Here is a 57,671-nt window from a genome sequence, read left to right on the forward strand (position 1 = left end):
CACGATGATGACTTCACCGTTTTTCACGATATAATCCACGTCCCTCTTGAACAGGCTGTGAGCTTTCAATGCCTGATTGAGGTGATGAAGCACCTCGATGTATTTCGGATCGTAGAGGTTATCGATCTTGAGTAGTTTCTCGGAGTGAGCCACTCCCTCTTCCGTCAACGAAACGGTCCGCGTCTTTTCTTCCACCGTGAAGTCGGCTTCCCGCTTCAGCTTCGGAATAATCTGGTTTAATCGATAATAGAGTTCCGTCGATTCGTCCGATGGTCCGGATATGATAAGCGGGGTCCTGGCTTCGTCGATCAGGATGCTGTCCACCTCGTCCACAATGGCATAGTAGAAGTCCCGCTGAACGTAATCGTTCAGCGAGTACTTCATATTGTCCCGCAAATAGTCGAATCCGAATTCGTTATTGGTCCCATACGTGATATCGGCGCCATAAGCCTTCCGGCGGTCCTCGTCGGTCATGTCATGCAGGATGACCCCCACGTCGAGCCCCAGGAATCGATATACGGCCCCCATCCAATCCGCGTCTCTTCCGGCCAGATAGTCGTTCACGGTGACCACGTGAACGCCCCTTCCCGCAATCGCATTCAGATATACGGGCATGGTGGCGGCGAGAGTCTTTCCCTCGCCGGTTTTCATTTCCGCGATTTTGCCCTGGTGGAGGACCAGGCCTCCCATGATCTGAACGTCAAACGGACGCTGTCCCAGCGTTCGAATCGACGCTTCCCTCACAACGGCAAACGCCTCCGGCAGGATCTCATCCAGGGGCGCCCCCTGACTCACTCGTTCCTTCAGCGCCCCCGTTACTCCACGAAGCTCCGCGTCGCTTTTGGCCCTCATCCCCGGTTCCATCAGATTGATTTGATCCACCAGAGGGGCGAGCTTCTTCAGCTCTCGTTCGTTCTTTGTACCAACAACCTTCGTGATCAAACTGGATAACATACGGTTTCCCCACGTGAGACTCGGCATCCCGGCCAGGAAACGACGCTCGGAGGCCGCGCCGGCGCCTCTACGAACCAACCGCTCCTGAAAGGCCGGTGCGGCCGGCCGCGTTGCCGGTTATGCGCCATGCCGAGTCCAAATAAACATGATAAGCATTTCGACCCGCGTCTTACCAGGCTATAGGCTGTTTCCGGAAGTATTGTGCTTCCGGAAGATAAGAGCAATCGTCGAGGCCTCGTACGAAGGACTCATAATTCAAGGAGCATGGCCGTTTCATCGCATTCAGGAAACTTCACACATTTGATGCAGTCCGCCCAGACCTTATGGGGCAAAACGGACTTGTCCACTATTTCAAACCCGAAACGTTTGAAATAGTCCGGAACGTACGTGAGTGTAAAGATCCTGAAAATACCCAATGTAACGGCGTCCGAAAGACACGCTTCCACGAGTCTGCTGCCGATCTTCCTGCCATGCTCCGTCTCTTCGACGGCCAGAGAGCGGATCTCGGCCAGGTTTTCCCAAACGATGTGGGTGGAGCACACGCCTGTCACCTTGTCGTCTTCTCCATCCACGTTCACAAAATAGTCCCGGATGTGATCGTAGATGTCGCTCAACGATCTGGGAAGCAGGAGTCCTCTGTCTGCATAATAATGCAACAGACCATGGATGATTTTGGCGTCGTGTATCTTGGCTTTACGAATCATGGGAAAACCCGTCACCTATAATTGAAAAGTCGTTTCCAAGTCCGGCTGGTCATTTCCAGCGCGAAAAAAGTAACCGGCCTTCTCCGGGCCGTAGGAGATAATTGAACGGGTCGGGTATGTGCGACATACGGTCCACCGGAGACACGTCAATCAGGGCTTCGCCGGATTGCACAAAGGAGATCGGGGACTGCAACGTCACCTGCTGTCGATGGTAGACGTCCTTGTTCAGGACAACCAGCACCTCTTCGCCGGCCCTGACCGAAGCCTTCCAAAGTAACAATACCTGATCGTTGAATGACTTCAGGGCCTTTGCGGGCCCGTCCTCCACGAAAAGCGCATACTGTTTCTTGACCTCGTTGATCGAAGCAATGAAGTCCGTGAGGTCGATCTCCGCGGATTCCCAGTCTTCCGGGCGGGTCTCCACCACGTGCAGTTTCTTTTTGAACCCAAACTCGTATCCGATCGGCATCAGCACACCGGATGAAAAGAAAGCCGACAAGAAATAGCGCTGTTTTAAGGCGGCTTCATTACCCTGAACGTCTTCCGCCAGACGGGTGGTATCGTGGCTCTCAGGAAAGCCGATGGACCGCACCACGTCGCGTGTGAGGCCGTACTGCTCTAAAAGCCAGTCCGAAGCCAGATCCCACCATTTTACGCTGTTGAAAATGTAGTCGAAACCCGACAGGGCCGTATAAACTGTCTCGGGGATGCTGCAACCCAGCGTTTCCGCCGTAAACACCACATCCGAGTTCAGGTCTCTGGTATGCAGGATGATCTTCTCCCAGAACGCGGACGGCACTTGATACGCGGCATCGCAGCGAAACCCCGAAAACCCCAAATCCAGGAGAAATCGGATCCATTCCATAAAAAAGCCGAACAAGCCCTCCGGATCGGCGGTCTTCTCGTGGTCGATGCGTGCGAGGTCACCCCATGTCACCCGTCCTTCGGCGGTGTTGCAGCCCGGATGAACCACCTTCCCGTCCCCGGCCCAGTCGAACCACTCCGGATGCTTCGCCACGAGCGGAGAGTCTATGGAACAGTGATTCGCCACCAGGTCCGCCATGAACCTGAGTCCCAGTTCACGGCCGGCCGCGATGGTGTCTTTCATCTGATCCCGCGCCGAACGGATATCGTTTGCATCGATCAATAACGGATTGAAGTGAAAATGATCCTTGACGGCGTACAGGCTGCCCGAAAAGCCTGGAGCCTGAAAAGGGTTCACGAACACCCAATCAAACCCCATTCGGGCCGCTCGTTCCAAATGCGGTCTCCAGCGAGTCACCGGCCCGACGATGGTTGGAAACAGGTTATAGATGATCATGGTTCTCTTGAAGTCCGGTACCTGTATGTTCGGGCGGCTCCCGGATCCCTGTCCGATATATGACGCCCGGTCCTCTCCGACGCAAACTTCGCTCCTTCCTTATACACCAACAGTCTTGTTTCAGGAGTATTTTTTCAGTTGAAACAGTTTCTTATTCTGATTGATGGCCATATGATAATACTTATCCTGCGGGACGTATATGTAAGGCACGTCTTCTTTACGCTTGAATACGAAATGAGCGAGAATCATGCGATTTACGGCCCGGTGTCCGATGATCATGATGTTCTCGGAATGGCTGCTTAAATAAAGGACCTTTTTCACCCCACGCTTGATGCGTTCCTCCATGGATACGTATCCCTCCCCTTCCGGATACTCGTAGTTGTACTTATCCTTCTTCCGGGTGGCGGACACGTGCGGCATCTTTTCACGTATTTCGGCGTAGCTCATGCCTTCGCACACGCCGCTGTCGATTTCGTTGAACTCTTCAAGGGTAATGATTTTGCAGCCTTGCTGTTCCTCTTGTATGGGTATGGCCGTCTGGATCGTTCGCTTCCGGTCCGAAGTGAAGATGAGAGGTATCCGTTTTTGTTTAAAGTGACGGGCTAAGGCCCGCGCCTGATCGAGCCCTCCCACGGTGAGCCCCGAATCCCCCCCGATCCTGTCTTCCAGGTTGAAGTAGGTCTCTCCATGACGGATCAGAAACAGATTCTTGATGAACGGCGTTACGAGAAAATCGCGGATGCGATCATAAAATGGGACGCCGTCGTTCAAGTTCTCCTCGAGAATACGGTAATGGAATGTATTCACTTTTACGAAGTTGCGTTCCGTTCGAAGGGGCGTGTAAATTCCCTGATAATATTGTATCCGCTTCCTGAAACTGATGATGGCTTCCTCGGTGGACAAATGGGAAAATTCCGGAGTACACACTTTGTATCGGATATTCTCGTCGAGGATGTCCCGATCTTCGTTGATGCACTCAATAAACAGCACCCGGTCTTCCGGCAATTCATTGAGCAGCATCCGCCGGCGTGCGGAGCTTACGTTGGTGGCGTCGATAATGGCGGCCTTGGGTTTCCCCCGATTGCCCTCTACAAAGGTTCGCGCGTGGTTGAGGTTCATCATCGCGTAGCGCTCCCTCAGGGCCGCGCCGATTTTGTTTTTGGGATCAAAGAATTCGGGGTAGCTCGTGTTGTCTTTGGACAGTTTTCGTCGTAAGTCTCCATTATTGAAAACCCGGCATCGTATGCCGTCCCGTCGGAGGCTGTCCTGCAATTTTCCGGACAGGGTGGTTTTACCCCGTGCCGGAAGGCCCACCATGATGATGTAGATGAAATCTCCCCGCATTCGCCGCTTTCCTATTCGGTTTAATCTTTAATGATAAGCATAATTTTCCCCGCAAGTCCAGTTTTCATCTGGCTTTACCGGTCCGGTGCATGACTTCGTTCTCAGTTTCCGTTCCATTGGACAAGAGGACAGACGGATGCGTTTGATCCCCTGAGTCAGATATTCCTGAGAAATGAGTAAAGGAAAGAAAGGCCCGCGCGCTAACCTGCGGAGAGGTTAACGGCCCCTGCGAAAAAAGACAACCATCGGCAAGCAAGACGCATCCGTTCGAGGGGATCCTTCGGACTCTACGGGTTTTCCTCGCAACACGTTCAGACCCGGCCAAAGCCTCTCTGCTTCGACGCAGTCCCACACACGACGGAGCACACGCAAGCGAATGCGGGCGAAGCGAACATCCCTCAGCCCGGCAGCGGATCGGATCCTCCGGCCGGCTTCAACGCCCCTTGAAATCCGTCATCCCGATGGCCCCAGCGCAATGAAGGCGTCCACAGCCACAGGTTTGCCCTTGGAGAGAATCAACGGATTGATATCGATCTCCAGAATACGCTCCGCCTCGAGCCCCAATCGTCCCACCTCCACCAGGATGTGCGCCAGGCTCTCCAGATCCGCCGGCTCCATACCCCGAACCGCCCCGAGGATCTTCCGACCCCGGATCTCCTGCATCATGTCCAATGCATCACGCCGGCTCAAGGGAGCGATTCGAAAACACACATCCTTCAGAATCTCGGTGAACACGCCCCCCAGCCCGAACATCACACAAGGACCGAACTGAGGGTCTCTATTCAATCCCACCACCAGCTCCCGGCGACCTCGAACCATCTCCTGAACGAGAACCTCGTCGGATATACCACGCATATTGGACACTATCTCTCTAAAGGCCCCTAAAGCTTCACCGTCGTTCCGCACGTCCACGCGAACGAGATTCTGTTCGGTCTTGTGAGCCAACTCCGGCGCGCACGCTTTCATCACCAACGGGTAACCGATTTTCCGTGCGGCTTCAACGAGCGCACCCTCATTCCTGACCAGGACTTCCCGGGTGACCGGGATTCCATACGCAGCCAGCACGCGCTTGGACTCGTGCTCGGAAAGCTGTTTACGCCCTTCTTCCAATGCGCGGTCTAGGATTTTGTTGACTTCATCGGCGCCTGTCATGGTCTTTTCCAATCTCCTGTCCAAATAGGTTATGCCGTACGCCGGTCGTGTCGGAAAAACGGACATCATTCCGATCCACCGAGGGAAGCTTTCAAATGTCGCCAGTGGTCCGCTTTCCGGCGTCTGTGACAGGACCGCATCCTCTTCGGTGGAGCTGCTGAAGGATGATGTCCTCTTAGAACCTATGTATCATAAAACCGAATGACCTGGCAGATTTTGTTCGCCTTGACGCGTGGCGGAATACGAAACGCCTATTCTCGAGCATCTCCGCCGTTCTGAAACCCAGGCCGGCATGCCGAGGCCGATTCATAAACGGACCTCACAATCCCTTGAGTTCGCGGCGATTTCTGATATACTGAATGCATTCGAATAGTATCCTGCCGATTTCGACCCGCCGGTTGGCTTCGCTTTTGAAGTCGGCCGCTTTTTTTGTAATCGTCGGTCACTGTCGGACACTAAGGGATAGGTCGCCTGTTCGAGACGAAATGGGTTTCTACCCTGATGCAACAAGGAGCGACCGCTGAGAATTAACCTCATGTACCTATCACTGCATCCGTTCGTTATCCAACCCCGAATGACGTCGAACGCTCATTGCAGGTTGGCGTGGATGTGTTTTTGAAAGTCGCGATTATGTCGGAAAAACCGACCTACGAAGAATTGGAAAAAAGAGTCGGTCAGCTTGAAGACGACTTGGCCCGGCAGGGAGAAGCGCTGGAAGAGCTGAAACGATTTGTGGAGAGATCACAGGATGTGATCTATCGCTTTGACTTGGCCGCCAGACGTTTCGTCCTATACAACCAGGCAGCCTACGAACTCTACGGTGCAAAAGACGGTACTCGGCCCACGGCAAAGACGGTTTTAGCCACCATCCATCCCGACGACCGGGACGATGTCAGAAGGGCTGCGGAAGAGTCTGTAACCCTGAATCGCACTGGAGGAGAGGTAGATTACCGCCAGGTACGCGCAGACGGATCTGTGAGATGGATGCATGACCGGTGGAATGTCGTTCGGGAAGAGTCGGGTCGGGCCATTTCCATCGAAGGCATCGTCAGGGACAATACCGAGCGCAAGCAGGTCGAGATGGAGCTGCACAGGCTGGCCGAAGCGGTTCGACAGGCGTCGGAGGCCATCGTCATCACCAAGACGGATGGCAAAATCGAGTACGCCAATCCGGCGTTCGAGAAAATCACGGGCTACCCTCTTGATGAGCTGATCGGCCTGAACCCACGAGTTCTCAAAAGCGGGCATCATGATGAGGCCTTCTATAAAAACCTATGGAACACCATTCTTCAAGGCAGGCAGTGGACCGGTCGCATCATCAACAAGCGAAAGGATGGAACCCTTTACACGGCGGAATGCTTCGTATCGCCGGTCAAAAACGAAGCCGGGGATATCGTGAATTTCGTGTGGATTACCCGCGACATCACCAAGGAGTTGGAGCTTGAAAAGCGACTGTCGCAGGCGCAACGAATCGAGTCCATTGGAGTTCTGGCGGGGGGGATTGCCCACGACTTCAATAACCTGCTTTTTCCGATTATTGGAAGATGCGAGATGCTGTTGGAGGATATCCCGTCGAATGAGCCTAATCACACCAACGTGGAGCAGATCTATAGGGCGGCAAAGCGCGCCGAGGATTTGGTTAAGCAAATCCTGTCCTTCAGCCGGCGAACGGATCACAAGATGGCGCCGGTAAGAATCCAGCAGGCTTTGCGGGAAGCCCTCAAATTGGCGCGCTCCACGATTCCTTCAAACATCGAAATCTTCCAGCAAATCCAAGACGACTGCGACGTGGTGATGGCCGATCCGTCCCAATTGCACCAGATAGCCATGAACCTGATAACGAATGCCTATCATGCGGTGGAGGCGACCGGGGGAACGATATCGATCCGGCTAAAGGAATTGGCCTTGACCGGCGGCGACTTGGAGGGTACTTCTCTCGGGCCGGGAAAGTATGCCGTGATCTCCGTGTCCGACACGGGGTACGGCATTGATCCTGCCGTGATGGGACGAATTTTTGAGCCCTATTTCACGACCAAGGAACGGGAGAAAGGAACCGGCCTCGGACTTTCGGTGGTGTACGGCATTGCAAAGGAATATGGTGGGGATATCCGTGTGTACAGTGAGGTCGGGAAAGGATCCACCTTCGTTGTGTATCTGCCCATCCTGAGTGACATCTCGACGGCCGTAGCCACCGACAAGGCGGTTACGTTTGAAACAGGAAGGGAGAGGATTCTGGTAGTCGACGACGAAGTATTGATCGCCCGGCTTGAAAAACAGATGCTCGAACGTCTCGGTTATCACGTGGAAGAGCGGACCGGCAGCCTGGAAGCGCTCAAGGCGTTCAAGGCCGATCCGGACGCGTTCGATTTGGTGATCACGGATATGACGATGCCGAATATGACGGGCGATCGGCTAGCCCGGGAACTGCTCTCGATCAAACCCGGAATTCCCATCATTATTTGTACCGGATTCAGCGAAAAGCTCAGCGAGGAAGGCGCCAAGGCCATCGGAATAAAGGGTTTCTTGATGAAGCCCATGGGCAGAAAAGATCTGGCTCTGATGGTGAGGAAGGTTCTCGATGAGGCATATGGGACTTGATGAAAACAACGGTCCTCGCATCCCAAACACACATAAGTGCAAGAGACGATAATATTGAATGATGTCATATGGTTGTCCCCAAATGATTTTTTTTTGGCCATCACGAAAAAATAAATGTTGACGTAAGACCTGAAGATATGCATAATGAAATGAAGACATGCAGAATAGCGATGCTGATTAAGTAGGACTTCAGAAAAAGCCGAATCTCGAGCGATCGGGAGGCGGAAAACTACGGGTCTCAAAGAGATCGCCGGGTTGCCTGATGGAGGGCTATCCCGGCTTTTTTATTTCGCCGGGGCCTCCGCAGATTCAAAGGCGCTGTAAAACCAAGGAGGGCGAAATGAAGCGAGTGGTAGTTTTGGTGTTTCTGGGTCTAATGGCCCTGAGCCTGCCGGCTCAAGCCGTCACTTTTCAACTGGACAGCCTCACCGTGGGCTCGTCGGATCCCGGATTGGTTCTCGGGGGTGGGCTGAACTACACGCCCCCGGTATCCTTCGATCTCGACTGCCCCGAGTGCAGCTACGACTCCGTGTTCTTCGACAATCTGTTCTATCTGTACAACACCGAGAGCGCATTGAACTTCGATGATTGGGCCACGATACCTCTTACCCTGACGTTCAATTTCTCGGTGCCTTCGGCCGGCGGTCAGGCCGTCTCCGGGCAGTCCCACGGATACTTCTCATTGATTCCGTTCGGCAACCGATGGGCGGTGGATCTCGACAACCCCACCTTATTCTCCTTCACCGACGGAGCGTTCAATTATGAGCTCCGGGCCTTCATCAGCCCGGCCGAGGCTAACTTCGGCTGGACCGAGACGGGCTACTTCGACGTGACCTTCAAGCTGAAAGAGTGCGAGGCCGTACCCATCCCCGGAGCGCTGTGGCTTCTCGGTTCCGGCCTAGTTGGAATGCTCGGGTTCCGGCGGCTTAGAAATAAAGCATAACTCGTGGCTTTGACGTATCACTCAGAAGCAGGGTCGTTCGACCCTGCTTTGTTTTCGGTCCGGGAAAGAGCACGTACATAACCACGGCGCACCCGCGTTACGCTTGGGCATCCATGCGGCCTCCCGCCTTTCCCCTCCGCCGGCTTCATGGAATGTGCCTGATCGCCAGGAAAAGTTGGTCAAAGGCGCCTCAAGAGCCGTCTACATCCCCAGGTAAGCTTCTCGGATCTCCTGGGTCTCGCAGATCTGTCGCGGGTCTCCTTCCGCGCGGATAGCGCCTTCATGCATGACGTACACGTAGTCGGCCACGCGGAGGGAGGCTTCCACGTTCTGCTCCACCAAGAGGATCGTTAACCCGAATTCTTCCCGCATCTTCTGGATTGCTCGAAGGACCTCCTGGACCAGCAACGGAGCCAATCCCTGACTCGGCTCGTCGAACATGATAAGCTTGGGCTTGGTCATGAGCGCGCGCGCTATGGTCAGCATCTGTTGCTCACCGCCGCTCAGGGATCCGGCCCGCTGCGCACCGCGCAGCTGGAGTATGGGAAAGAGCGAGTGGACCAACTGCAGATTGGCGTCTTTGTCCCCATGCGCTTTTTTCAGATAGGCGCCCATGACCACGTTCTCATGCACGGTCATGTTCGGGAACAGGTGCCTCCCCTCCGGGACCAGAGCCAGCCCCAGGTCCACCTTCTTATGGGTCGGCATAACCGTGATGTCGTTTTCATCGTACAGGATGGAGCCTCCCCAAGGCAGGATGGAGCCGAAGATGGCGCTCAAGAGCGTACTCTTGCCCACGCCGTTCGGTCCCAGAATCAGGGTCACCGTGCCGGAAACCACCTTTAGACTGGGTCTCCAAAGCACCTGCATGGCTCCGTAACCCGCCTCGAGGTCTCGTACGGTCAACATGATTGCTCCTTCGGCGGACGACCTAAGTACACCTCCACGACTCTCGGGTTTTCCAAGGCCTCTTTGGTAGGAGCGTCCACTAGCTTGGACCCCTGGTACAGGACCACGACCCTCTGGACGAGACCCACCACCGCCCGCATGATGTGCTCGACCATGGCCACGATGGAGATGCGCTCCTCCTCCGCGATGCGCTTGAGAAAATCGACGATGTGGTCAATGTCTTTCGGATGCATCCCGGCCATGGCCTCATCCATGAGCAGCAACTTGGGCCGCATGGCCAGGGCTCGCGCGATCTCGGTGAGCTTTTTCTCGATGGGAGTGAGCCCGCCCGCCGGCTTGTCCCGGTGCTCTTGAAGGCCCACCAGTTCGACGTAGCGATCCGCGATCTCGAGCGCCTCCCGGACCCCAACCTTGCCGCTGAGCGTGCCGAACATGGCTCCCACCGCCACATTCTCCCGGACGGTGGCGGATCCGAAGGGCCTGGGAATCTGAAAGGTCCGTCCGAGTCCCATGGGCGCTCGCTTGTACGGAGGCATCCGTGTTATGTCTTTCCCCTCGAAGTAGATCCTCCCTTCCTCCGGGAAAAACACCCCGCTGATCAGATTGAACAGGGTCGTCCGCGCCAGCACGCCTATGACTCCCTCGGGAAACGCGACGATAATAATAATGATGATAGGCGCAAATATGAGCAGCTGAAATCCCGGAATAATGACGGTGAGCCAGTACTTGGTCAGTCCATAGATAAGCCCGCCGACAACCGGACCCAGCAACGTTCCGGCGCCTCCCAGCAGGACTATGATGATGCATTCGACGGTGTAATGGATTTCGAAAACTTCCGGAGGAAACACGTTCGTGACCTTCAAGCCCCACGCGGTCGCTCCGATCAACCCGGCGAGGGACGCGCTCGTGATAAAGGCGATGATCTTGTACTTCGTCACATGGATACCCATGACCTTGGCCGCGTCTTCATCCTCCCGAAGAGCAGTCAGGGCGTACCCGATCTTTCCTTTCATGTAACACAGGGTGATGAAGGCGGCGACCCCGGCTATGACAAAGACGAAAACATCCGCCCAGAAGGTGGACAGTAAGCTGGCGGTCTTCCGACCCACCGCCTGCGCCAACTGCCCGTAAAAAATGATGCCTTCGGATCCGCCCCAGAGCTTGGCTCCTTCGATCAGATACCGGAACCCCTCGTTCACCCCGATCGTGGCGATGGCGAAATACGCGCCCCGGAGCCTCAAGGCTACCGCGCCCACAAAAATCGAGAGAATGGTGGACATGACCGCGGCGAGCAGGAAGCCGACCAGCACGACCCAACTACCCAGCCACTCTATATGGTACAGGTGGGAGATGCTCAGCGCCATCCCGTACGTGCCCACCCCCATGAACGCCACGTAGCCGAAGTCCACGTACCCGGTCATGCCCAGGAATATGTTGAACGCCTGGCCGATGGCGGCGTAGAAGGCCAGCATGGCTATCAATTGCCACATGCCCGGAGCGTTCCTTCCAATTAGGAACAACGTCAGATAGACCGCGTAGACGGGTATCAGGGGGTAGTACTTCGCTATTCTGTCGCTCATTTGGTCCCCATCAGCCCGGTGGGCTTTATCAAGAGGATCACGAGTAACATCACGAAGGAAAAGAAGCGCGTCATTGCAAAGGGCTCCAATCCGGGTATCATCGCAAACAAGGTGTAGCAGCCGTTTTCCAGGAGCCCGAAAATCAAGCCCCCGAAAAAGGCGCCGTAGGGAGAACCCAGGCCCCCCAAAACCGCAACGACAAATGCTTTCAGAGTGTACGTACCGCCCATGTACGGGTTAATGCCGACGGGGATGAACATCGTAAGCAGGACGCCGCTCACGACCGTCAAGGATATTCCCAGGGCAAAGCTCATGGCATATACCCATCCTACGTTGACGCCGCACACACTGGCCCCGATATCGTCTTCGACGACACTTCGCACCGCCGTCCCCGCTCGGGTCTTCTTGAACCAAACGTACAAGATGATCGCCACGAGGATGCTTCCGGCAAGAGCGTAGACTTTGCTCATGGGCAGCACCGTTACACCGAGGTCGACCCGTGACACTATCCAGTTGTATCCGCGGAACTCGGACCCGAAGATCTGTTTGATCAGCTCCTCGAGCAGTATGCCGATAGCAAAGGTGGCCAGAAGAGAAGCAAGCTCCGGAGCCTTGATCAGCCTTCGGATGGAAGTGTAATAGAACAGGCACCCAAGCGCGATGCCCACGACAAAGGCGACGGGGATCGCGAGCATGGGGTTCAGGCCGAAGGTGTTAAACAGGAAGAGGGCTATGAAGGCGCCGACCATCATAAAGGCTCCGTGGCCCACGTTGACGACGTTCAGCACCCCGAAGATCAAGCTCAGACCCATGGTGGCCACGCCGTAAATCCCGCCGAGGAACAAGCCCTGTATGAGATTTCCAGCTAGCTGTTCTCCAATCATGATCCGACCATTCCCTGATGCATTTGGAGATCCTCCCCCAACCCGTGGAAAGGGTCCCGGGGTCCTCTTTTAAAGGTTCCCCCGGGATATTCCCTGAAAACATCCGGAGTCTTCCGGCGGGGGCAACGACGAATGGGCTACTTGGGTACGGCCAACTTGCCCTTTGCCTTTTCCTCGAAGCTGGGCAGGGGGTAGTACAGCTTGCCCGTGGCCGCGTCCGGAGGCCATATTATGACCCGATCGCCGCCCTGCCACTGCATGTCCACCATGCTGTGCCCGACCTGTTTTCCGGTTTCATCGACATCCCATCCGCCGTAAAACGACATGAACGCGAGATTTCCAAAGGCCTCCCGGACCTTATCCATCTCGAGCGAATCCGCCATCTCGATGGCTTTAACGAGCGACAGGATCGCCGCGCCGGCTTCGGCCGCATGATACTCGGGAGTCAGGTCTTTGCCCACGGCTTCCTTGAACAGACTCACAAACTCGTCTTGGGAGGGGCCGAGCCACTGCTTACCTGCTTTGTCCGCGGCCTCCTTCGAATATTTCACCCCGTATTCCCAGTGGGAGGGTCCCATGATGCCGTCCGCGATGGATCCCAGGGCCTCGTAAAACGCGGGCAACGTGACGCTCACCACAATCGAGATGGCTTTGGCGTTGATGCCCAGATCCGCCATCTGCCTGGCAAACAGCTGTCCGTCTTCAAAGTGGCCGCCACCGATGACGATGTCCGGCTTACTCGACTTCATATCCGAAAGAACGGGAGTCAAGTCGGGGGTGCCTTCAGGGTAAGTCCGTTTGAACACGATGTCATAGCCGATCTTTTTGGCGTGTTCCTCGGCGCCTTTCATCACATCCCTCGAAAACTCCGCATCCTTGTATAGCAGGGCCAGCCGCTTGGATTCGGGGTCCACCTTGCGCAGCATGTCCAGCGTGCCCACGTGATACAGGCTTCCGGGACCAATGGTTTGAACGACATACCGAAACCCCTGTTCGAAAATGCGATCGCTGGCGCCGCCGTGATCCAGGTAGAGCATTCCGTACTTCTCGGCCACGGGGGCGCCGGCCAAGGTCAGGGGGGAACTGTAAGGCGTCAGCAGGAAGTTCACCTTGTCCACCGTGATCAATCGCTCGATGAGGCTGGTGACGACTTCCTTTTTGGACTCACAGTCGTAGTTGACGTACTCGATGGGAAGCTTCTTGCCTCCCACCGAGACTCCGCCGTACACCTCGTTGATCCACTTGATACACCCTTTGACGCCGCCGATGGCCTGCTCTCCGGCTTTGGCAAACTTCCCCGAAAGACACTCCGGGTGTCCCACGAGAATGCTGTCGCGCGATTCCGCGCTGGAGGCCATGAAGCTCGCCGAAACAAAGATGCTCAGAGTGAGCAGACAGATGATGCCAAAACGTTCTCTCATTTTCATTCGGCTCTCCCTTTTATTTGTGTTGGTGGTCACCATACATGCGCTCCTGATGGCGCTTATCAAGCGCCTTTCTGCGTTTGCATCCGAATAAGCTGCAGTCGATATCAAGCATGCGGCCCGCGCGGGGGCTAGAAAACGGGTCCGAAGACCGTACATGAAGGGCGGCGAGGCATTGTGAAATCAAGACGAATAAAAACCGTCCGGAAACAGGCGGGCCGCTTTTGGATCAAGCCGAACGCCCTGTTGTTCCCGGCATTCCTGCTCAGTTTCAATCCATGGAATTTACCAACGGTTGTTCTGTTGTATACCAGATCGGAAATGAAAAGGAAAGATTAAACAGGTATGATTATCCGGATGTCTAATGCATCCTGCACCTAAATTACGTATAGTTGTCTGATTCGTTCAAGAACTGTCGACGGACGACGATGGTCTTACGGTGGCGGATGCTGCAGATTGCACACCCAACGTCGCGAGAGGTTGATTTCATGAAAGCCGCGTTTGTCGTCTTCGATCGCATGACATCTCTGGATTTCATCGGATTTTACGACCCTGTAACACGTCTAAGGTCCATGAGAATCATGGACGATTTCGAATGGCGTATCTGTTCGACCGCCCGGCATGTTGTCGATGATCGGGGACTACGGTTCGAGGCGGACACCGTAGCGGAATCCCTCGATTCCTACGATATGCTGTTTGTGCCTGGCGGGTATGGCGCCAGGAACCTCCAATATGATCGCACGTTTATCGGTTGGTTGAAAGCCGCTGAATCTGCGCGACTGAAGGTATCCGTATGCACCGGCGCTCTGCTCCTGGGAGCGGCGGGCTTTCTTCGAGGACGGAGAGCGACAACGCATCCGAACGCGTACAAGGAGCTGGAACTCTACTGTGACACGGTGATTCAGGATCGAGTGGTCGATGAAGTGGACATCATCACCGCGGGCGGCGTTTCGGCCGCCATCGACGCGGGCTTGCACTTGGTGCAAAAATGGGCGGGCGCCGATGCGCGCAAGCAAGTCGCTGCACAGATGGACTACCCGTACTGATGGAATCCGCGCATATCGGGGATGTACATCATCGTGTGGCATGAAATAGCATTGCCCCCGATCAACCACTTACCCGAAGAACGATTTTGCCCCTCACGTGGCCGGTCCGGCTCAATTCATGGGCCTGAAACGCCTCAGCCAGCGGAAGGATGGCGGAAACAGCGGGTCTCACCTTCCCTGCGTCGATCAAGGCCGCGATTTGAGCGAGTTGAGCCGCGTCAGGGTGAACCATGATCCCCTCACCCCTCACGCCGTGTTGGCGGGCCACCTCCGGGGAGGTGACTCCCAAGGTGGCGACTAGAGTTCCCCCCTTTTTGAGAACCCTCCAGGAACGCGCTTGGGTGTCTCCGCCAATGGTATCGAGCACCACATCCACGTCGGTCACGGCCTCTTCGAACCGGGTGGAGCGATAATCGATCACCTCATCGGCGCCCAGCGCCCGCAGAAAATCCGCGTTGCTTGCGGAGGCTGTTCCGATGATTTTGGCCCCTTTCCACTTGGCGAACTGGACGGCAAAATGCCCCACCCCGCCCGCCGCGGCATGAATGAGCACGGTTTGGCCGGATTCGAGACCCGCCACTTCGAACAGGGATTGCCAGGCCGTCAGTGAGGCCAGGGGCGCCGCCCCGGCCTGAGTATGGTCGATGGAGTTCGGCTTAAGCGCCAAATGCCGCGTCCGTGCCGTCACGTACTCCGCATAAGCGCCGTCGCGCATGAAATCCAACATGCCGTAGACCGCATCGCCGACTTTGAAATTCGTGACCTCGGGGCCGACCGCCTCCACGACCCCTGAGACATCCCAACCCGGGATCAAGGGGAGCCGGTGCTGCAGCCACGCCTTGACGTGACCGGCGCGCACTTTCCAATCCAGAGGATTCACACCTGCGGCGTGGACCCGAATGAGCACTTCCCCCTCTCCGGCTTCGGGACGGGGCGCCTCTTCCAGTACGAGGACTTTGGTGTCCCCGTAGGAGTGAAATCTCACTGCCTGCATGGTTGCCATGATCGTCTCCCTTTATATCCGGGCTCTTCCAATCGGAGTTCTTCCCGCTTCCAAGAAACGGGAAAAAACCGAATACCCGACCTAGTCTTATCCAATATAAGGACTGAAACAAACCGAAGCGAATAGGGTGAAGGCTGTATTTCGGAGGATAGGGCACGCACCAGAGGCATACATGCAGTCCTGACTCCTATTAAGTTCCAAACAAAAATCGGAATACTCCTCCCCGATTTTCTGCCCTCGACGGTCATGAACAGACATAATAAACTACGCAATATCAATAAAATAAGAATCGAGTAAGAAAATCGTCTGAATCAACTTGAGTCTTGCGTTTCTCTACATACTGTGTATAATATCACTGTTAATTATAGCAGTATTTATGAACTTGCCCGGGGACCACATTGAAGAGCCTGACTAACAAGCAGTCCGAGATATACGAATTCATTGCAGCATGGCAGAGGGACAACGGCTACCCGCCAACTCAGGAGGAAATACGTGCGCACTTCGGGTTGGGCAGCCTCAACGCCGTCCGTAATCATCTCGCTCTGATCGAAAAGAAAGGCTATGTCCGTCTGAATTTCGGAAAAGCTCGTGGAATTCGGTTGTCGCCCTTATCCACGCAGAGCATTCCGACACAGAATGGTTTCATCCCTCTGTACGGCACGATTGCTGCGGGTCTACCCATATGGGCGGTAGACAATCTTGAAGGCCACCTGCCCATTTCGCCTGGCTTGTTTGGTGGGGGTGAGCTTTTTGCGCTGCACGTACTGGGCGATAGCATGATCGGAGCCGGAATCAGAAACGGCGATATCGCCGTCATTCAAAAGCGAAATTATGTCGAAAATGGGGAAATAGCGGCTGTTCTCATAGAGCAGGAGGCTACATTGAAGCGAGTCTATTCATCACCTGATTCGCTTGTTCTCAAAGCCGACAATCCTTCCTTTCACGACCTGAAATATGGTAAGGAGAATATCGACTCGATTCTCATCCTTGGGCGTTACCAGGGAATTGTCCGAACACGGAATATTCGGTGCTCCCCATGAATGTCGCAGAGGAAGTCAAGAACTTCGGGTGTTACGATGTGGTGTCGCTCGGCGGCAAGCCGACTCCCAAACATTTGGACTACCTTGATCTGCTCGAGGAGTCTGGGACTGAGCGCCTGACAGTGGATGCCGTCGCCGAGTTCCAGTCCAGGCCCCTCCTTTATATTCTATCGGGAGAACAGATACGAAATGTGGACGACAGCCAGATGCCGAATTTGCAGTGTCTTCTGGCGAATCGGGGTGAGAGGGCGTATCTCGGTGTGCTGAAACCGGGCGAGTTGGATGTCTACCCCATCAACTTGGACCGTTCCCGCCTGCTTAACTCCCCCCCAAAAACCATCAAGAAGGCTTCTTCTGCGGCCCCCCTTTTTTTTCAGAGTGTCGTGAACGGCGTTTTTACCTCAGAAGGCCAGCCTGAAGAGCCTGATTATGTATTCAAGATAATTAATGATCTGATGACCGACTCTTCGGAGAGACTCATAAAAACCTACAAACTCGAACCTCTGGATGTCCTGTCATTTCTCGGCCGTGCATTGTTCTTCCGTTTCTTGTCGGATCGTAAGATAGTAGAAGCGAGTGAGCTTCATGTCGTTTGTCCGCAAGCGAAGACAGTCGGTGACTGTTTCGGTAATGTGACCAATTCCGTCTCAACCTGCAGGTGGCTCGACGAAACCTTCAACGGTGACCTACTTCCGCTCCCCCCCGACTATGAAGGTGTATTCAGACAGGCGGATGAACAAACAGAAGGTAGATTATTCTTTCATCTACGGGCCATCCTGGAGGGCTGGGAGCAGGTAGGAGATGGGCAGTTTCAATATACGATTGACTGGGGCGATCTTGACTTTGCCCACATACCCGTCGGTGTGCTCAGTCAGGTGTATGAGAATTTCAGCAAGGCGTGGGATCCGATACACACGAAAAAGACCAGCGCGTACTATACACCCAAGAATATTGCGCGTTACCTGGTCGACGAGGCATTTGAAGGCGTCACGGCCAGGGAGGACGCTCAAGTACTCGACGCAAGTTGCGGCGCCGGGATTTTTCTCGTTTTGGCGTTCAGGAGACTGGTAGCAACCCGCTGGGAGCACGATGGTAAGCGGCCCGACACAAAGACGATTCAGTCCATTCTGTATGATCAACTTTGTGGTTTCGATGTCAATGAGTCCGCCTTACGTTTGGCTGCATTGTCTCTCTACATTACCGCCATTGAACTTAATGGTACGCCGAAACCTCCCGAAAGCCTGAAATTCCCAAAACCACTGAGGGAAGTCGTTCTCCACAATCACAAACGACCTGAAGAGCAGGCGGCCAAAGGTTTTGTGCTGGGCAGTCTGCGTTCGGACGTCTCCGAGAACTTCAACAGCCGTTTCGATATGATCATCGGTAATCCCCCTTGGACTCGTCTGAACAGAGGGCAAGAAAAGATCAATGCACGATTCACGGAATTAACTCGTAGGATACTGGCCAATCGCGGGCTTAAAGAGATTGCGCAGGCTTACCATAATCCCGATAACGATCCGGACCTGCCTTTCCTGTGGAGGTCGACCGAATGGGCCAAACAGGGAGGCATTATTGCTTTGGCTCTGCCCGGACGCATATTTCTCAAACAGTCGAAGCCGGGCATCGATGCATTTCATGCCATACTGAAGGGAATCGAAATTACGGGCATATTGAATGGATCAAACCTTTCGGATAGCCCCGCAGTATGGCCGGGTATGGATCAGCCGTTCATGCTTTTTTTCGCACGCAACCGCCTTCCCGCTGCAGAGACGCATTTCTATTTTGTTACACCTCATTTCGAACGACGCGTTAATGACGAGGGGCGCATCCGTATTGATTATCAATCCGCTCAACCCGTAGCTGCTCGCAAGGCCGTGGAGGATTCCCGGTTGCTAAAGACGTTGTCGATAGGAACTATTCTCGACGTGGAACTTCTTCATAAGATAGACGACTTGCAATGGCCGAGCGTTGAGGAATACTGGAGTAACAATGGTCTGTATTCGGGGTTGGGGTACAATCTTTCCCCAAAGCAGGTCCAATATGACGCATCATTCATGCAGAAATTGGACGATTTCCAACGACCGCCGAATGGCGAATTCTCGGTTCGTGCGTCGTCACTGCCAAAGTTCCAGCGTAGTACAGCGCATAGGCTAAGGCTAGTGGAACTTTATACACCGCCTTTGCTTATTGTGCCGGAGTCACCGGGCTCTTCGTCGCTTTCGCCGAAATCATACGTCGTTCGAAAACCAACAGCTTTCAGTAAGAGTTATTATGGCTTTTCCGCCCACGGCAGCAAAGAAGCGGATTTGATTATAGCTCTTCTTTATCTGATCACTCATGCGGATCTGTTCAGGTATCACGTGCTGCTGACGAGTTCGAGGATGGGCGCGGAACGAAGAACTTTTCTCAAGGAGAACATCAACCACTTTCCTTTCCCGGAAATCCATGACATGTCCGACCAGCAACAAGAGATCGCCGTGAAACTGTCCCGTGAGCTTGAAAGCGGATCCAAAAAACCATGGAAGGCGATCAACGACTTCATTTTTGATCTCTACCGATTCGACCAGTACGACCGACAGGTTGTCGAAGATACGCTTGAAGTGGCCTCGCCTTACAAGGAGGCGCGGGATCGCGCCAACGCACCCCCAAAATTGGCTGAGCGCAAAGCCTTCTATGCTGCGCTGCAGCGAATGATCGAGCCTTCCTTCCACATAACGAGAGAGACGGTATCGGTTGATGAGATAGAGATTCCGGCGGAAGACATTCCCACATCTTGGCATTTTTTTGTGGTTTCTTCATCAGCCGCTTCGGCAACTCCATCACGAACGGTGCAGAAGACCCTTATCTCGCGAATCACCGAAGAGGCCAATAGAACAGGATGCAGTCGTTTTATTGTTCACGACAAGGCATGCTTACTAGTGGGAATGATTAGCCAATATCGATACTGGACGCTAAGTCGTGCCCGCTTGTGTGCGATAGATATACTCAATGAGCATCTTGACGTATTTCCCATGGGAAAGAACTGATGGCGAAAGGTTTTTTTACCCTGGGTGTAAAATTCGAATTACCTCACCCACCAATCCCGCAACGTACCCTGCTGCTTCTCTGTAAGGTAATCAGAAAGGCCTGGCAGTTGCTGAGAGAGACGCCGATTGAGGGGTTCAGCCTACAATCCGCACACGAAGACGCCATCACACTCCACTTGGTCTGGATTCTTGAAAACCGCTTGCGAAAGAACGGGGAGGTTGATGGATTCAACTGCGAGCTCTTTGGGCGAGTTGTTCGAGAACCTACGATCACGAATTATGATAATGAACATCCCGATAAGATGCCCGATATCGTCTTCGGTTTAAGACGGGAGAAACGACCGATTCTCAGTGAAGAGGACGGGCTCTTTGTAGAATGCAAACCGATTGACAGCAAACACTCAATTTTTTCCTGCTACTGCAAGAAAGGCCTAATACGGTTCGTCAACGGCGATTATGCCTGGGCTATGCAGGATGCCTTGATGGTCGGATATGTAAAAGGCGGCTATTCATATGATAAGCTTGCATCTGTCCTTGACGATATCGAAAGAAGCAGAGAAATGAATACCACCAACCATTCTCTACTCAAACAGCGCGAAATCTACTGTTCGAATCACAGCAGAGATTTTCAATGGTTGGAAAGCCACGGGAAAGCTTGCCCCATAGCGGTATCACATCTGTGGTTGTGTGTGGAAGCCCCTGTCGAGCTTAGCCGCAAACCAAGGGTCTTGCGGGCATGACGCACATCCCTCAGACAGCGGGGAATGGCCAGGTGTGCTTTTAAGACTTGTCCAAATACGTCTTGCCCAGTATTGGACGATGAGTCGTCTGTGACGTGGGGAAAGGGTCCCAAAGAAAAGACCACGACTTTTTCGAGTTCCCTGAAAACTTGCGCTCAGGGCCAGAAAGCATGTCTCTGGGCCGATCTCTCTGAACGGATACGTTTTCCTCCATATCAGCCCCCTCCGCATTTCAACCTTCAGTGTCCGGGCGTCGACGCAACATTCCCAACCGTAATCACCGGCGGCACGGGTTTGATGAAATGTTGCCGGAGGCTGTACGTGTACGCTCCTTGCGTCGGAATCATGAGCACGTCGCCCGGCCGGATGTCTTCGCCCCAGTAACCGTATCCCCAGACATCGTGCGGGGTGCACAGAGACCCCAGGATATGGCATGGCCTTTCCGTCATAGCGGGACGAGTCAGGTTCAATATCGGGAAATAGTCCGTCTCGAACCGTTCCCAACCGACGGCATTGGCGCCGGCGTCCGTGATGACCAGGTCCTCGGCCTTCTTGTCTACAACGGATATCAGGAGATGCATGGCGTCGTTGCAGATCCATCGACCCGGTTCGAGAAAGATCCGGCAGTCCACAATCGGAAGGATCTGTTCTCGAATGGCCGCTGCAAGTGGTTCGGCGAAGCGCTCGATGGATAGAGCGGGCATCCGGTAATGGACCGGACCGGACTCGGTCTGTCTCATGAGGGCCTTTCTCAGCATGCCCTTCGGAGTCCCCGCGGTCTGAAGCCATTCACCCTGACCCGGCCAGTACCCTCCCCCGATATCGATAAACTCCAACTGCTGTCTGAAGGACCCGGGCATCCGCGTCAAAACCCCGGCCAGGACCTCGGTGAACCCGATCTGGGAGTCAGGAGTCAGGTTCCAGCTGGAATGAAAATGCAGACCCACCAACCGCACGTGGGTGCAACGGGCGGCGGTTTCCCAAAAAGAAGGCAAGTCGTCCGGAACAATACCGAATTTCCGCCAAAGCCCTTCCGGGATGGTGGTCAGGCGCACGCCGGCTCGAACCTGCGCGTTTTCTTTCGCCGCGATGGCTTCAAGCCGCTGCAGTTCCCCGAAGCTGTCCATCAGCACGACAACGCTTTCGGGATTCCTTGCGGCCAACCGCAGTTCGGCTTCCGTCTTTCCGGGACCGTTGAAGACAATATCCCGCGCGTCGAGCTTTAAGGCCGTATCGAGTTCGAGACCGCTGGACACCTCGAGGCCGAAGCCGCAGCCAAGAAGGATGTTGGACACCTCGGGATGGTTGTTGCTCTTCACGGCAAAATAAAAAGCCGATTCAGGCAAATGTGCGCGGAAGGCATTCCGGAATCGGTGCGCTCTTTGCTCCAGGACCGAGGGCTCCAGAACATAGATCGGCGGCGGATGTATGCCGAGAATGTCCAGATACGTGTCCCGGAATTGAAAATAATGGTGTACAAAAAGCTTAAGCTCCGCCTCGGGCAATGTAGGGCATTCCTGGGCGAACACGGATTTCAAATCCTGAATCGTGATCGGGTCTTCAACCATCATGTTATGATTCGATCTCCACCACGAACCGTCCAAAAAGCTCGTGACACTGAGTTTCTACATCCGGTTCGGCAAAGGGTTCCATTAGGACATGACCCAACAACCAGGAATCGTAGTCTTCCGGAGGCATTCGCACGATGTGGCCCGGCGTTCGGATTAAATGCACCTCACGCACTCTGGGGTCCCGGCGAAGCGGACGCACATCCATGGCCCGCAAAACGCCGTTGCGCCCGGCATGCAGGCGCAGCCCTACCCAGTTTTTCGCACCCGTATAGAGAACGGGGCGGACGGGGCGTCGCTGAGCGATATCGAGGGTCAGAATCAGCGGGTCCAAATGGCCCGCCTCGCGGAGAAGGAACGGTAGGCAATCCCCACCGGGGCGGGGAGTCATTTCCAACAGCACGATGCCCTCGTCGCGTACGAGAAAATCCACCATGCAAATCGCGTCGGTAATCCCCAAAGCCTTCGCGCCGTCACCAAGAACCCGCTCGAACCGACGTTGATCCATGTCTCCCGGAGGACGTGTAACCAGGGCATAGCCGCGAATCGTGCCGAAGGGTCCCTCGGTGGAATGAATCTTTCGAGTCAGCCGTAGAACATCCACCCGGTCATCCCGGACAAGGAAATCACAGCTGAACTCGGTCCCGGCAACGAACTCCTCCGCCACCACGCACGGACCCTTGGATACGGAGTTGCCGTACATCCGATGGGTCTCCCTGGCTTCCAATCCGCGCCGGATCTCCAGCAGGGCTCGTTCACACTCCTCCGGATCGCTGCAGCAAAACACCAGCTCACTGCCGCTGCCCGTAAGCGGTTTCAACACGCAAGGACCACCGATGTCTTCGAAAAAGGCGCCGAGTTCGGCCGATGATCGAACCAATCGCGTTCGAGGACACGGCACTCCGCTTTCTTGCCAGAGCCGTTTGGATGCATACTTGTCCCGGCAACGCCCAATGGTTTCGGCGGAAGGATAACTCAGATGAAACTCCTCCGCGAGAACCGCCGTCAGCTCCATCGACTCACAATCGAAACAGGCGATTCCGTCGAGCTTGAGTTCCCAGGCCAGGAGATGCGCCCTCAATGCATCCCTCGCCGCGTCGTAGTCAGCCAAGTCGGAAAGGAGTTCCTCAACCGGAGCCGGAGCCGGTTCCAGCGCCGTCCGCCGCACCCCCGGTTCCGTGAGAAAGAGCGCCCGGCCGGGGCATGCGCGGCGGATCCACTCGATGTAGTCGGCCGTTGTACCGACCACCAGTACTTTTGGGTTATGATTCGGTTGCATACATCCGTTTCAGCTCATTACGACGAAGTCCGGGAAGGCCGACAGGCTCCAAATGGTGCAGCCGCACCGCCTTGGGCGGTGCGGCTCTCGAAGCGAACGCTTGGAAAACCTTGTATGTTTCCCTCAGCGGAAGACCATTATATTTGCAGATGAAGACGAGGGCGCTGAGTCCGCTCGAAGGCGGGTCTATTTTCGAAGCAGGTGTTCCCCTGAAGCGCCGGCGACGGAGCAATTCGAATCTCGAAGAGCGGGTGGGGATCCAGATGAAACCGCTCTTTCCAACCGAAATCTCCACAAAGAAAATCGACCTTTTCCAAACGACGTTGGCACGCCCACTCGATGTGGTGAAAGTTGATCAGTTTGCCGACACCCGAAAAGTCCGAATGCGCGCCTCCGGCCAGAACGGTATACGAGCGGTTCCACACCGCACCAACGTCAACGGCGGCGACCTCGCCGCCCACCATGACCGTGGTGATCCGGAGGAGTTCGTTGTTACGCAGCCAGGACACAAGATTTTCGAAGGACTTCAAGAACCTGGGATCGTTGAAATATGACCGTTCCCCGAACGTGTTTCGATTCAAGTCGAACAGATGATCCATATCCGAAAGCGTGTCATATCGATAGGAAACGCCCATGGATTTCAGAAGGCTTAACTCCCGGACCAGCTTCTTTCGGGTTTTACCTGAAAACTGCTGCATGTAGGTTTCGAAGGACCAATCATACTGTCTTGGGAAAAAGAGATAGCCCACCTCGTCCAGCTCCACGAGTTCTTCATTCTGTGGCAGCGATTCCCGGGTCAGATATCGCAGATGAGCCTCGGCGGGAACGTGGTTCAGAAGCTCCGCGGCTACCAAGGGGCCGGAGGCCGGGATTCGGTTCTGCTCCAGCCACGTCTTCCCGTTCCAGGTCTCGCCCGGAAAGTGACCGAAACACGCCTTCTCCTCGATCCAGCTCAACGCCAGCATCCCCCTTACAACTCCTTTGTGTTCCGCAACCAGGAAGTAGGGGGTACGATCAAAGGGCTCCAGAAAACAGGATCGCACCGGCCACAAGTCGAACAGGCACTCGGCGGGCCATATCCGTTCCCAGAGACGCCGGCACCCTTCAGGGTCTTCACACGTTTTAACGGTAGTCATCTTAGCGCCTCAGCGTTACGTTGAGAGTGCTGTGGGTACCTCCGAAATACTCTTGGGCGAAGGCCTGAACGGTCTCCGGATCATAGGGTTTGCAGCTGAACACATCCAGATAGGTTGCATTCGTCTGGTTCGCAAAATGAGCGGAGATGAGGGAGGTCTCGATGAGTTGCACCATCGAATACCCTGCTACCCGCTCGTCTTCCCCGAAATGAACCACCATGGTATCTCCAAAGCGCTTCATCTCGATCAGCTGGCACAATTTGATCACAAAACGCCGGATCGCTTCAGCGTCTCGAATTTTGTCGGCATCGCAGTTGTGGATGTCAATCGCAGAGGCGATGCCCCAAACATTTGCTTCTATTTCTCTAGCTTTCAGGGCCGTATTCTTCATGCGCTATTTCCTTTCCAGCCGTAAAACGGATCTCGTTTCCGGTTCAGTATACCTCCGGACGGCGTTCTTCACGGCCACTCATCCGAATGTTAAGTTGAATACGTTCCTTTTTCCGGTGTCCGGGATATACGATATTCCGGCGATTCAGCCGCTTCTCGAATGAGGAGACGCCATGCAGCTCATGCGAGCGGTTTCTGGAGGAGACCCTCTCCTTGTTTCCTTCTCACAGTTCCTGCAGGCTGTTACAGCCAAACAGCCGCCCTTGGAATCGGACACTCGCGATGCTCTCGCACTTTCGAAGCCAACTCCTCTTCATCTCCCTTCTCTTTTGAGGCCCGGAAAATTTCGTTTCTGGAACGCGGCCTGCCTTCACAAGAAGTTGCGGTTACTTTCCCATGAGTTCGTCTTTCAGCGTCCTTTTTCGATGGAAGCGTACGCCGGATTTTTTTTGACGCGAAATCTCTTCATCCTCATACAGATTTTCATCATACGGTTCCCGATCCCTCGGGTTGTTGTCCCGCTTCTTTTTCCGATCGGGCTCTTTCTCTTTCCTCATCTGTCTGTCCTCGTTTTCGCACGTCCATATGAAGCTGATTCGAGCTTGAAAAAACGATAGGTCTTACCCCTCTAGCACGTTTTATGCCAAATTAACGCTACCGATAACTCCTTTTTTTAATTAAGCAATATCCGATGGCCTGTTTCCCCCGACCGGGCAACGGTATGTTTTTTAAGTAAACGAATACCGATTAATTGAAAAATCTGTATCAAAGTGCTATTAATTACACTTTATCGGCATGCTGACGCATCAAAGATCGAAGGGACCCGCGGAGCGTTTGAGGCGAAAAGGAGTGTTGCTTCTATAACTAATTGATATTAAAGGTCAAAATAGTGAGGGAGCGATCTCTCTTTCTTTAACATCTGAAAAGATGCTATCCGGGAAACAAAGTACGCCCGACTAAATCGGTAGATATATACCGATTTCAGGAGAACAGCCCATGTTGATCCGACTTGTCTTTGCCATCAGGAACAAGCCATTGCAAAAGCGACTGGAAAAAAGCTTTTCCGTTTCCGACGTCCAGGTCAAGTCCTGCAGGCAACTCAAGACAGCCTGGCAGGAACTGGTTCGCAGTTGCGGAGACATCATCGTTGTCAGTGGGTCCATGATCCCGAATCCCATTGAAGGCGGCATCGCCATGCTCAACGACCTGCCTGAAAAGCCGACGACCGTGATCCTCCACGACACCGACTCGTCCGAAGAACACGCCCGATTGGTAGCGGCCGGGGCCGACGTCGTCCTCTACGCCCGAGTTTCGGATAGAAGCCTTGTGGAAGCCATCGAAACCACCCTGGAATCCCGGCGGCAGTTCCACCTTCTGGATCGCTTCGATCGCAAAGGCCAATTGAAACCCAAACTCGGCGACTTCTCCTCCCACAGCGAGGAGATGCAGATCTTCATGGACGAGGTGCAGCAGGTGATTCCCAGCAGAACGCTTCTGTTGCTGCAGGGCGAAACAGGGGTCGGCAAAGAGCATCTGGCCAAGGCCATTCACGCTGAAAGCCCCTGGTCGGCCGGTCCCTTCGTTACGGTCAATACCGCTGCCTTACCCGAACAACTCCTTGAAAGCGAACTCTTCGGACACGAGCAGGGAGCGTTCACCGGCGCCATCCGATCTCGTCGAGGCGCATTCGAGCTGGCTCACGGAGGAACCATTTTCCTGGACGAAATCGGAGAGATGCCTTTGCACCTCCAGGCCAAACTGCTCCGAGTGCTCCAGGACTATGAAGTCCAGCCCATCGGCGGGGAAAGTCCCATCTGGGTGGACGTTCGAGTCATCGCCGCTACCAACCGGGATCTGGAGACGGAAGTGCAGCAGGGAAACTTTCGCCAGGACCTGTACTATCGCTTGAGCATCGTGACGCTGACCATACCGCCCCTGCGAAAACGAAGAACGGACATCCCCGCCATTGCGGAACAATTCCTACGTTACTACCGGAACAAGATCGCCCGTGAGGTGGACCGCATCTCGCCGGCGGCCATGGACGCTCTATGCCGCTATGATTGGCCCGGAAACGTGCGCGAACTGATGAACGTCATCGAGCGGGCCATGCTGCTCAGCAAGTCCCGTGAGATCACGCTAAAAGATCTACCCGGAAGTTTCCATGAAGACCGGTCGGCGGTCAGGGAAATCCTGCCGAACGACGCCAACACTCCTCTGTCGTGGGAAAACAAAACCCTCTCGGAAGTCCAACAGGAAGTCATGGAACGGGTGGAACGGCTATATCTTCAAATGGTGCTCGAGAAAACCGAGGGCCGTGTTGGACAGGCCGCCGAACTGGCCGGCATTCATCCCCGGGGACTGTTTAACAAGATGAAACGGCTGGGTCTCCAAAAAGAAAATTTCAAAAAATCGATACCTCGCCGATAGTAAACTGAAGGGCGGCTTTCAAAGCCGCCCCTACATACCTGTGGCGTGAATGGTCCTCCGCTCCTCAAGTTGCCGCATCGCAAGGCTCCGCACGGCGAACCATCGTTTTGTTGGCCCTTCGGTCAGGTTCGTTCTCTCTTTCGGACACGGATCGCCTTGATCGCCAGGACCGGCACGGCCAGCAGTTCGAAACCGATGATCGCGTGCAACACCGCATAACCCCGGTACCCGTCGGATATGCGGGCCAGGAGTATATCCGACGGCGCCAGACACGCGCTCAAAATCCCTAGGAAAATGGATAGCATCGCCAGCCACATCACCGCAAAACCCATCAGGAATCGACTCCGGAAGGTTTCGGACGAGGTATAACTCAACGCCTGCTTCACGAACCACACCGCCATGCCCAGCCAGCAGGCCAGCATGATTTCCTGGGCAAGACCCCGATGCCCGGCCAGAGCCTCGTACACCGGAACCGTAATCTGTGGCAATCCCGTATTCTGGTAAGACGCGTACAAATGGACCAGTGCCACATCCAGGATGTAGCCGAGAAAAAGCGCCGGAACCACGGATCCCATCATGAGAACGGCGGGAACCGCTTCACGCCGCAAAAAAGAGGAGGTTTTCGCCGTCATTTCTCTTCCGCCCATCGCTCGACGCCGTACTCTCGCCAAATCTCCGCCGCCTCTTCGTCCGACGGCGCAATGACCCTCAGACGATCTCCGGGAACAGCCGAAAGCATCAGGTCCCCCCTGCACCGCCATTCCTTCTCTTGGGACCAGTCGGTTCGGTTGGGGTCCAGATGCTGAAAGCGGAACTTCTGGACTTCATCCAGTGCTTCGTACGTTTGCGCGTCTCCGTAGAGGACAGGAACCGCGCCCATCTCCTCGAGCAAAGCCTTGGGAAACACGATCCCGTAAGGCTCGAAGCTCCACCGCACAAGGGCCGACTGCCATCGGATCAATCGCCGGATCTCGTCGGGCTCGCATTCGGTGAACGAAACCGTGTCCAGGGCGCCCCGGATGAGGCGGTGGCCGGCGCGGATTCGTCCTTCTCTCAGGATGCGCCGGAGAGCCTGGAAGGCCGTGTGCTCGAAGTCTTCCGCTCCCCCGAGCACCCCCTCGAGATAGTCTCGATGCGTCTGGCCGGGCCAGGCGCCGTTGCAGCGACGGGTATAATGCACGAGTATGGGCTCATCGAGCCGCGATGCCGGCGTCTTGGCGGTTAAACCAGCGCAGGTCGTCCCTGTTGAGTTGACATTCGCCTTCCAGCCTTGGCCTTCTCCCTTTGGGACAAGGCCGGGATGAGAGTGCGTGTCGATACGCCCGACATTCCCGCCGCACGCCGTTTCCAGCAGATTGCGATTGCCGCCCGTGGAAGCGCCGAACCTTCCCGGAGCATATACGCGCACCGGTTTGCCCCGCTCGAGGGCCCGTCGCCCCACGGCTTCCATGTTTCCCCCGCCGCGGATTTCCGCCACCCAGATTTCATGCGCCAGATTTCCAACGCATCGGTCCCGGAGAGCCGCCGCTTCCCGGTGGAGCCGCCTGGAACAGGGCGGCAAAGGAGATACGAAGGTGGTCCTTCCGGAATGGAAGAGTTCGGCCCGGCCCGGGAATTCGGACCCCAAACGGCTTCCCTCCGATAGTCGAAACGGGCTGCCGTCCGGACACACCACCCACACGTGTGCGCCCAGTTTGTTCCCCACATGACTCACCAGGTCGTAAGGAACGTTGCCGTAACTTGTCACCAAATCGAACCCTTCCTCACAGGCCTTCCCGGCCAGATGCCCGGTCACTTTGGGCCATCGTTCGTCCGGAGTGATCCGTCCCGGCTTTCTGGAATTCAGCACGGCCACCCTGCGCGCGTCCTTCTTCGGTTCACTCCCGAAGACGAAAAAAATCCGAGGCCCGTCGCGTTCGCCGGAATCCCGGTTCTTCAACACCCGCAATCCGCCGTCCAACCACCGCTTGGCCTTCTCCCTGTAAAGGCCTGCGTTACGCCGTACCTGTCTCAAGAACGACTCGGAAAGCCGGACTCCGCACGTTTCAGCCGCGCTTGCCGGCGCAGGCAGGGGATCTTCATCGGCAACACGGGTCGGGTTCGGAAACGAATCGATGATGCGCAGCCGGTCCGCCAACGGAAGACCGCGCGCCTCCGAAACCGCCGCCGCGGCGAACACGTAGGCATAGGCCTCTTCTTGGGAGAGATGGAGCATGCTGCAAAACCCGACGTTTGTTTCAGGAGAACATCGTTCCAGTTAAGAATGTGTACGCTTTGTTTATCTTATCCGGTGTGCTCCAAATCAATCAAGCAGGGACGGGTTGAAATCGCGTGCGCGGCCGTGGGAGCGAATGTTTATTCGCCCCTACGGTTCCATGTGGCGACGCGGATTCCGGGCTTGAAGTTCTTGTTGTTCAAGCAACGATCCGGCGGCCTGTGTTCACATATGCCCCCTCACCCTGCCTCTCCCCCGTACCGATGGCGAGGGGGATTTGATCGGGGCGGCATTCTTAGTAGGGGCGGTTCGCGAACCGCCCCTACGGAACGAACCGCCGAAAGGGATGGGAAAATAGGCACGGCGGCAGTTATCGGCGCATCGATTGTTCTTGGGATCGTGATGGCGGTGGCATGTTTCGCGTTTTGGTTCGCGCCGAAATGATAGGGGCTTCCCGCCTCCTGTGGGATTTTTTGAGGGGTTTCCCTCGCCTATAGTACGCCGGCCATATTAAGCCTTGCCGAAGCCCGTGTTTTCGGGCACCATGCACGGAATGAATCCGATCAATCCAACACAAGGAGCCTGCACATGACTTCCCCCATCCTGTTTCAGCCTATATCCATCAATCACATGGACCTGCGCAACCGCATGGTGATGCCTGCCATGCATCTGAATTATTGCACCGACGGCACGGTAACGGACCGGTTGGTGCGGTTTTACGAAGAGCGAGCCAAAGGCGGCGTGGGCCTCATCATCGTGGGTGGTTGCCTTGTAGACGAATGGTCCGGCGGGCAGACCATGGTCGGCCTTGACAAAGACGAATACATTCCCGGCCTCAAGGCACTTACGGCGGCCTGCAAAGCCCACGGCGCCAAGGTCGCGGCCCAGCTCTACATGGCGGGCGCGTATGCGCATCAGGCGTTGATACGGCGCGACGCGTTAAGCTCGTCCAGTCACCGGTCGAAATTCACGAACGAAAACGCCCAGGGAATGACCTTGGAAGACATCCGGATGGTCACCGGAGATTTCGTTTCGGCGGCCGTTCGAGCCAAGGAAGCCGGATTTGACATGGTCGAGGTTCTGGCCGCGGCGGGATACCTCATTTCGCAGTTCCTGTCGCCGGTGATCAACAAACGCGAGGATGAATACGGAGGTCCCCTCGAGAACCGGATGCGTTTCGGCATCGATGTGATACGGGCCGTTCGGAAAGCCGTGGGTGACGATTTCTGCGTGGGCGTCCGTATCGCGGGAAACGACTTCGTGCCGGGGAGTCACACCAACAAGGAAGCTCAGCTTTTCGCCAGGGCCTGTCAGGGAGCGGGCGCCGACCTGATCAACGTAACCGGGGGATGGCATGAAACGCGCGTGCCGCAGATCACGGGAGATCTTCCACGCGCCGGTTTCGCGTATCTGGCCCGGGGCATACGCGAGGCCGTGAGCGTTCCCGTAGCCGCGAGCAATCGCATCGGTCGGCCGGACCTGGCCGAAGAGCTGTTGCGCGAGGGCTTCGGCGATCTCATCTGTTTTGGACGCTCGCTCATCGCCGATCCCGAACTTCCGAAGAAAGCCATCGAGGGCCGGAATGACGAAATTCGCCCCTGTATCGCCTGCAACCAGAAATGTTTCGATCATGTATTTGCCGTCAAACCGGTCGGTTGTCTGGTCAATGCGGAAGCCGGCGAAGAATGTCGGACGAACATCACCAAGACGGAAACGCCCGGAAAATTGGCGGTCGCGGGCGGCGGCGCCGCAGGGTGCGAAGGACCGAGTTTCTGGAACTGTTTCGCTACTACGCCGCCGCTATGGCCAAAGCGGGCGTCGACGTGCGGCTAGGCAAGGGATTCACCGCGGACCATGCCCGCAAGGGCGGATACGACGCCGTCTTCTTGGCCACAGGGGCGGAGTCCCTCGTGCCGGATATTCCGGGCATGGACGCTCCTCACGTGGTGCAGGCCTGGGACGTGCTTAAAGGGACCGCTCGGACCGGCCGGAATGTGGTGGTCGTGGGCGGGGGCGCCGTGGGTCTCGAAACCGGCATTTATCTGGCCAAAAAGGGCGCCCTCACACCCCAACAGCTCTACTTCCTCATGCTCCACGACGCCGAATCGCCTGAAACCCTCAAGGAACTCATGGGCAGAGGCGCAAAGAAGGTCACCGTCATTGAAATGACCCCCGAACTGGGCAGAGACATCGGCCGCTCGACACGCTGGACCGTGCTGAAAAAGACGAAACTGTACGGCGTTACCCTATTGAACAACACGAAGCTGTTGGAAGTGCGTCCCGATCGCGTGGTGGTCCGGGACAAGGCGGACGAAATCGTGGAAATACCCGCGGACACGGTGGTCATGGCCGTGGGCGCCCGCCCCGCAAACCGGTTGTACCGGGAGATCGAGGCGATGCTGCCCGGCCGGGTCCGTGTCATCGGCGACGCGGAGAGCGCTTCCAACGCGGCCGGGGCAGTGGAAGCCGGATTCCGGGCGGCCATGGAACTCTAACTGCAGTTTATCACTGCGAGGGAAACCTTAACCGGTTTGTGGTCATTCACGGGGGGAAGACCTCTGAAAAGGCTTCAATATGCCATGCCGTCCTTTCCGCGGCGGCAATCTTTTGGAGTTTGTGCGGCCTCTCATCCCTGATTTCAATTCCTAGCGGATGGATTGTGAAAGGACGAGAGGCGGCTGTACCCTGCGCATCATCAACGTGCGTGAAGTCGCACCCGGGGCGCGGCCTCTTGTTACTTCGCAATGCGGACAACGAGTTGGCCGCGCCGGCCGGTGTGAGGTAGGATTCGATACATTCGAACGGTTTCGCCAAATGCTGCGCAACGCGCACCCTACCGTGGGTATCCTCCGATCAGGTCGAAACAACCTCATCTGTTTGCCCGGATGTCCGGGCGGGTTTGCCGCAGGTCCTGAGCCGGTCGATGGAAAACCAGCCCCCTGCGACTTTGGGACCGGATGTCCGGACTCAAACTCCTTCTCCCTCTGGGAGAAGGTCGGGATGAGGGTGTGTTGTCGGATGGACGGCCCGGACAGACTCGATAATACGGAGGGCATTGTTGGAGCAGACGTTGTCCGGGCGGGTTTGAAACCAGCCCCTACGGCTTTGCAAGATAAATCCGGAGAAGGTCGGGAAATCGAAGCCGCCGTAAAACCGGTATTCAGGATAGAAGGTTGGGATAGCGAGCGTAACCTAACGCCTTGAATTACCTTGATTTCACCCCTCGACACAACCTGTAGATTCGGCCGTTCACATGAGCCTCCGTAACCGCCGTATCAGCTTCAGCTTCCGCACCTTGAACCGCAGGGTCTCGACGTCGGTCCACCCCCGCATATGGCAGTTCAGGCAGGGTTTCTTCAGACGGCCCGTGACCAGTCCCTGCCTGTAGGCTTTGATGGCGGAATTGTTGAGCATGGCGCCCAGGCCTGGTCCTTCATACAGGTCGCCTACCCTTTCCTGTGTGACGCAGCACGGCCGCACCGAGCCGTCGGCTCCGATAAACACCACGTCCCACGGATCCAGACAGTCCCGGGTCCGGGTTTCACCACGGGGATAGGACGGTCCGGGCTCAATTCCGTTCAAACCATGTGTAGGATGTGCGTAGCCGTCGGCGATCCGGCCTTCATCGAAATGCGCTTTCAGGCTGTCCAGCAGCGGTTCTTGAATCTCGCATTCGGCGCCGCGGCGACGGATGGTTTCGGAGACGCGCCGCATCAGACCGGGCAGACGCCCTGTTTCCCTCTCGGACAACCGGGCGATGGGCCGCACGAAAAAACCGTCGTGTTCCGAAGGGTATTCCACCAGGTTGCAGAAGGTGAACCGGCGCACATTTTGGGCCAGCCCGAAGGCCGCCAGGTCCGACAGGCCGAAGACGGTCTTGTCCGAAACCACGATGGACCAGCCGAAACGAGGCGGCTTGCGTCCCTGAGCAAAGGCTTCGTCGCGGATCATTGTCATGTTACGGACGATGGTCCGAAGATCGGCGCCGCGCATGCCCTCATCGAGCAGCCTTTCGCAGTAGTCGCGCCACCGGTTCACCGTGGTGGTTTCCCCATGCCCGTGCACCGAAACCAGTGAGACCTCCCTTGCTTTCAGATCTCGAAGGATATCCTCAAACCGGCTCAGATCCAGGTCCATGGCTTTGTAGCCGGCCTGTCGTGAAGCGCAATAGACACATTTCAGATTACAACCCGTGGTGAATTCGACAAACGCGTGGTTCGTGTAGTCGGAGCGCATCAGATCCCCCACCACGGGAGACAGAAAGCGTTCGCCCATCTTTCCTATTGGGATGCCGGAAGCCCGCATCGCTCTCTTGAACCGTTTGAGCACTTTGTCCACGACAGGATTCATCTGTTCAACTCGAGAAGTGGTGGATCGGTTAGAACCGTCGATCGTATTATCCCATCTTTTACGCCCTGTGCAAGTTTAATGGGAGCGGCAAAGCCGACCTGCCCTGAAATTCGTGTCCGGGAGCGGGATAGGCATCGCGGAATATGCACGAAAGAGTTTGAGAACGACCGGTCGTCCGGACTACACTGTATGCATTGCGTCATGGCGAGGGTTTCCATTTTCACTTTCAAAAGGAGTACGGGTATGAGGAGGCCGGCGGGTGTTCTATTGATTTTATCCACGTTACTACTCACCTCCGGATCGTCGGGGGCCGCCCCCGAGTGGACCTTTGACCCCAACCATTGCGAGATTGTGTTCAAAATCAGGCACATCTTCGCCTATGTATCCGGAGTTTTTGAAAAATTCGACGGGAAAGTCCTTTTTGATCCCAACGATCTCGAGGGAAGCTTCATCCACGTCCGGATAGAAGTAAACAGCATCGATACCAGGATCGAAAAGCGGGACGAGCATTTGCGTTCGGAGGAGTTCCTCGACGCGCAGAAATTTCCGTATATGACATTCACCAGCTCCGAGATTGTGCACAAGAAAGACAACGACTATATCGCCCGAGGGAAACTGAAGATCAAAGACGTGATTCTGCAGATCGAACTCCCTTTTACCTACCTCGGCAGCAGGACCGACCCTTTCAACGACAAGCAGGAGGTAGCGGGTTTCGACGCTGAATACGAGCTGGACCGTCTGATCTACCATGTGGGTAGCGGCAAATACTACGAGCAGGGAGTAATCGGCAAAGACGTGACCATTTCCATCCACGTTGAGCTCCTCCGAGCCCGATAGACGTTGCCGTGAATAGGGGAATGCGACGGCTCCGGCGTCCGACCGGATCGAACGATATAGAACCGCGAAGGTCCGTTCCGAAGGTCTCGCGGACAGGTTCGATCCGGTCGGGAGGAGGATATGGCTTTCTCCGGTGAGCATTCAACGAGACCGTCCGTGACTTTTCAATCCGGACGGCTGAACACATTTTTATCTTGACAAAACAGGTCGCCCTGAATTAGATATTGACCAGCTGGCCGGTTTTTTTGTTCCGTAGTTCTTCCACATCCTGTTTCCTGGTCAGTCTTTTTCCCGGCGGGGGCGACTCGTGTTCAAACCGGCAACCGAAGTTGAAAAGTTCGATCGATTCAGCCACAAAGGCAAGCTGAAAATCGATGAAATCTGCACGAGAGCCGCGGAGGTGTTCAGCAACAAAGGATACCTGACAGCCACTCTCGCCGATGTCGCCAATGCCGTGGGTATTAGTAAAGGAGGCATTTACCACTACTTCTCAACCAAGGAAGAACTTCTTTTTTTGATTCTGTTACGCTATATGGATCAGACGCTGCAAGAATTGAAAGAAAAACTAAAATCAATGGATGACCACAGGAATAGAATACGCCTGTTCATCCACCATCATATCGCCCACTATCGTGACAACTTCCACCAATCTCGCCTCATCCTTCACGAAGCGCACCATCTTCCTGACGAGTACTACAACCAGGTGAAACAAAAAGAGAGAGAATACGTAAATCTATTGGCGGAGAATATCCGCGGTTTGGTCACGGGATATAAGGATAAACCGCTGAAAATAAAGCTTGTAACCTTTTCCCTGATCGGCATGTGCAACTGGCCGTATATATGGTTCAACCCCAAAGGGTCCGTTCCGCCGGAAGAGCTGGCTGAGGAAATATATAAGGTCTTTATCGGCGATCTGCCGATCTGACACTGTTTCAGGCGCGCGAAGGATCACGCCTCCAAAAGCGTTGCCCGTGCTTGCATAACCCGTACACCACAGGGGGGCTCAGGCCGCCCGACAAAACATACCAGCCGGCCGGTTTAAATTGCCCCGGTTTCGCCCGCTCGTCAGAGCTTTCGGTCGCGCAGGAGGACCCTCACATGGGTGAAAAAGCTAGCTCCAAAACATCCAAATCCTTAAAAACCTTGAATACCACGAAAATGGTGTTCCCTAGAGTGATGGACTATTACAAACGAGCCTACGAGGCCAAGTCTTCGGGATCCGCCAAAATCGTGTATCACACCGGTGTCGATCCCACCGAAATCGATTACGCCATGGGGCTCATCCCCATGTTTCCGGAAAACTTCTCCGCGGCGTGCGGGAGCACTCAGCTCGCTCCCGTTCTCATCGAAGTGTCCGAAAGCCTCGGCGCCCCTCAGGATCTCTGTTCCTATTTCAAAACCCATTATGGCTTTATGAAGGGCCATTTCCCCGAAGCCGTGGAAAATGCGCTCTCCCGCATCCGCTTACCCGACCCGGACCTCGTCGTGTCCACCAAAAAACTCTGCCGGCTGCATCCCTTATGGATGAAAGTCGTAGCCGAGCACTACGGCGCGCCCTACTTTTCACTGGATTCGCCCATTATGCCGCCCCGCTACGACGCGAACGAACGTGCGTTCGAGCGACTGTGGGGCATTCACTATCTGCACGGAGTCGGCCGGGAAGCACTCGACTTCTGCGTGGCCCAGCTCGAGGAGTATATCATCTTCCTGGAGGAGCACACCGGGAGCAAACTGGACTGGGATCGATTGAGAGAATCGGTGGCCCTTGCCGGCGAACTGGGCCTCCTTTTCCATCGCATCCTTGAACTGAGACGAAAGGTTCCGTGCCCTGTGGGAGGAGAAGACATAAACTCGCTGGTGTTTTTCCCGGCATGCCTGTCGGGGACCCGGGAGGCGGTGGATGCTTTCAAACAGGCCGTTGACGAAGTGGAGGACAGGGCGGCCGCGGGCAAGGGTGTGGTTCCCAAAGAGCGGTTTCGACTCCTGTTCGAAGGCATCCCCCCTTGGTTCAATATGGGTCTTTTCAACTACTTTCACAAGTTTGGAGCCGTCTCCGTGGACGAGTTCTATCCAAGGACGTGGTGCGCGCTCATGGATCCCGACAAGCCCTTGGAGTCCCTGGCAATGAAATATATGCTGGCGGCCAACGCCACGGCGACATACACCGCCACCAGGGAAACAGCCATGGAAAGGGCCGATCTCTATAGCGCGGACGGCGCCATTCTGTGGAACTTGCCGACGTGCAGGACTATGGCGTCCACCATGCTTCCCAGACTGCAAACCAGCTACGAAAACGACGTGGGGATTCCCACGCTGATGCTCGACGCGGATCAAGTGGATTCCCGTCGATATAATGAAGCACTGGTGATCGGCAGAATCGACGCATTCATGGAGGTGATTGAACAACGGAAGTACGGGGGTCTCGATTAGCGGTTGGCGGATATCCGGATATTAAGAAGGATGTCCGGTTCAATACACGAATCCTAACGTCAAAGGGAGGTTCCACATGTCGGGTGAGCAGAATCGGGAAATCGCTTTGGGGATGCGAGAAATGCAACCCAACCCCTCCAAATTTACCGCCCAAACACTCAAGGATTTGGGGGTGGAGGTTGCCTTCGGTGTGCATGGAGGACACATCTGGCAGATGTGCGACGAGATGAGCAATCTCGGTATCCGGATGGTCACCGTAAGGCATGAGCAGGCAGGCGTTTATGCAGCGGAGGCCTATTCAAAGGTTACCGGAAAAATCGGCGTGTGCTACGCAACGGCGGGACCCGGAGTCGCCAATTGCACCAGCGCCCTGCAGCAATGCTGGCTGAGTCGGTCACCGGTCCTTCTGTTGACCGGCGGGAATGAATTCGAGCACGACGATACGTTCACCTTACAGCCCGCCGATTCGGTGAACCTGTTCACGCACATCACCAAGTGGACGAAAAGGATCACCCACCCCTGCCAGCTCAAACAATTCATAACTAGAGGATACAAGACGGCCATGACGTATCCTCAGGGACCGGTATGTCTGGAAATCAGCCATTCCGTGTTATACACCCCTATCCCGCCGATGGGACCGGCCAGTATCTTCGGTGAACATCCTCTCTTCGTGGACAAATGGCTCGAGGATCGGAACGGGAAGGTAGTACCGGCCTATGGCGCGGATCCCAAGTTGATTGGAGACCTGGTCGACCGGATTTACAAGGCGGAAAGACCGGTCATGCTTGCCGGCGACGGCATTCACTGGGCGAACGCCCAGGACGAGCTGCGGGAATTCGTCGAATTGACTCAAGTGCCCACCAGTGTCCGGCGAATATCTCGAGGGGCCTTGGATGAAACCAATCCCTTGTACTGGAGTTCCCGTATCGGGAGCAAAGTGCTCCAGAAGAACGACCTGACTCTGGTGATGGGAATGAAAGTCGGCTTCTTCGACGGATATGGGCGGCCCTGGCGCAACGCCATCCAGATCAACGAATCCCCTGACCAGATTGTTCCGTTCTTCAAGACGGACATGGCCGTAGTGGGCAGCCCCAAAGTGGTCATGCGGCAGATGATCGATTACATCAAAGCGAAGGGACTTAAACCGCCGGCCGTCCGGTCGCAGTGGTCCCGGGAAGTGGTTTCGATGCAGAAGTCCACCCTGACCAAAATCAAGGACAGGGCTGAAACGTACAGTAAGCACAAACCGATCCATTTCGGTTACCTGTCCAAGGTCGTCTGGGATGTTTGCGAAGATCTGTATGGCGGCATGAATCGCGTCATTATGGACGGCTATACTTTTTCCGGATGGTTTCCTCCCTACATGACCGCCCGGTACTCGGGCCAGTATCAGGACTCTTCCGAACAAGCCGGCGTGGGTCACGGGGTCGGCATGGCGATCGGAACCGCCTTCGCGGATCCGGAGACCCGAAAGCGGCCCGTTATCGTCCTCATGGGCGATTCCGGAATGGGCCTGGGGGGCATGGACATTGAAGTGGCCATCCGATATAGACTGCCCATCGTCTTTATCGTAGGCAACAACAACGGCTGGCTCACCGGCATGAAAGCCATCACCTACGGCAAGGATTGGGGCGCGCTGGGGCCGCAGGACCGGGAGCACGGCTCGGAAAATATTTCCAATATCGCCTACGACAAGATGTTCGAGGTGATCGGATGCCACGCCGAAGGCGTCACGGACCCGGCCGGGATCCGGCCCGCCCTGGAGCGGGCCTGCCGTGCTGCGGAAAAAGGGCAAACAGCCGTAGTCAATGTGTACGTGGACCCCACCGTGACCAATCGTGAGGTGTACAGCGGCATGTACGCGGCGGCTTGGCTTCACATACCCTGGGATAAGCTTCCCAAACGAGGCAAAGCCATCCGCAGAAACACCATGCCCATGTTCCCGTGGGATCAGGTAGGGGTCCCCCCAATGCCGATGCCGGATTATTGGGAGCCCATTCCGGAAGACGAACAAATCCCCTGAGCGTAGGAATCCGATCCGAGCAAACATCGTGCTTGTTCACAGGGTCAAAACCAGCCTCTGGCTGCCGGGGGAACAATGTTCCCCCGGACCCTTGTGCCGGCTCCGTCCCCCCAGTGGGGGACGGAGCCGAAGTAGCGGGAGGAGAGATCTCGATGAAACGACTGGAAGGGAAAGTGAGTATCGTAACGGGCGCCGCAAGAGGGATAGGCAAAGCCATCGCGGAACTGTTTGCCGGGGAAGGCTCCAGTGTTGTCCTGTCGGATATCGATGCATCGGGTGACCAGGTCGCCCAAGATATTCGGGGAAGAGGAGGCAACACGCTCTTCGTCCGGGCGGACGTGTCCAAAGTCGACGAGGTGAAGCACCTAATCAACAAAACAGTGGAAACCTACGGCAGGATAGACGTGTTGGTGAACAATGCCGGAATCAGCGGCGGATTGGCCAATGGCCTGCAAATCGAGGAGAACGACTGGCAGAAGATCCTGGATATCAACTTGACCGGTCCCCATCTGTGCACGAAATACGCAGGTCTCGAAATGGTCAAGAACAACAGCGGATCCATCATCAATATGTCCTCCATTCTCGGTATCGTCGGATGCCCGATTTCCACTCCCTACTCGGCAACCAAAGGAGGCGTACGAACGTACACCAAGGCCATGGCGGTTGTTCTGGCTCCTCAGGGCGTTCGCGTGAATTCCATCCATCCCGGCTATATAGACACCGACTTGGTCGCCAAGATTCTTGCGGACATTGGAGACCCAGGCGCCCGGGCAGGCGCGGAAGCCCTCCACCCACTCGGAAGGTTCGGCAGACCGGAGGAAGTCGCCTATGCCGCGCTGTTCCTTGCTTCAGACGAATCCTCATTTGTAACCGGAAGTGAACTCGTTGTTGACGGGGGATTTACAGCCCAATAAGGTGTTGGGGGACGTCCGCGATATATGGACATTTGTCGGTTTTCGTGTCGAACGGAATCCCCCCCGCCTCGAGCGCAGGGTCAAAACCGGCCCCCCTTGCGCCGGCTCCGCGCGCGGTTAGTAACCCGTTTGCAGAGAACCCTTGACCCCGGTTTCTACGCGGAAGCGCGCAACCCTCTCAAGAGGTTTTGGAAAGGATCCGGGGAAACCTTTTCCAAAAGATTTCCTTACATACCCCGTGAATGAATACGACAAATCATCTCGGGCAGAGCTTGGAAGGAAAAGCGTTGAACGATTCGTTTTTAAACATGCCTTCCAATTGTAATGGCGCAAGACTTCATGAAGTTTCCGGGGTAAGGAAGAACACAATGCCTCCCGGCGCAGGAGGCTGCGTCTTACCTGTATCGCGCCACCATCATAAAAATCGCACCTTAGGAGGTAGAGTCGGATGTTCACTAAAACGTATGTTCCTTACAGAGGCTATTTTTGCACTCCTTTTTGCCGCTGGCAGGGAAGTTTCCAAACAGAGAACGCCATTGAGTTGGGAGCCATGGTCACCAAGAAGGGCCTGGCCGAGCGAAGCATCGATCCGAAACAGTTCGACGGTCTGTTTCTTGGCTACACGATACCCCAGATATCCTGCTTCTTCGGAGGACCCTGGATGGCGGGAATGATCGGCGCCGAAACCATCAGCGGTCCCATTCTGAGCCAGGCCTGCGCCACGTCGGCAACGTTGGTCGGCCAGGCGACCATGGCTCTCGAGGCAGACATGTATGGAAGCATCGTGGGCATTGCCACGGATCGGACTTCCAACGGACCCCATCTCGTATATCCGAACCCCAACGGACCGGGCGGCATGCCCATAAAAGAAGACTGGGTTATGGATAATTTCAATAACGACCCATGGGCCAAGAACTCCATGATCCAGACCGCGGAGAATGTGGCAAAAGAAAAGGGGATTACCCGCGAGGACTGCGACGTCCTGGTACTCAAACGGTACCTTCAGTACCTGGATGCGCTCAAAGACGATCGGGCTTTCCAGAAACGGTATATGATGCCGGTGGAAATCCGGAAAGGGAAACAAACCGTCATCGTGGATCAGGACGAAGGGATTATCGAGTCGACCGAAGAAGGGCTTGCCCGGCTGAAACCGTTTTTGCCGGGAGGCGCCCACACTTTTGCAGCACAAACGCATCCGGCGGATGGAAATGCGACCATTATCCTTGCCCACAGGGACAAGGCCAAGAGCATGAGCGCGGATCCGGCCATTGAAATTCAAGTGCTTTCGTATGGATACGCACGCGCCGCCAAAGGCTATCTGGCTAAAGCCGTTCCACCGGCGGCCCGGATGGCCTTGGAAAAGGCGGGCATCAAGGTGTCGGAGCTTGCGGCCGTAAAGACGCATAACCCGTTCGCCGGCAACGACGTTCACATGATACGTGAGATGAATATGGATCCTGAAATCGTGAACAATTACGGTTCTTCGTTGATATACGGCCATCCGCAGGCGCCCACCGGCCTGCGTCTGATCATCGAACTGATCGAAGAGCTCGTCCTCCTCGGAGGCGGCTATGGGCTCTTTGTCGGATGTTCGGCTGGAGACACCGCGGCGAGCGTCACGGTAAAGGTAGGTTAGCGCTTCATGTGAGGCGGGGCGAACTTGAGTTCCGCACAAACGACCAGGGCGGGCATCGCTTGCCCTGATGACCATTCAAAGGAGGAATGCAGATGTCCGGTTTGGTATTCTGTGAAAAGCATGGCGGCGTGACTCACATTGTTTTGAACTCCCCCCCCGCCAATGCCATGAGTTCGGAATTCATGCTCGATTTGGAAACGGCCCTTGTGGAGGTCGAATCGGACGAAAGCTGCAGAGCCGTTATTTTTCGCAGCGACGTGAAGAAGATATTCATGGCCGGTGCGGACCTGAAAGAACTGCTGAGTATCAGCGAAGAGGAGTCGAAAGCCTACTTCGGACAGGGACAGAAGTACGTCAGTCGAGTGGAAGAGCTGTCAAAACCCACCATCGCCGTTCTGAACGGACACACCATGGGTGGCGGATGCGAATTGGCGCTTTGCTGTGACTTTCGCTATATGGTCGATACCAAAGCGAGGATCGGTCTGCCCGAAGTAACCCTGGGCCTCCTTCCGGGAGCGGGTGGGACACAGCGTCTGCCGCGCCTGATCGGCAGACGCAAAGCCGTTGACCTTCTGTTCCGAGGCAGGACGCTGACGGGTCCGGAAGCCCTTTCCATCGGGCTGGTGGACGCGGTTTTCCCTGCGGAAACGCTGCTCGAGGAAAGCGTTAAACTGGCGGAGGAACTCGCTCAAGGCGCCACCAAAGCCATTGGAGAGATCAAGAAGTGTCTGAGGGTTCCGTTCGAAGACATGTCTTCCAGAGGCTTCGTCCAGGAGGTGGAAGGAATCCTATATCTGTTCAATCGAACTCATGACACCAAGGAAGGGATCCGGGCATTCAACGAAAAGCGTCCTCCGAAGTACACGGGCCAATAATTCAGGTAGGACGAAAGCGGATACTAAGCGAAAGGGCCGTGATTCGATCACGGCCCTTTCGCTTTCAAAAACGATTCAAACCTCTGCTTACCAGGCGCCTACTTTGCCTGCATTGAGGTTGGCCAAAGCCGGATATGCGATCGTGACGATCGAGATAAAGCAGCAGTACCATCCTGTGAACTGGAGGGCTCCAAAGTTGCCCAATCCGAACACATAGAAGAACAGGAAAAACGCGATGGCATAGGAGACCCAAAGAATGCCGAATTGGGGAACCTTGGGAAGCTTCTTGCCTAGGATGTGGAAGTACCCGAGTCCCTCGATAAAGATCAAGACGGACATGGGGAGGGAGTACCATCCAAGTGGCTGGAAGGCCGCAAAACCAACGAATGGATTAGCTTGGCCCCCTTCCGGCACGGCCGCCTTCGCCATTGCAATGTAGTCCGGATTGTACATGTTGAAGAGGGCTCCGCCGAGCAGCAGATAGGCGACCGCAAAGGTCAGGACAGCGGACCCCACAACCAGTGAAACGGTCTCGCCAAAGCCCTTGTAAGTATCCATTACAAGGATAACCAGAGCCATAATCACCATGATGCCGCCGATGATGTAATTCAAATTGGCGACGCCCGCCGCGGAGAAGGCCACATTCAAGATGCCAATGCCCGCCTGGCCCGCGACTGGGTTGAAGGCGGTGATAACCCCCGCCATGATTAATCCGTTGGTGAACAGAACAGCCGTGACCAGGTACAAAACAACGTAAACCATCTGACTCTCCCTTCTTCTTTAAAGGTTCTATTGCTCTAAAAACCTATGACCTCTACGAATGAATCGGCTTTCACATGTGGAGCGCGACATTGCACGATCGTTCTGTAGCGCGATGAAGAATCATTTCGTCTAGCTCATACTTATAGAGAGTCCGCCCGAAGCACACCCTTTGGGAATCGTAACGACGTATAGGTTCACCGAGTATTTGGTTGGGGCTGACTTGCCGCTCCGGGGAAAAGGTTATCGTTCATCTTGTCAAGTCACCGGCTCATCCTGAACGAAATGCATTCTGGCTGAATTCCGCTCTCATGTCAAGAAAGTAATACAGGATAAATACGCAGTTTTTTAGTGGGCTTTTACACGTCCTATTTCAGATAGAAACTATCTGCTTTCCCAAAAACAGATAGCGGAATTGTCGCCGTCTCCAGGTGTTTCTTCGGGACATTTTCATAGAACGGTTGGCATTGACTCGAGGTCTCGCCAAAAGGAAGGGCGGTGAGAGTCTCACCGCCCTTCTTCGTTTTCCATACGAAAGATAAATCCCGGCTTGATCTACTCGGTTTTATCCTCCGGAGTTGTGGCGGCAATGAGTTTCATCAGTCTCTCCCAGTTGGCGTCGACTCTTTCCTGTATGGTCTTTACGTCTTCCGCCGTCAGATGGCTGAATCTCCGCTGGGGTTTCAGATACTCTTCCACCGGTTTCGGTTTCTTGATGTCCCTGCTGAGAATCCACTGGCCGTCTATGACTTCGTATAGCGGAAAAACCCGGGTCTCCACCACCAAGCGAGCCGACTCGACCGACAAATGCGGGGCCATTCGCCAACCCGTGCAGCACGGTGAATAGACATGAAGATACGCGGGCCCCTTCACCAGAGACGCTTTCTTGGCTTTGTTCATCAGGTCCACAGGGAACGCAGGAGATCCGGTGGCCACGTACGGAATCCGGTGAGCCGCGGCAATGGCCGGCAGATCCTTCTTCCAGGTTTCCTGTCCCCTACTCAACTTGCCCGGAGGTGAGGTGGTCGTCATGGCGCCGTAAGGCGTCGAACTCGAGCGCTGAACCCCTGTATTCATGTACGCTTCGTTGTCCAGGCAGAGATACACGAAGTTGTGGCCCCGCTCGAGCGCGCCGCTCAGCGCCTGCAAACCAATGTCCGCGGTCCCGCCGTCGCCCGCTACGGCCAGAAATGTCGTGTTCGTGTCCTCGATCTTTCCCTTACGCGTCATTGCCTTATAGGCCGCCTCCACTCCTGAAGCCACGGCGGCCGCATTTTCAAACGCCACGTGGAGCCAGGGCACCCTCCATGCCGTCTGCGGCCATGGCGATGTGATGATCTCCATGCAGCCCGTGGCGGAGGATACGATGACATTTTCGCCGATGGCCTTCATCACCTGACGAAGAGCCAACACCTCACCGCATCCCTGACATGCTCGATGTCCCGGAGCCAACGGTTCCACCATGGGCAAGTTCTTCTTTAGGCTATACTTCTCGAAGCCTTTAAATGCTTCCGCTGCTGTTCCCATTATTCCCTCACATTTATGATCTTGTAGAACTCTGTAAGTTCGGATTTTTCCAAGCTTTCCAGTTCGGAAGCCATTTCCTCGAAGTTCTCGACGGTCACATCCCGGCCGCCCAAACCCGCAATGTAGTTGTACACGAACGGACGATCCGTCTGATGGTACAATGCGGACCGAACTTCCGCCGCCACCGGCCCTCCGGAAGCGCCGAAGGGAAGAGCCCGATCTATAACGCCGACGCGCTTTACGCCTTTCAGGGCTTTCCGCAGCTCTTCCACGGGAAACGGCCGAAACAGCCGAATGCGCAGCAGACCAACTTTCTTTCCCCGAGAACGCATTTCATCGACGGCCGTCATGGCCGTCTCGCCGATACTCCCCATGGTAATGAGCACCGTTTCGGCGCCGTCCATCTGATAGCTCTCCACCGCTCGATAGTATCTTCCAAACTGATCGCCAAAGGCTTGCCAGGCTTCGGCAATCACCGGTCTGGCTGCTTTAATGGCTTCTTCCTGCGCCTTACGTGCTTCCGTATAGACCTCCGGCATGCCCACCGGTCCCATGGTGATCGGATGCTTGGGATCGAGACGCATGGCAGGCACGTACGGTTTCAAATAGCTATCCACCTCCGCCTGGTCAAAATACTCGATGGGCTCGATCACGTGGCTCAATGTGAAACCATCCAGATTAACAATCACGGGCAACAGCACCCGATGGTCTTCCGCCACCCGATAAGCGTGAAATATCAGGTCGTAGGCCTCTTGGCCGTTCTCCGCCACCGTCTGAATCCAACCCGTGTCCCGGGATAGCATGAGATCGCAATGATCGTTCCAGATGCTGATGGGACCGCTCAATGCCCGGTTCACCATGGACATCACCACCGGAAGTCTCAGGGCGGACGCGATATACAGAATCTCCACCATCAAAGCCAGACCCTGCGAGCTGGTGGCCGTAAAGGTGCGTGCTCCCGCAGCCGACGCGCCGACGCAGGTGCTCATGGCCGTATGTTCGGACTCCACTGGAATGAACTCGGCATCCAGCTCTCCGTCCGCCACCAATTCGGACAGATGCTCCACAATATGCGTCTGTGGCGTGATCGGATACGCTGAGATCACATCCACGTTGCACTGTTTCGCAGCCTCGGCCACCGCGATCGAAACTTCCACTCCTAGTCGTTTAGCCATTGCTGCCCTCCTCCACCATACTTATGCAATCCTTGGGGCATTCATGGGCGCAAATCCCACATCCCTTACAATAGTAGTAGTTCTGAACGTAATAACCCTCGTCATCCCGAGAGTACACCATGTCCGGACAGAAGATATAACACATGCCGCATTTGATGCAGCACTCCCTGTCCGTCACCGGCTTCATGCTCCGCCAATCCCCCGTCTTTAACTTAGAGGAACTACCTGGCTCCAGGATGGCCGTTCCTAATGATAACTCTTTCCAACTGATTGCGCCGGTTTCTTTCGCCACGGGTTCACTCCTCGATTTTGGTTTCTTCAAACGCGCGCCCGCAGGACGCAATGTTTTTGGACGCCAGCCCTCCAAACCGTTTCTCCAGCGGTCCCTCCAGATCGGCCACTTCCACTACTCCCGTAGCCTTCACCAGGGCGCCCAGCATGGTCGTGTTCGTGATCGGGACCTTCATGTCCTCGATGGCGATCTTGGACGCATCCACTAAGGCAAGCCTTCCTTTCAACCCATACTTCTTACGAAGCTCCTTCGCGTCCTCATTCGTATTGATCACCGTGACTCCGTCCTCTTGAAGACCCGCCTGTACATCTACAATGGACAACAGGGTCGGGTCCAGCACGACCACCACGTTCGGATTGTACACCTTCTCTCTCGTCCGAATGGGCTTCTGACTCACCCGCGTGAACGCCATTACAGGCGCACCGCGCCGCTCGGGACCAAAGCTGGGAAACGCCTGGGCGTACTTCCCTTCATTGATGGCCGCGATTGCCACCAATTCCGCGGAAGTCACCGCTCCTTGCCCGCCTCGTCCGTGATACCTGATCTCTATCATTCCTTTCGGCCTCCATTATACTGACTTTGGTAGAAAACCATAAAAATGCACAATACGATGCGCACGATGGTTTATTTACCGGCAAATGTTGGTTTGCGCTTTTCACCGAATGCAGTAATCCCCTCTCTGGCATCCTCCGTCGTGACCATTAACCGCTGGCAACGGTTCTCTTCCTCGAGATACAGCGGAAGCCTGGCCAAGACTTCTCTGTTCAAGATGGCTTTGCACGCGGCTATGGCCCGAGTAGGTCTCTGCGCCAAGTCCGCGGCTAGTTCCTGGGCCGCTTTCATAATCTCATCATGGGGCACTACCCGATTGTACAGGCCCAGTTCCAGCGCCTGTTCAGCGCTCAGAATCTCTCCCGTAAAGAAGTGCTCGGCAGCCCTGTGATACCCTATTCTCTGAGGAAGGAAGAAGGTTCCTCCGGCGTCCGGTATCAGGCCGATGTTGACAAAATTTTGGGCGAACCGAGCTTTTTCGGACGCTATGATAATGTCACAGGCGAGGGCCAGATTCGCCCCGGAACCGGCGGCCACCCCATTCAATGCCGCCACAACGGGTTTGGGCATCTTCCGAATCGACAGGATCAGCCGGGTCAGCGACTTTAGGATGTCCTCACCTTCTGGTTTTTCTTTTGTCAGACCTAGTAAATCATCAATGCCTTTCACATCCGCGCCCGCGCAGAACGCTCGACCTTCTCCGGTGAAAATGACGGCGCGAACGTTTTCGTCCAAAGCCACATTCTCGGAGATCTCGAGCAGCTCTTTCAACATAGGGATGTTGAAAGCGTTAAATGCATCGGGACGGTTCAACGTGATCGTTGCTACCTGCCCGATCGTTCCAAATCGAACATTCGTATATGACATGGTCTTCTCCCTTTTTCCGTTATCCGTGCCTATTCCTTGTCGGAATAATGCGTTCGCGTAAAAGATCCGCTTACAAACAGCCGCACGGGGTTACTCTTCGTTCCCTGCGCGGGTACACCGCGTTTGCTTTTATTCGGCGAATCGTCTTTCGCCGAGTCATGGATCCCGGTTTCTAAAGGGTCAAAACGTGGACCGCCCCCACGCGCGGCGAGCGGTCCACAGCGGCCTCTCACAATCGATTGCGAGAATGGTTCTATCAGATGGAGCGTTCCTGTCCCTTCCAGTAGGGTTCCCGGATGAGGCGCTTGAGCACCTTGCCGGTTGCGGTCCGCGGAAAGTCATCTCTGAATTCCACACTGCGGGGCCGCTTATAGCCGGCCAGGTGTTTCTTGCAGTGTTCGAGGACCTCCTGCTCGGTCAGACTCGCACCTTCCTTTCGGATGACCAGCGCTTTCACCTCCTCGCCAAAATCGGGATGAGGCACACCGATTACCGCCACTTCGCTGACGCTCGGCAGATTCATGATCACTTCTTCGATCTCGGCAGGGTACACATTCTCTCCACCGCTGATGATCATGTCGTGCTTCCGGTCCGCCAGATAGTAGTACCCCTCGTCATCGACATAAGCGATGTCCCCGGCTGTGGCCCATTCGCCGTGGATCGCGTCCCTCGTCTTATCGGGATCTTTGTAGTACCCGATGAAGGCCGATCGGGCCTTGGCCCATAGAGTTCCCTGCTTGAAGGGTTCCTTGACCTCATTGCCCTCTTCGTCAAGCAGTTTGATTTCGATTCCCGGGTTGGGAAGGCCGATACTCCGGACCTTGCGCCGCTGGTCCTTGTGTCGAAGCGTCGTAAGCGCCCCGGTTTCCGTGGAGCCGTATCCTTCGCTGAAACGGGCGTTTCTGAAAAACTCGAGGGCCGCTTCCTTGGTCTTGGTCAACAAAGGCGCGCTCGACGATCCGAGACTGGACAGGGAGGACATATCGTACTTAGCCTTGAGCGCTTCCGGAAGTTCCAGGATCCGGCTGATCATGGTGGGCACCATGGACGTGGTCGTCACCTTTTCATCAGTGATCAGTTGCAGCACTTTTTCAGGATCGAATCTTCCGGAAGGCATGATCACGTTGGTTCCACCGCACCAAAACGTGATGAGGGTAGCCCATACGCTGTTGGAATGGCAAATGGGGATAATGGCAAGCAACACCCGCTGGGTCAGATCGATATGCTCTTTACCCGCCGTACGAACGAACACGTTTTTGATGATGTCCAGAATTCCCCTTTGGGTGTTCATGGCGCCCTTGGGAAATCCCGTGGTTCCGGACGTGTACCCGAAGAAGAATATATCCTCCTCGCTGATGGCCGCATCCGAAGGTTCGTGCCCCGGTTGACCTTCCAGCAGCTCTTCGTAGTTCTTGAAACCTTCCGGCGTTTTGTCTTTCGGCGCCACTACGAAAATGTTCTCCTTTTTCACATTGTTCAGAGAATCAATCTCCAGTTTGTCGAACAGCTCCAATCCCACAATGACTCCGGTGGAATCGGAATTGTTGACTACGTAAGAGATTTCGGAAGGTACCAGACGGAAGTTCACCGGTACACTGATGACCCCGATACGCGCCAAGCCATGATAAATCTCCAGGAATTCAGTATTGTTGTACATGATGATGGAAACTTTATCCTGCCTCTTGAATCCCCGCGCTTTCATGGCATGCGCAAGTTGGTTCGCCCGTGTGTTCAGTTCAAGATAACTGACTCGCTTTCCTTCATACACCGCGGCGGCCTTATCAGGATATTGCCATGAGTTCAATCGTAATCCATCCGCTACGTTCACCACTGCCTCCGCTATTGATTTGTTTTCTTCGTTAAATCCGACAAATTCCTTCGCTAACGCAATTGAGACTTGTCTTTGGGATAACAAAAATAGCCGTCATGATAAGGCGGTACAAACATATACCCCTGCGAACCGTCATTCCATTGAACGACACCGTGAGTGCAAGGTCCGTTCTTCGTCGTGAAGGGCCTCAGTTTCCTTCTGAGCACCTGTTCGAGGACACGGCCCAGGGCGAGGTAACGCGGAAGATCCACACCGGTTTCAATGCCTACTTCGTCGAGCATAACCAGCACATCTTCACTCGAGCAGTTTCCAACGTCCACACCGTCCGTGTACAGCGGTCCCGTGCCTTTTCCCACCATGTTGTCCACGATAAACGACGGCTGTCCGCCAAGCGCGCCCAGGGACGCTTCCACCAGAATAGCTCCTCCGAGTACGGAGGCAAATGTATTTGCCACTCCCATACCTCGGGTGTCGTGGAAATGTGCGATACGGTACTGGGCTTCGCCGTCATACTTGCCGAACTCATCCACGAGTCGACACATGTATTCATAGGAACGAACCGGATTGCTTTCACCGGTGGTGTCGCACGGTGTGAAATCCCGTATCCCGACATCCAAACCCCACTTGATCAGGTCGACGGTATTCTGAATGGGAACCGGTCCGTCACAGGGCGAACCGTATACGCATGCAATGGCCATGTCCAGATGGATTCCCACCGACTGGCAGGTCTTCAGCATGTCAAGGATTTCCGGCTTGTACTCGTCTCTCGTACGTCCCGAGTTACGCTTTCCGTGCAGGTCCGCCGCGGAAATGGTGAAAGCAAGCGAATCAATCGGATCGCCCTTTTGCTTTACCGCCGCTGCGCGCTCGGCCGCCTTTCGGGTCATTCCGTACGATTTGTAATGAACGCCTTCCACTCGTTTCAAACCGGCATGCACCGCTTCCGCGTCCGAAGACTGAGGGAGCAACTTCGGATGGGAGAAGTTGGTTACTTCCACCTGCTTATAGCCACAAGTGATGAACTCGTTGATGAACCAGATTTTCGTTTCCGTCGGCAAAAAGGTATCCAGATCCTGGATACCGTCTCGGGCGAATAGTTCCAGCACGTCCACTTTCTTGGGCAAGTTGCCCTTAAGATCCAACTTCATAAAAAAACCTCCCTATGTATAAGGTACTTAACCGGATCATATGGGAAGATTATCATGCTTCTTCTCCGGCATACGATCCCGTTTATTTTGCAAAGCTTCCAAAGCCTTTATCAGCTTGACCCGAGTCTGTTCGGGAAAAATCACCTCGTCCACGTACCCGTGCATGGCAGCCTGGTAGGGCGTGGCGAACTTGGACCGGTATTCCTCGATCAGTTCCAGCTCTTTCTGCTCCGGATTTTCCGCGCTCTGGATCTCTTTTCGAAATACGATGCCCACAGCGCCTTCCGGTCCCATCACCGCGATTTCTGCCGTCGGATAGGCAAAATTGATATCCCCCCACAAGTGTTTACTGCTCATGACGATGTAAGCGCCACCGTAGGCTTTTCTGGTGATCACGGTTATTTTTGGCACCGTGGCCTCACAGTAAGCATAGATCAGTTTTGCGCCGTGCTTGATAATTCCACCGTATTCCTGCTGAGTGCCGGGGAGAAATCCCGGAACGTCTGTAAACGTGATGATCGGAATATTGAAACAATCGCAGAAACGGACAAATCGGGCGCCCTTGACCGAGGCGTTGATATCCAGACAACCGGCCGCCACATTGGGCTGATTGGCCAGAATGCCCACCGCGTGCCCGTTCAAACGAGCGAATCCCACAATCATATTGCGCGCGTAATGCTTGTGGACTTCAAAGAAATGTTGCCCGTCCGCCACGCATTTTATGATCTTATACATGTTATACACGCGCTTGGGACTCTCCGGGATCAGATCCCTGAGTTCCGGGTCCACCCTCGCGGGATCATCGGTAGGCTCCAGCCGAGGCGGCTTTTCCCGAAAGTTCTGCGGAAGAAACGACAGAAGTTCCCGCACCATCTGGATGACTTCCTCGTCATCTTTTCCCTTGAAGTGGGCGACTCCGCTGAGACTCGTATGAGTTCCGGCGCCTCCGAGCTTTTCGGTGGTAACATCTTCATGACATACGGCCTTGACCACTTGCGGACCGGTTATGAACATGTACGACGACGTCTCCACCATGAAGATGAAGTCGGTCAGGGCCGGCGAGTAGACGGCACCCCCGGCGCAGGGCCCCATAATCACGGAGATCTGGGGGATGACCCCGGAAGACAACACGTTTCTCATGAAAATATTACCGTAGCCCGCGAGACTCGTAACACCTTCCTGGATACGAGCCCCTCCTGAATCCTGGAGACCGATCAGAGGACAACCGTTTTTCTGTGCAAGATCCTGGACTTTACAGATCTTGTTGGCGTGGGCCAGGCTGAGAGATCCACCCAGGACCGTAAAATCCTGGGCGAACACGAACACCTTCCTCCCATCAATCGCGCCGTGTCCGATAACCACCCCGTCTCCGGGAAAGCGCTTCGTATCCAGGCCGAAGTCCGTCGATGTGTGATATACAAACCTGTCCAACTCTTCGAACGTACCTGCATCCAGAAGTTTGGCCAGCCGTTCGCGCGCCGTCAGTTTGCTCTTATTATGCTGCTCGTCTATCCTGGCCTGACCACCTCCTAATTCCGCTTGTACTGTTTTTTCCTCAAGTAGTTTGAACTTATCTTCGTTAGCCATCTGTCCCCCCAGCATTGAAACCGCAAAAATAAGGCCGCTGTCGACGAATCCGCCTCAACCCTTCCTGCTTCCTGCTTCAGGTTTCGAGTATACCGTCCCTTCCCGGAGTCGCACTTGTCGGAAATCCGGGATTTTCCTCCCGGCCTCGACGTTCGAACCGCTTACAGAAGTGCGTACGATGCACACCTTCCAGCGCCAAACCAACATCGCGCCAAACCCCGGCGCGATGTTGGTTTGATGGATCCCGAGCCTTAATTACGGTCGTTCGAGCGTCATGGCGAATCCCATACCGCCACCAATGCACAACGTGGCCAGGGACTTCTTCAGGTTATTCTTCCGCATCTCATCCGCAGCCGCGTAAACGATTCGGCCGCCGGTGCAACCAATGGGATGGCCGATGGAGATTCCGCCGCCTTTGACATTCGTTTTACTCCAGTCCAATCCCAATTCGCGGATACAGGCCAGGGCCTGAGAAGCAAACGCTTCATTCAGTTCGATGACATCCAGATCGTCGATCTTCCAGCCCGCCTTCTTCATCGCAAGATGGACGGCGGGGATCACGCCCAATCCCATGTAGGCGGGATCGATGGCTCCGGCGGAGTATGATCGAATGACGGCCATGGGTTTGAGACCCAGTTCCTTGGCTTTTTCCCCGGACATGACCAGGACAGCCGCGGCGGCGTCGTTGATACCGGAAGCATTAGCCGCGGTTACCGAGCCGTCTTTCTTGAAAAATGGTTTGAGTTTGCCCATTTTTTCCATGGTTGTATCCATGGGACGTTCATCCGTATCCACTACAATAGGATCGCCTTTCTTTTGCGGAATCCTGACCGGCACGATCTGATCTTTAAACGCACCCGATGTGATCGCGGCTCGCGCCCTCTGATGGCTCTCGAATCCCAGCCTGTCCTGATCTTCTCTGGAAATGCCGTACTTCTCTACGATGTTTTCGGCTGTGACACCCATATGATAGCCATAATACAATTCCCAGAGGCCGTCATGAACCATCAAATCAACGGCCGCGGCGTCAAACATCCGCGCACCTTCCCTCAACGCGGGCAACGCATAGGGGATTTGACTCATGTTTTCCATACCGCCCGCCACGATCACGTCGGCATCACCCGCTTTAATGGCCTGGGCGGCCAAGGCGATGGCCTTGATACCGGACGCACATACTTTATTCACGGTCATTGCCGGCGTTTCTTTGGGCAACCCCGCATAGATCGTCGCCTGCCGGGCCGGGTTCTGGCCCTGTCCGGCCTGCACCACGTTGCCCATGATCACTTCGTCTACGACGACTTCCCTGGCGCCTTCATCCCATTGGCGATACTTCTCTTCCAGTTCAATAACCTTGATGGGTTTCAGCTTTTCCGGCGCATGCTTGACCATATCCGGAACTGGAGCCGGCTTGAGCCCCGCGCGCTTGATGGCCTCGCGGATACACATAGCTCCAAGTTGGGCGGCCGGAATATCCTTCAGACCTCCTTGGAAATTACCTACCGCAGTTCGGGCGCCACTCACGATTACAGCATCTCTCATTGAACTTACCCCCTTTTGTTGGTTTTACACTATTCAACCACAGGCACCAGAAGTTGGATGCCAGTAACTTAGGTAAGCTACAGAACCGCTTTCTGACTAGAATCAGAATCCTTCTGATTGGAATCCGGAAGAAGCAATCGATGAATCCGGTAACCTGACACTAACCACGGAAATGGCGCGAGGTGAGAACTCAGGTACGATCAAAGCTCACTCCACGTATCCAACTCGGGCTTTACTCTCGGCGCATCAGAACGGGAGGGGCCGCTTCCCTCAGAAGGCTCCTTCGCCCGCCTCCATTCTTCTCGAGCTTCGTCGCTTCGAATACCTATGATAATCTGGTCCGTTAAGGCGTCCACGAATTGCCACAGGTCCGACGGCCCTCCTATGAGCAATCGCCGGATGATCAGGTGTTCGACCGTTCCAAGAATCATGGCGCGAACCAAATACGGGTTCGTGTCAGACCTGAACTCACCCGAGGCTATCCCTTCTTCCACAACCCGGAGCAGGACTCGGGCTCTTTCGCGTACGACTTGGTACGCATCGGTTTCGCAGAACTTCCGGTTATGTTTGAGTACAAGCATGATCAGAGCGCCATAATCCAGGTGATTCTCATACAGCCAGAGATAATGATAAATGATGGCGCGTATTTTGTGAGAGGCTCCTCGAACATGATCGAGGATGAATTCAAGCGTCTCTTTGGTCTTACGCTCCATCTCGCCCGGAATGGAAAACAGCAGCTCTTCTTTGGAAGAGAAATATTCGTATATAGTTGCCTCGGAAATCCCCGCTTCGTGGGCAACTTCTGATATCGTAGCTTCGTGGTATCCTTTTTGTGCAAACACCCTCTGGGCCGCTCTCCGGATGACCCGTCGACGACCCTCGGCCTTGGTTTTGGCAGCCAAAAGGATTCTCCAGGATTAGGAAAATATTGACAGAAAGTGTTAAATTAACTTGACAAATATCATAGCGATTATTTAAAAGTCAAATTAATTTTCTTCTTTCTCTTGGAAAAAGAAAGGTTTTTTTTATCCCGTATCAAGATAAAGATCGCCCTACGTATCGATCCTTCGATTCGCCGCAACCGAACGTTTACGTCGCCTGCGGGCCTTGACACAAACGGACTTCTTGCCCTGAATCATACTATGTTTAACGAGTTAGAGCTGACTGCCACATCGCGAAATCCCTAGCAGCGGCGCGCATCGAAAAGGAACCCGCTCCATCGGCGCAGTGAGGGTTCGGAAAACAACAATAACGAAGTTCGGATCGAACATCGCCGGGCAGCGGTGCGGCGGCTTTCTCCGGCGTGGTTGCTTCAAAATCCCTCGTTGAACCGCCGGAGCATGAACGTTGACCCAGCGGCTCTTCAAGAGCCCGGGGCAACCTGATTCCGGTAGCCCGTCGTCTTCCCGATCGAATCCGAGGGCTGCTCTGTGCTTTTTTTCGGCCATCGCAAGTGGAACCGGTTCTGCTGGAGCGTAAAGGGCCTACCCGATTCGAAAGGGGACGCTTTAATGCCCCTTTCCGGACCGCAGGTCCGCTGCTGTCGGCGTTCTCCATATCTCGAAATCATCCGATGAAACCGCCGGCAAACTGTAACGATCGGTTCTGAACACCGTTATGCGTGGCAGGGCCTCTCGTTTCAGCTTTCGGAAGTCCTATAAAATCGATGAATTCGTAAAAAGTCGAAAACGGCCGGTTTCCGTCATTCCGGCGAAAGCCGGAATCCAGTAATTTCAAATACTTCTGGATGCCGGATCAAGCCCGGCATGACGACCTGGGGACTTGTTGCGAACTCATCACAATTCAATTCAACAAAGGAGGACGAGGCAGTGAAAGCCGGGTTGGCTATTGCTCATATCGAGTACGGCCGTCACACCTACATTAGTTCCTTACTATTCGTGTGAAGGTTCGTCAATGCTGAAGAGCCGGAACTAGAGTAGGGGGTTAGCGTTCATCGATATCCGTCTGGATGAGATGGGCCGGTCTCAATTCAAACAGAAAGATAGAACCGGTATTGGACTATAGTGATCGTCGGAATCAGCCCTTGGATATGCACGGACATCATCGGCATTCCCGGCAAGCGGTACAGGTTCGACAATCGCTATGTGTGGAGGTAAACACACTTTTCTCTGCACGGGCTAAGAAAAGCAGAGAGAAGGGAGACTGACGAGTTCATTTGAGACGGAGGACAAATGATAAACTGGAACGAAACACTACGGATCGTGTTTGGAGGCCTCGCCGCCGTTTTTTTCATCATGACGCTGCTGGCCGTTATGACGCACTTGGTGGGCAAAGTGCTGACTCGGATCGAGCAAAAAAATAACGGGGGGAAGTAGCATGTTCTTAGGAATCCAAATGGGCTTCCCCTATTTGAACCTGGGGCAAATCATAATGATCTCGGTGGGACTCGGATTCATCTATCTGGCCATCAAGAAGGAATGGGAACCGTATGAACTCCTTCCCATCGGCGCCGGGATGATTCTGGCCAACCTGCCGCTGACCGGCCTGACCACGGAACCAGGTCCCGGCGTAGGCACGGGCATGGCGGGAATTCTGGGCATCATCCTAAAATATGGCTTGTATTACTGGACCATTTTGCCTCAGTTCATCTTTTTCGGTATCGGGGCATTGACGGATTTCGGACCGCTCATCGCGAACCCTCGGGCCTTTTTGCTCGGCGCCGCTGCGCAGTTGGGTATTTATACTTCCTTTTTAGGTGCTCTGTTCCTGGGATTTACCATTCCCGAAGCCTGTTCCATCGGGATCGTCGGTGGGGCGGACGGACCCACCACCATTTATACCACCGGCCTGCTGGCGCCGGACATCATGGGCATTACAGCCACGGCCGCATACAGCTACATGGCCATGGTGGCGATCATCCAACCGCCCATTATCAAACTTCTGACGTCCAAAGCAGAACGGCAGATCTACATGAAACCTCAACTGCGACGCGTGTCTAAAACAGAAAAGATCCTTTTCCCCTTAATGACCATGTTGGTCGTACTTCTCCTTATCCCGAAATCCGCTCCCCTGGTCGGCATGCTCATGCTCGGAAACCTCTTCCGTGAGTCGAACGTAGTGGAACGCCTCTCCCAGACCGCTCAGAATGAACTGATCAATATCATTACCATTCTGCTGATGCTGGGCATCGGAGCTTCCATGCCGGCGGATCAGGTCATGAATGTCCGAACCCTGATGGTTTTGACTTTAGGCCTCTTTGCATTCGCCATCGGAACAGCGGGAGGAGTGTTGCTTGGAAAGCTCATGTCCAAGTTTTCAAAGGAACCGTTCAATCCCATGCTCGGAGCGGCGGGTGTCTCGGCCGTTCCCATGAGCGCCCGCATCGTTCAGCATTTGGGACAGCGCGAGAACAGGAAGAACTTCTTGCTGATGCACGCCATGGGCCCCAACGTAGCCGGCGTAATCGGCTCCGCGGTCGCCGGAGGGTACTTCCTGGGACTGTTTGCCAAGTAGCCGGAAGACGCATTTCAAATCAAAGCCCTGGCGGAAGACTTTCGCCGGGGCTTATTCTATTGCGATGGAATTATCCCGCCGCGTTGGAAAAGCCTCTTTGTCGAGGACCGGACGTCGGACCGGAGCCACACGCACTCGAATTCCCTTCTTTACGGCCCGCCACATCGTTGCG

The 57,671-nt window shown here is 55.1% G+C and carries 47 protein-coding genes and 1 riboswitch; of the genes, 18 read left to right on the forward strand and 29 right to left on the reverse strand.

Annotated elements, in window-relative coordinates:
* The 5 genes from secA to HY788_06875 all read right to left on the reverse strand — a co-directional run.
* Positions 1-954: preprotein translocase subunit SecA (gene secA / locus HY788_06855; GenBank protein ID MBI4773887.1), on the reverse strand; the 954-nt coding region annotated here is incomplete at its 3' end.
* 248 nt (positions 955-1,202) lie between these two features.
* Complete coding sequence (locus HY788_06860; protein MBI4773888.1) at positions 1,203-1,658, reverse strand: N-acetyltransferase; 456 nt, start codon at positions 1,656-1,658, stop codon at positions 1,203-1,205.
* 49 nt (positions 1,659-1,707) lie between these two features.
* A complete protein-coding gene (locus HY788_06865; GenBank protein MBI4773889.1) occupies positions 1,708-2,979 on the reverse strand; it encodes an alpha-amylase in 1,272 nt (423 codons plus the stop codon).
* Positions 2,980-3,099: 120 nt separating this feature from the next.
* Positions 3,100-4,323, reverse strand: a complete 1,224-nt coding sequence (locus tag HY788_06870) for a histidine phosphatase family protein (protein MBI4773890.1) — start codon at positions 4,321-4,323, stop codon at positions 3,100-3,102.
* 453 nt (positions 4,324-4,776) lie between these two features.
* Entirely contained in the window at positions 4,777-5,475 is a 699-nt protein-coding gene (locus HY788_06875) for an acetate--CoA ligase family protein (protein ID MBI4773891.1), read from the reverse strand.
* 630 nt (positions 5,476-6,105) lie between these two features.
* On the opposite strand from HY788_06875, the gene HY788_06880 reads away from it, so the two are divergent.
* Both HY788_06880 and HY788_06885 read left to right on the forward strand, forming a co-directional pair.
* Positions 6,106-8,073, forward strand: a complete 1,968-nt coding sequence (locus HY788_06880) for a PAS domain S-box protein (protein ID MBI4773892.1) — start codon at positions 6,106-6,108, stop codon at positions 8,071-8,073.
* A 188-nt stretch (positions 8,074-8,261) separates the two neighbouring features.
* Positions 8,262-8,336, forward strand: a riboswitch (cyclic di-GMP riboswitch).
* A 77-nt stretch (positions 8,337-8,413) separates the two neighbouring features.
* Positions 8,414-9,016, forward strand: a complete 603-nt coding sequence (locus HY788_06885; protein MBI4773893.1) for a hypothetical protein — start codon at positions 8,414-8,416, stop codon at positions 9,014-9,016.
* Positions 9,017-9,217: 201 nt separating this feature from the next.
* On the opposite strand, the gene HY788_06890 is transcribed toward HY788_06885, so the two are convergent.
* The 4 genes from HY788_06890 to HY788_06905 form a co-directional block, all read right to left on the reverse strand.
* A complete protein-coding gene (locus HY788_06890; protein MBI4773894.1) occupies positions 9,218-9,925 on the reverse strand; it encodes an ABC transporter ATP-binding protein in 708 nt (235 codons plus the stop codon).
* Positions 9,919-11,505 (reverse strand): branched-chain amino acid ABC transporter ATP-binding protein/permease, encoded by a 1,587-nt coding sequence (locus HY788_06895; GenBank protein ID MBI4773895.1) that lies wholly within the window; start codon positions 11,503-11,505, stop codon positions 9,919-9,921. The genes HY788_06890 and HY788_06895 overlap by 7 nt, the downstream gene beginning before the upstream one ends.
* Positions 11,502-12,392 (reverse strand): branched-chain amino acid ABC transporter permease, encoded by an 891-nt coding sequence (locus tag HY788_06900; GenBank protein ID MBI4773896.1) that lies wholly within the window; start codon positions 12,390-12,392, stop codon positions 11,502-11,504. The genes HY788_06895 and HY788_06900 overlap by 4 nt, the downstream gene beginning before the upstream one ends.
* A 134-nt stretch (positions 12,393-12,526) precedes the next feature.
* A complete protein-coding gene (locus HY788_06905; GenBank protein MBI4773897.1) occupies positions 12,527-13,816 on the reverse strand; it encodes an amino acid ABC transporter substrate-binding protein in 1,290 nt (429 codons plus the stop codon).
* Between the two features lie 485 nt (positions 13,817-14,301).
* On the opposite strand from HY788_06905, the gene HY788_06910 reads away from it, so the two are divergent.
* Positions 14,302-14,859, forward strand: coding sequence for a DJ-1/PfpI family protein (locus HY788_06910; protein MBI4773898.1), 558 nt, complete (start codon positions 14,302-14,304; stop codon positions 14,857-14,859).
* A 61-nt stretch (positions 14,860-14,920) separates the two neighbouring features.
* On the opposite strand, the gene HY788_06915 is transcribed toward HY788_06910, so the two are convergent.
* Positions 14,921-15,853, reverse strand: a complete 933-nt coding sequence (locus tag HY788_06915; protein ID MBI4773899.1) for an NADP-dependent oxidoreductase — start codon at positions 15,851-15,853, stop codon at positions 14,921-14,923.
* Between the two features lie 407 nt (positions 15,854-16,260).
* Between HY788_06915 and lexA the strand changes: the two genes are divergently transcribed.
* The 3 genes from lexA to HY788_06930 are packed head-to-tail and all read left to right on the forward strand — an operon-like array spanning position 16,261 to position 20,668.
* A complete protein-coding gene (gene lexA, locus HY788_06920; GenBank protein MBI4773900.1) occupies positions 16,261-16,902 on the forward strand; it encodes a transcriptional repressor LexA in 642 nt (213 codons plus the stop codon).
* Positions 16,899-19,928 carry an N-6 DNA methylase gene (locus HY788_06925; GenBank protein MBI4773901.1) on the forward strand — a complete coding sequence of 1,010 codons (3,030 nt, stop codon included), beginning with the start codon at positions 16,899-16,901 and terminating at the stop codon, positions 19,926-19,928. The genes lexA and HY788_06925 overlap by 4 nt, the downstream gene beginning before the upstream one ends.
* On the forward strand, positions 19,928-20,668 hold the full coding sequence (locus HY788_06930) for a hypothetical protein (protein ID MBI4773902.1): 741 nt from the start codon (positions 19,928-19,930) through the stop codon (positions 20,666-20,668). Before HY788_06925 ends, HY788_06930 begins: the two co-directional genes overlap by 1 nt.
* Before the next feature lie 239 nt (positions 20,669-20,907).
* On the opposite strand, the gene HY788_06935 is transcribed toward HY788_06930, so the two are convergent.
* From HY788_06935 to HY788_06955, 5 genes are all read right to left on the reverse strand, one after another.
* Positions 20,908-22,236: a decarboxylase gene (locus HY788_06935; GenBank protein MBI4773903.1), complete on the reverse strand. Its 1,329-nt coding sequence runs from the start codon at positions 22,234-22,236 to the stop codon at positions 20,908-20,910.
* Positions 22,237-22,240: 4 nt separating this feature from the next.
* The gene (locus HY788_06940; GenBank protein ID MBI4773904.1) at positions 22,241-23,515 is read right to left on the reverse strand and encodes an ATP-grasp domain-containing protein; all 1,275 of its coding nucleotides are present in this window, start codon (positions 23,513-23,515) and stop codon (positions 22,241-22,243) included.
* A 137-nt stretch (positions 23,516-23,652) separates the two neighbouring features.
* Positions 23,653-24,651 (reverse strand): GNAT family N-acetyltransferase, encoded by a 999-nt coding sequence (locus HY788_06945; protein ID MBI4773905.1) that lies wholly within the window; start codon positions 24,649-24,651, stop codon positions 23,653-23,655.
* Position 24,652: 1 nt separating this feature from the next.
* Positions 24,653-25,042, reverse strand: a complete 390-nt coding sequence (locus HY788_06950) for an S-adenosylmethionine decarboxylase (GenBank protein MBI4773906.1) — start codon at positions 25,040-25,042, stop codon at positions 24,653-24,655.
* Between the two features lie 385 nt (positions 25,043-25,427).
* Positions 25,428-25,598, reverse strand: a complete 171-nt coding sequence (locus HY788_06955; GenBank protein ID MBI4773907.1) for a hypothetical protein — start codon at positions 25,596-25,598, stop codon at positions 25,428-25,430.
* A 439-nt stretch (positions 25,599-26,037) separates the two neighbouring features.
* On the opposite strand from HY788_06955, the gene HY788_06960 reads away from it, so the two are divergent.
* Positions 26,038-27,468, forward strand: coding sequence for a sigma-54-dependent Fis family transcriptional regulator (locus HY788_06960; GenBank protein MBI4773908.1), 1,431 nt, complete (start codon positions 26,038-26,040; stop codon positions 27,466-27,468).
* 122 nt (positions 27,469-27,590) lie between these two features.
* Here the strand turns inward: HY788_06960 and HY788_06965 are convergent, their stop codons facing one another.
* Both HY788_06965 and HY788_06970 read right to left on the reverse strand, forming a co-directional pair.
* Positions 27,591-28,100: a hypothetical protein gene (locus HY788_06965; protein ID MBI4773909.1), complete on the reverse strand. Its 510-nt coding sequence runs from the start codon at positions 28,098-28,100 to the stop codon at positions 27,591-27,593.
* On the reverse strand, positions 28,097-29,683 hold the full coding sequence (locus HY788_06970; protein ID MBI4773910.1) for a hypothetical protein: 1,587 nt from the start codon (positions 29,681-29,683) through the stop codon (positions 28,097-28,099). Before HY788_06970 ends, HY788_06965 begins: the two co-directional genes overlap by 4 nt.
* A 588-nt stretch (positions 29,684-30,271) precedes the next feature.
* On the opposite strand from HY788_06970, the gene HY788_06975 reads away from it, so the two are divergent.
* Both HY788_06975 and HY788_06980 read left to right on the forward strand, forming a co-directional pair.
* Positions 30,272-31,516 (forward strand): NADH:flavin oxidoreductase, encoded by a 1,245-nt coding sequence (locus tag HY788_06975; GenBank protein MBI4773911.1) that lies wholly within the window; start codon positions 30,272-30,274, stop codon positions 31,514-31,516.
* The gene (locus HY788_06980; GenBank protein MBI4773912.1) at positions 31,438-32,178 is read left to right on the forward strand and encodes an FAD-dependent oxidoreductase; all 741 of its coding nucleotides are present in this window, start codon (positions 31,438-31,440) and stop codon (positions 32,176-32,178) included. Before HY788_06975 ends, HY788_06980 begins: the two co-directional genes overlap by 79 nt.
* A 754-nt stretch (positions 32,179-32,932) precedes the next feature.
* Here the strand turns inward: HY788_06980 and HY788_06985 are convergent.
* Positions 32,933-34,033, reverse strand: coding sequence for an SPASM domain-containing protein (locus HY788_06985; GenBank protein MBI4773913.1), 1,101 nt, complete (start codon positions 34,031-34,033; stop codon positions 32,933-32,935).
* Positions 34,034-34,276: 243 nt separating this feature from the next.
* Between HY788_06985 and HY788_06990 the strand changes: the two genes are divergently transcribed.
* The 7 genes from HY788_06990 (at position 34,277) to HY788_07020 (ending at position 42,748) form a co-directional block, all read left to right on the forward strand.
* Positions 34,277-34,870 (forward strand): YceI family protein, encoded by a 594-nt coding sequence (locus HY788_06990; GenBank protein MBI4773914.1) that lies wholly within the window; start codon positions 34,277-34,279, stop codon positions 34,868-34,870.
* Between the two features lie 307 nt (positions 34,871-35,177).
* On the forward strand, positions 35,178-35,795 hold the full coding sequence (locus HY788_06995) for a TetR/AcrR family transcriptional regulator (GenBank protein MBI4773915.1): 618 nt from the start codon (positions 35,178-35,180) through the stop codon (positions 35,793-35,795).
* Positions 35,796-35,968: 173 nt separating this feature from the next.
* A complete protein-coding gene (locus HY788_07000; protein MBI4773916.1) occupies positions 35,969-37,300 on the forward strand; it encodes a 2-hydroxyacyl-CoA dehydratase in 1,332 nt (443 codons plus the stop codon).
* A gap of 76 nt (positions 37,301-37,376) precedes the next feature.
* Entirely contained in the window at positions 37,377-39,323 is a 1,947-nt protein-coding gene (locus HY788_07005) for a thiamine pyrophosphate-binding protein (GenBank protein ID MBI4773917.1), read from the forward strand.
* 152 nt (positions 39,324-39,475) lie between these two features.
* On the forward strand, positions 39,476-40,237 hold the full coding sequence (locus HY788_07010) for a glucose 1-dehydrogenase (protein ID MBI4773918.1): 762 nt from the start codon (positions 39,476-39,478) through the stop codon (positions 40,235-40,237).
* 448 nt (positions 40,238-40,685) lie between these two features.
* Positions 40,686-41,873: a thiolase family protein gene (locus tag HY788_07015; protein ID MBI4773919.1), complete on the forward strand. Its 1,188-nt coding sequence runs from the start codon at positions 40,686-40,688 to the stop codon at positions 41,871-41,873.
* A 92-nt stretch (positions 41,874-41,965) separates the two neighbouring features.
* A complete protein-coding gene (locus HY788_07020) occupies positions 41,966-42,748 on the forward strand; it encodes an enoyl-CoA hydratase/isomerase family protein (GenBank protein MBI4773920.1) in 783 nt (260 codons plus the stop codon).
* An 87-nt stretch (positions 42,749-42,835) separates the two neighbouring features.
* Here the strand turns inward: HY788_07020 and HY788_07025 are convergent, their stop codons facing one another.
* From HY788_07025 to HY788_07075, 11 genes are all read right to left on the reverse strand, one after another.
* A complete protein-coding gene (locus HY788_07025; protein MBI4773921.1) occupies positions 42,836-43,510 on the reverse strand; it encodes a hypothetical protein in 675 nt (224 codons plus the stop codon).
* 552 nt (positions 43,511-44,062) lie between these two features.
* Positions 44,063-45,034, reverse strand: coding sequence for a pyruvate synthase subunit beta (locus HY788_07030; protein MBI4773922.1), 972 nt, complete (start codon positions 45,032-45,034; stop codon positions 44,063-44,065).
* Positions 45,034-46,209 (reverse strand): pyruvate ferredoxin oxidoreductase, encoded by a 1,176-nt coding sequence (gene porA, locus HY788_07035; protein MBI4773923.1) that lies wholly within the window; start codon positions 46,207-46,209, stop codon positions 45,034-45,036. Before porA ends, HY788_07030 begins: the two co-directional genes overlap by 1 nt.
* A complete protein-coding gene (locus tag HY788_07040) occupies positions 46,202-46,501 on the reverse strand; it encodes a 4Fe-4S binding protein (protein MBI4773924.1) in 300 nt (99 codons plus the stop codon). The genes porA and HY788_07040 overlap by 8 nt, the downstream gene beginning before the upstream one ends.
* A gap of 4 nt (positions 46,502-46,505) precedes the next feature.
* Positions 46,506-47,054: a 2-oxoacid:acceptor oxidoreductase family protein gene (locus HY788_07045; GenBank protein MBI4773925.1), complete on the reverse strand. Its 549-nt coding sequence runs from the start codon at positions 47,052-47,054 to the stop codon at positions 46,506-46,508.
* 71 nt (positions 47,055-47,125) lie between these two features.
* Positions 47,126-47,920 (reverse strand): enoyl-CoA hydratase, encoded by a 795-nt coding sequence (locus HY788_07050; protein MBI4773926.1) that lies wholly within the window; start codon positions 47,918-47,920, stop codon positions 47,126-47,128.
* A gap of 256 nt (positions 47,921-48,176) precedes the next feature.
* A complete protein-coding gene (locus HY788_07055) occupies positions 48,177-49,748 on the reverse strand; it encodes an AMP-binding protein (GenBank protein MBI4773927.1) in 1,572 nt (523 codons plus the stop codon).
* Between the two features lie 53 nt (positions 49,749-49,801).
* Entirely contained in the window at positions 49,802-50,899 is a 1,098-nt protein-coding gene (locus tag HY788_07060; GenBank protein ID MBI4773928.1) for a hypothetical protein, read from the reverse strand.
* 36 nt (positions 50,900-50,935) lie between these two features.
* Positions 50,936-52,486, reverse strand: coding sequence for an acyl-CoA carboxylase subunit beta (locus tag HY788_07065; protein ID MBI4773929.1), 1,551 nt, complete (start codon positions 52,484-52,486; stop codon positions 50,936-50,938).
* A gap of 255 nt (positions 52,487-52,741) precedes the next feature.
* A complete protein-coding gene (locus HY788_07070) occupies positions 52,742-54,025 on the reverse strand; it encodes an acetyl-CoA C-acetyltransferase (GenBank protein ID MBI4773930.1) in 1,284 nt (427 codons plus the stop codon).
* A gap of 200 nt (positions 54,026-54,225) precedes the next feature.
* Positions 54,226-54,927, reverse strand: coding sequence for a TetR/AcrR family transcriptional regulator (locus tag HY788_07075; GenBank protein MBI4773931.1), 702 nt, complete (start codon positions 54,925-54,927; stop codon positions 54,226-54,228).
* Positions 54,928-56,217: 1,290 nt separating this feature from the next.
* Between HY788_07075 and HY788_07080 the strand changes: the two genes are divergently transcribed.
* Both HY788_07080 and HY788_07085 read left to right on the forward strand, forming a co-directional pair.
* Positions 56,218-56,361: a hypothetical protein gene (locus HY788_07080; GenBank protein MBI4773932.1), complete on the forward strand. Its 144-nt coding sequence runs from the start codon at positions 56,218-56,220 to the stop codon at positions 56,359-56,361.
* Position 56,362: 1 nt separating this feature from the next.
* On the forward strand, positions 56,363-57,499 hold the full coding sequence (locus HY788_07085) for a sodium ion-translocating decarboxylase subunit beta (protein ID MBI4773933.1): 1,137 nt from the start codon (positions 56,363-56,365) through the stop codon (positions 57,497-57,499).
* The last annotated feature ends 172 nt before the right edge of the window (positions 57,500-57,671 follow it).

The sequence above is a fragment of the Deltaproteobacteria bacterium genome, assembly GCA_016208165.1.
Taxonomy (GTDB): Bacteria; Desulfobacterota; Desulfarculia; order JACQYL01; family JACQYL01; genus JACQYL01.

Excerpts from the sequence above, each read along its gene's own strand:
- HY788_06915 (MBI4773899.1), bottom strand. The coding sequence starts at position 15,853 with ATGCAGGCAGTGAGATTTCACTCCTACGGGGACACCAAAGTCCTCGTA.
- HY788_07045 (MBI4773925.1), bottom strand. The coding sequence starts at position 47,054 with ATGATAGAGATCAGGTATCACGGACGAGGCGGGCAAGGAGCGGTGACT.
- HY788_07065 (MBI4773929.1), bottom strand. The coding sequence starts at position 52,486 with ATGGCTAACGAAGATAAGTTCAAACTACTTGAGGAAAAAACAGTACAA.
- HY788_06870 (MBI4773890.1), bottom strand. The coding sequence starts at position 4,323 with ATGCGGGGAGATTTCATCTACATCATCATGGTGGGCCTTCCGGCACGG.
- HY788_06910 (MBI4773898.1), top strand. The coding sequence starts at position 14,302 with ATGAAAGCCGCGTTTGTCGTCTTCGATCGCATGACATCTCTGGATTTC.
- HY788_07030 (MBI4773922.1), bottom strand. The coding sequence starts at position 45,034 with ATGGGAACAGCAGCGGAAGCATTTAAAGGCTTCGAGAAGTATAGCCTA.
- HY788_06970 (MBI4773910.1), bottom strand. The coding sequence starts at position 29,683 with ATGCTCCATCTCTCCCAAGAAGAGGCCTATGCCTACGTGTTCGCCGCG.
- HY788_07050 (MBI4773926.1), bottom strand. The coding sequence starts at position 47,920 with ATGTCATATACGAATGTTCGATTTGGAACGATCGGGCAGGTAGCAACG.
- HY788_06965 (MBI4773909.1), bottom strand. The coding sequence starts at position 28,100 with ATGACGGCGAAAACCTCCTCTTTTTTGCGGCGTGAAGCGGTTCCCGCC.
- HY788_06925 (MBI4773901.1), top strand. The coding sequence starts at position 16,899 with ATGAATGTCGCAGAGGAAGTCAAGAACTTCGGGTGTTACGATGTGGTG.
- HY788_07005 (MBI4773917.1), top strand. The coding sequence starts at position 37,377 with ATGTCGGGTGAGCAGAATCGGGAAATCGCTTTGGGGATGCGAGAAATG.
- HY788_07085 (MBI4773933.1), top strand. The coding sequence starts at position 56,363 with ATGTTCTTAGGAATCCAAATGGGCTTCCCCTATTTGAACCTGGGGCAA.
- HY788_06975 (MBI4773911.1), top strand. The coding sequence starts at position 30,272 with ATGACTTCCCCCATCCTGTTTCAGCCTATATCCATCAATCACATGGAC.
- porA (MBI4773923.1), bottom strand. The coding sequence starts at position 46,209 with ATGGCTAAACGACTAGGAGTGGAAGTTTCGATCGCGGTGGCCGAGGCT.
- HY788_06905 (MBI4773897.1), bottom strand. The coding sequence starts at position 13,816 with ATGAAAATGAGAGAACGTTTTGGCATCATCTGTCTGCTCACTCTGAGC.
- HY788_07060 (MBI4773928.1), bottom strand. The coding sequence starts at position 50,899 with ATGAAGTTGGATCTTAAGGGCAACTTGCCCAAGAAAGTGGACGTGCTG.
- HY788_06930 (MBI4773902.1), top strand. The coding sequence starts at position 19,928 with ATGGCGAAAGGTTTTTTTACCCTGGGTGTAAAATTCGAATTACCTCAC.
- HY788_06950 (MBI4773906.1), bottom strand. The coding sequence starts at position 25,042 with ATGAAGAATACGGCCCTGAAAGCTAGAGAAATAGAAGCAAATGTTTGG.
- HY788_06945 (MBI4773905.1), bottom strand. The coding sequence starts at position 24,651 with ATGACTACCGTTAAAACGTGTGAAGACCCTGAAGGGTGCCGGCGTCTC.
- HY788_07080 (MBI4773932.1), top strand. The coding sequence starts at position 56,218 with ATGATAAACTGGAACGAAACACTACGGATCGTGTTTGGAGGCCTCGCC.
- HY788_06960 (MBI4773908.1), top strand. The coding sequence starts at position 26,038 with ATGTTGATCCGACTTGTCTTTGCCATCAGGAACAAGCCATTGCAAAAG.
- HY788_06865 (MBI4773889.1), bottom strand. The coding sequence starts at position 2,979 with ATGATCATCTATAACCTGTTTCCAACCATCGTCGGGCCGGTGACTCGC.
- HY788_07000 (MBI4773916.1), top strand. The coding sequence starts at position 35,969 with ATGGGTGAAAAAGCTAGCTCCAAAACATCCAAATCCTTAAAAACCTTG.
- HY788_07025 (MBI4773921.1), bottom strand. The coding sequence starts at position 43,510 with ATGGTTTACGTTGTTTTGTACCTGGTCACGGCTGTTCTGTTCACCAAC.
- HY788_06895 (MBI4773895.1), bottom strand. The coding sequence starts at position 11,505 with ATGAGCGACAGAATAGCGAAGTACTACCCCCTGATACCCGTCTACGCG.
- HY788_06955 (MBI4773907.1), bottom strand. The coding sequence starts at position 25,598 with ATGAGGAAAGAGAAAGAGCCCGATCGGAAAAAGAAGCGGGACAACAAC.
- HY788_06890 (MBI4773894.1), bottom strand. The coding sequence starts at position 9,925 with ATGTTGACCGTACGAGACCTCGAGGCGGGTTACGGAGCCATGCAGGTG.
- HY788_07010 (MBI4773918.1), top strand. The coding sequence starts at position 39,476 with ATGAAACGACTGGAAGGGAAAGTGAGTATCGTAACGGGCGCCGCAAGA.
- HY788_07070 (MBI4773930.1), bottom strand. The coding sequence starts at position 54,025 with ATGAGAGATGCTGTAATCGTGAGTGGCGCCCGAACTGCGGTAGGTAAT.
- HY788_07015 (MBI4773919.1), top strand. The coding sequence starts at position 40,686 with ATGTTCACTAAAACGTATGTTCCTTACAGAGGCTATTTTTGCACTCCT.
- HY788_06990 (MBI4773914.1), top strand. The coding sequence starts at position 34,277 with ATGAGGAGGCCGGCGGGTGTTCTATTGATTTTATCCACGTTACTACTC.
- HY788_06940 (MBI4773904.1), bottom strand. The coding sequence starts at position 23,515 with ATGCAACCGAATCATAACCCAAAAGTACTGGTGGTCGGTACAACGGCC.
- HY788_06885 (MBI4773893.1), top strand. The coding sequence starts at position 8,414 with ATGAAGCGAGTGGTAGTTTTGGTGTTTCTGGGTCTAATGGCCCTGAGC.
- HY788_06860 (MBI4773888.1), bottom strand. The coding sequence starts at position 1,658 with ATGATTCGTAAAGCCAAGATACACGACGCCAAAATCATCCATGGTCTG.
- HY788_06875 (MBI4773891.1), bottom strand. The coding sequence starts at position 5,475 with ATGACAGGCGCCGATGAAGTCAACAAAATCCTAGACCGCGCATTGGAA.
- HY788_06935 (MBI4773903.1), bottom strand. The coding sequence starts at position 22,236 with ATGGTTGAAGACCCGATCACGATTCAGGATTTGAAATCCGTGTTCGCC.
- HY788_07020 (MBI4773920.1), top strand. The coding sequence starts at position 41,966 with ATGTCCGGTTTGGTATTCTGTGAAAAGCATGGCGGCGTGACTCACATT.
- HY788_06985 (MBI4773913.1), bottom strand. The coding sequence starts at position 34,033 with ATGAATCCTGTCGTGGACAAAGTGCTCAAACGGTTCAAGAGAGCGATG.
- HY788_06880 (MBI4773892.1), top strand. The coding sequence starts at position 6,106 with ATGTCGGAAAAACCGACCTACGAAGAATTGGAAAAAAGAGTCGGTCAG.